Raw genomic sequence first — 53,374 nt, forward strand, 5'->3', positions numbered from 1 at the left:
GCGCCTTGAGACGCAGCCAGCAACAGGGGCTTATAGCCCCAGAGAAAACCACCCGTTCGACGGGTGGTTTTTATTGCAAGGTGTGTAGGGGTCGCGGTTTTAGCCCGATGATTAGCCGCTACGCATGTCAGACTGGACGCCGTAAACGGCAACAGTCTGATCATAGCCCGAGGCATTGCCGCCGTTGTTTGGCGGCGAGGCATCGGGCGTAGCTAATCATTCGGGCGTTGCGACCCCGGAGCCCAATTATGGTTGAACCCAAGCTGGCTTACACTGCGGGTGCAACGGTGCCAGAGGAAATGTATAATAGTAAAAATAAGGCGGTGGCGACGTGAGTCTGATTGAGAAATTGTACTTACCCTTTTTTGAAGCGAGTGACTGGCACCAGGCGGTGATGACTACCCAGGGCTGGGTCACAATCTTAACGCTGGCGCTGCTGGAATGCTTGCTGTCAGTGGATAACGCGGTCGTGCTGGCCGCGCAGACCAAGTCGTTGCCAGACAAAAAAGACCAGCACCACGCGCTGATTTACGGCATGTGGGGGGCGTATCTGTTCCGGTTCATCGCGATCGGCCTGGGCACGTACCTCATGAACTTCTGGGGCATCAAAGCGCTAGGGGCGGCATACTTGGTGTGGATGTCGCTGCATTTCTTCTACGAGCAACGCCACCCCAAGGACGGGCCGCAGCCAAAGACCCTAGCCAAGCCGAAGCAGACGCATTTTTGGCGCACTGTGGCTTCAATTGAGGCGCTCGATATTGTGTTTTCCGTCGATTCGATCCTGGCCGCGCTGGCCATCGACAATAATCCGGTGATTGTGCTGATTGGCGGGTGCCTAGGAATTTTGGCGATGCGGTTTGTCGCCCAGATCATCACCGACTTCATCACTAAGGTGCCCGAGCTGGAAGTGATGGCTTACGCGCTGATTTTCATCATTGCAGTAAAGTTGGCGCTCAGTCTGCCGCAAATTGGCATTGAGGTGCCGAACTGGGCCTTTTCGCTGATCGTGGTGTTGGCCTTCCTGATCACCTGGCTGGTTCACCAGCGGCGCACGGCCCACGGCCAACAGCAGAAGCGAGGTTTTTGACATGGATGGGATTTTACCAGTATACAAGCCGTCGGGTATGACTTCGGCCGATGTGGTCAGCAAACTCCGCTACTTGTTGCAAATGAAAAAAGTGGGCCATTCGGGCACACTTGACCCCAGCGTCGATGGCGTGCTGCCAATCGCGCTGGGGGCGGCGACGAAGGCCGTGCCGGCGCTGATGGCGCTGGGCAAAACCTACACGGGCAAAGCGACGCTCGGCTTTGCGACGGAAACTGAGGACCTCGACGGGGCTGAGGTGTCCCGCGTGACCTTAACGGCCCCGTTTACCGATGCGCAGATCGATGCCGCGCTGTTAACGTTGACCGGCGAGATCACGCAAACGCCGCCAATGTACTCGGCGGTCAAGGTCAACGGGCGCAAGCTTTATCAGTACGCTAGAAACGGCGAAACCGTCGAGCGGCCGACTCGCCAAGTTCACGTTTACGAATTTAAGCGGACTGCGCCCAGCACGTTTGATGCGGCAAGGGGGACGCAGGACTTCACGTTTGAAGCCAAAGTCTCAAAGGGGACGTACATTCGCACCCTTGCGGTGGATGCCGGCCGGGCGCTGAAGGTGCCGGCCGTGATGGCGCAGCTGACGCGCACGCAAAGCGGGGGGTTCAAGCTCAGCGACACGCTTGATTTACGTCAGTTGACGCGCGACACCGCCCCGGCAGCTGCGGTCGCTCATTTGCGGCCCATCGAATTCGCTTTTCCGGACCTGCCGCTGATGGCGCTTTCGGCCAGCCAGTGGGACGCGGTCAAAAATGGGCGCGGCTTGCCGCTAGGCACTGCCGCGACTGATGAAATCGGCCTGACGTACCAAGGCGTCTTTAAGGCGCTGTACCGCAAAGAGGCGGCCGAGTTTCGGCCTGCCATGATGTTCTTGGCTAATGCCGGCATTGGCCAAGGTTGATGAGGAGATAATTATGCAAGTGATCGATATTCACCCGCCGCTTGCGGCGGCAGCAGTTCCCAGCCAGCCCATCGTGCTGGCGTTGGGGTTTTTCGACGGCGTTCACCTGGGCCATCAGGCGGTGATTGGCCGCGCGCGGGCAGAGGCTGACAAACGCGGCCTGAAGCTTGCAGTCATGACGTTTGATGTGCATCCGGCGGTGATTTACCGCGGTGTGCCGGCCAGCTCGGTCAAATACCTGTCCCCGCGGCCGCGGAAGAGTGAACTGATGGCGCATTTTGGCGTCGATCTGCTGTACTTCATCCACTTTACCCCGGCGTTTTCAAAACTTTCGCCCCAGGCCTTTGTCGACCAGTACCTCGTTGTCCTGAATGCCGCGGTCGTGGTCGCTGGCTTCGACTACACGTACGGCAAACGCGATATCGCCAACATGAAGACACTGCCGCAGTACGCTCAGGAGCGGTTTGAAATCATTACGGTGCCCAAGACGGTTGATGCCGGGGAAAAGGTTTCCTCGACGCGGATTCGCGAGGCGCTAGACCTTGGCGATGTGGATCTGGCAAACCACTTGCTGGGTTATCGCTATCAAACAAGCGGCACGGTGGTGCACGGCGAGGCGCGCGGCCGCACGATTGGCTACCCGACCGCAAACGTCCAGGCACCGGCCGAAGAGCGCATCCCCGGCATTGCCGTGTACACGGTGCGCCTGCAGGTCAACGGCCAGTGGTACCCGGGGATGGCGTCGGTCGGGCGCAACATCACCTTTGGTCCGGGGCGCCCGGTGACGGTGGAGGTCAACCTGTTTGATTTCCACCAGGATATTTATGATGCGCCGGTGCGCGTCGAGTGGATGCACCGCTTGCGCGGGGACATGATGTTTGATTCAGCGGCGGGGCTGGTTGCCCAGCTTGCCCAGGACGAAAAGGACGCCAAGGCGTTTTTGAAAGGGCTGACGGATTGATGGCTGGGGCTTATGTGCATATTCCCTTCTGCTCTCACATTTGTTACTACTGCAATTTCAACAAGGTCTTCATCGAAGGTCAGCCGGTTGACGATTACGTCGACATGCTGATTCGCGAGATGCACCTGGTGATGGCCAGTCATCCCGATGAAAAAATCGAAACCGTGTACGTTGGCGGCGGCACGCCGACCACGCTGACGCCGGTGCAGCTGGAGCGCTTGATTTCCGGCATTCGCCGCGAGCTGCATTTCGACCACGGCGAGTTCACCTTCGAAGCGAACCCCAACGATTTGCTCGAAAAGGATAAGCTGCGCGCGCTGCATGAAAATGGGGTCAACCGCCTGTCAATTGGGGTGCAGTCGTTTAACGACGCCATTTTAAAGGCGATTGGGCGCACGCACCGGGTCGCCGATGTCTACCAGGCGATCGCCAATGCGCGGGCAGTGGGCTTTGAGAATATTTCCATCGACCTGATTTTTCGGCTGCCCAAGCAGACGCGCGAGGACTTTTTGGCGAGCCTGCACAAAGCCTTGGCACTTGATCTGCCGCATTATTCGACGTATTCCCTGATCTTGGAAAAAAAGACGATTTTCTATAACCTGATGCGCTCCGGGCGGCTGCAGCTGCCGAATCAGGACGCGGAAGCCGACATGTACCAGGACGCGATCGACCTGATGGAAAGCACCGGGCGCCATCAGTACGAGATTTCTAATTTTGCCAAAACCGGTTACCAGTGCCAGCACAACTTGCTGTACTGGCGCAACGAGCATTACTTCGGCTTTGGCGCCGGGGCGTTTGGCTACGTCGGCCGCGATCGGTACCACAATTTCGGGCCGATCAAGCAGTACCTGGACCCGCTCCACAACCACAAAGTGCCGGTGATCGAACATCACCTGGTGCCGCTGGAAGAGCAAATCGAAGAAGAGATGTTCCTCGGGCTGCGAACCCGGGAAGGGGTGTCTCAGAAACGGTTTGCAAAGCGCTACCACATGACCATCAATGAGGTGTACGGGCAGCTGTTGAAGGACCTGAGCGACCAGCAGCTGGTCACGGTTGATGGGGATGCCGTGCGCCTGACAAACCAGGGGCAGTTTCTCGGCAACGAAGTCTTTCAGCAGTTTTTGCTCGATGACCCACTGATTTGACCCCGCGTACTTGCGCCTATTTTCAGAAAAACACACGTCGGTCTCAGTCCTGGGGCCGATTTTTTCGTGAAAACGGCGAAATTAGCAGACTGAGGTTGACTTTGCTAACGGCCATTGGTATATTAAGTATTGTACTTAGCACTCAAATGGTTTCAGTGCTAAAAGAAGGTGGGATTATGTTGACGAAACGCCAACTACTCGTCTTGAAACAGATCATCCGCTCCTACACCGAAACCGGCCAGCCAGTCGGTTCCAAAGCGTTGATGGCGCAGTTGCCGGTGCATGTCAGTTCGGCAACGATCCGCAACGACATGGCGGCGCTGGAAGACGAGGGTCTGATCAGAAAGACGCATAGCAGTTCTGGCCGCGTCCCATCGACTAAGGGTTACCGTTTCTACTTGGACAACCTCGTCGAGCCAGCCGCGGTCACGCCCAACGAGATTGCTGCGATTCAGCAAGGCTTCGGGGGGCATTTTTACAAGATCGATGAAATTGTCGCCCAAAGTGCGCGCATTTTGTCGAACCTCACAAATTACACCGCAATCACCTTGGGGCCTGAGGTCACCAACTTAAAACTCACTGGGTTTCGGTTGGTGCCGCTGGGCAATCATCAGGTGATGGCGATTTTGGTCACGAGCAATGGCAACGTTGAAAGTCAGCTGTTCACGCTGCCCCCGGAAGTCGGCTCTGACGAAGTGGAGAAGGCCATTCGCATCATCAACGATGAGCTGGTCGGCTTATCGCTCGGCGAAGTCGCCCAAAAGCTTCAATCAGAAGTGCCGGGGTTGCTATTCAAGTACATGACCAGCCCGGACGGGTTCCTGGACCTCTTCGGCAACGTGCTCCGCAAGGCGGCTGAGGAACGCTTCTATGTGGGCGGGCGTCTGAATCTCATGGATTACCTGGGCGACTCGGATGTGGATCAGCTCAAGCGGCTGTTAGCCATGATGGATAATGATCAAGGCAGCCAGCGCCAGGCGTTCAATACGTTGCTTGGCCCGCTTCATGATTCCCATATCAAGGTCAAGCTGGGCTCGGAGCTGACGCCGGATGTGCTTGAGAATCTGAGCCTATTGACCGCGAACTACTCAGTCGGCGAACACGGGACTGGGATGATTGCCCTGATCGGGCCGACCCAGATGCCGTACTCGAAGATGATCGGTTTGCTCGATGCCTTCCGCGAAGAACTCGCAAAACGGCTGACCGATTACTACAATCATTTTGATCAGTGACAGGAGGCATGAATTTGACAGACAAGCAAACCAAGAAGACGCAAACCGCCAAGCAAACTGCGGCAAAGGCTGAACCAAAGCCTGAGGCCAAACCAAAAGCGGCCAAGCAGCAACCAAGTCTGCGGGATGAAATCGAGGAAGAGATGAAGGACGACCTCGAGGAAGAAGTCCAAGACTCCGGCGTGGATGTTGAAGCCCTGCAAAAGGACCGCGACGAGCTCGAGGATAAGTACCTGCGCGCCGCCGCCGAGATCAACAACATGAACAAACGCTTCAATAAGGAGCGCGAGGACATGGCCAAGTACGACGGGCAAAAGCTGGCCACTGCGGTGCTCCCAGTTCTGGATAACCTGGAGCGCGCGCTGGCCACCGAGGTCACGGACGATGCCGCGCAATCTTTGAAAAAGGGCGTCGAGATGGTGTACAGCCACCTCGATAACGCCCTCAAGGAGAACGGCGTGACGGAGATCACGGCGACCGGGAAGTTTGATCCGAACCTGCAGCAAGCCGTGCAAACCGTTCCGGCGGATAAGGATCACGCGAAGGATACCGTGGTTCAGGTCCTGCAAAAAGGCTACAAGCTCAAGGATCGGGTCCTGCGTCCAGCGATGGTCGTCGTTGCAAATTAGTTAATCAAAACTGTTAAAAGAAGGGATTTTACTATGAGTAAAGTTATTGGGATCGACTTAGGGACTACCAACTCCGCGGTCGCCGTGCTCGAAGGCGGCCAGCCAAAGATCATCACCAACCCGGAAGGCAACCGCACCACACCGTCTGTCGTTGCGTTTAAAGACGGCGAGATTCAAGTCGGCGAAGTTGCCAAGCGGCAGGCCATCACCAACCCAGACACCATCACTTCGATCAAGCGTCACATGGGCGAGGCCGGCTACAAGGTTAAGGTCGGTGACAAGGAATACACCCCGCAGGAAATTTCTGCGATGATCCTGCAGTACATCAAGAAGTTCTCTGAAGATTACTTGGGCGAAGAAGTGACCGACGCGGTCATCACGGTACCGGCTTACTTCAACGATTCGCAGCGTCAGGCGACTAAAGATGCCGGCAAGATCGCGGGTCTGAACGTTTCTCGCATCGTCAACGAACCAACTGCGTCCGCCCTGGCTTATGGCCTGGACAAAGGCGACAAGGACGAAAAGGTCCTGGTTTACGACCTCGGCGGTGGGACGTTTGATGTCTCCATCCTGCAACTCGGCGACGGCGTGTTTGAAGTGCTGTCGACGAACGGGGATACGCACCTGGGCGGTGATGATTTTGATAACAAGATCATCGACTGGCTGGTCAGCGAGTTCAAGAAGGATAACAACATCGACTTGTCCAAGGACAAGATGGCGATGCAGCGTCTGAAGGATGCCGCTGAAAAGGCGAAGAAGGATCTGTCTGGCGTTTCCCAGACGCAAATCTCCCTGCCGTTCATTTCTGCCGGTGCCAATGGCCCGCTGCACTTGGAGCGGACACTGACGCGTGCCCAGTTTGACCAAATGACCGCCGACCTGGTTGCCAAGACCAAGGTCCCAGTGGATAACGCGATGAAGGATGCTGGCTTGTCCAACTCAGACATCGACAAGGTCATCCTCAATGGTGGGTCGACCCGGATTCCGGCCGTTCAAGACGCGGTCAAAGAGTGGACCGGCAAGGAACCAGACCACAGCATCAACCCTGACGAAGCCGTTGCCCTTGGCGCTGCCATTCAGGGTGGGGTCATTTCCGGTGACGTCAAAGACGTTGTCCTGCTCGATGTCACCCCATTGTCTCTGGGAATCGAAACGATGGGCGGCGTGTTCACCAAGCTGATCGACCGCAACACCACGATTCCAACCTCCAAGAGCCAGGTCTTCTCGACTGCGGCTGACAACCAGCCGGCCGTTGACATTCATGTCCTGCAAGGCGAGCGGCCGATGGCTGCGGACAACAAGACGCTTGGCCGCTTCCAGCTGACTGACATTCCGGCGGCCCCACGGGGCGTTCCTCAGATCGAAGTCAAATTCGACATCGACAAGAACGGCATCGTGCAGGTTTCCGCGAAGGATCTTGGCACTGGCAAATCTCAGAACATCACGATCAAGAGTTCGTCAGGCCTGTCGGACGAAGAAATCGATCGCATGATGAAGGAAGCCAAGGAAAACGAGGAAGCCGACAAGAAGCGCAAGGAAGAAGTCGACCTCAAGAACGATGTTGACCAGCTGATCTTCCAGACCGACAAAACCCTGAAGGATCTTAAGGGCAAAGTCTCCGACGATGAGATCAAGAAGGCGCAGGACGCAGAAGACGCCCTCAAGAAGGCCCAGCAAGAAAACAACATCGAAGACATGAAGACCAAGCGCGACGACTTGAACAAGATCGTGCAGGATCTGACCGTCAAGCTGTACGAGCAGGCGCAAAAAGAGCAGCAGGCTAAGGGCGGCTCTGATGCCCAGGGCAGCGGCGCAACCGGCACCGCTGACAAGGGCGACGACGGCAAGACCTTCGATGGCGAGTACAAGGACGTCAACGACGACAAGAAGTAACCGTCTGTCCGTGTGAAAAGCCAAGGCCAACTGGCTTTGGCTTTTTGTTTGGTGAGGCAGTTTTGCGCGCCTTGCCCAAAATATGGTATCCTGAATAAGCTTTTTTGGGCGCGAGCACCCAATTCAAGGAGGCAACAATGGCAGACAAGGATTATTACGAAACACTCGGTGTCGCCCGGGATGCCAGCGATGACGAAATCAGGAAGGCCTTTCGACAGCTTTCCAAAAAGTACCATCCCGACATCAACCACGCGCCGGGTGCTGAGCAAAAATTCAAGGAAATCAACGAAGCGTACCAGGTCCTGTCCGACCCGCAAAAGCGTGCGGCGTATGACCAGTACGGCTCAGCCGACGGGGCCCAGGGCGGGTTTGGCGGTCAGGGCTTTGGTGGTCAAGGCTTCTCCAATTTTGGTGGCGGCAGTGCCCAAGGCTTTGGCGGGTTTGACGACATCTTCAGCCAGTTCTTTGGCGGCGGGCAAGGCGGCGGCCAAAGTGCCAATGCCCCGCGCCAAGGCGCCGATTTGCAGTACCGCATGGACTTGACCTTTGAAGAGGCGGTGTTCGGCAAGGACACCAAGATCTCTTACGATCGCGAAGCCGTGTGTCACACCTGCAACGGCTCGGGTGCGAAGCCTGGGACGAGTCCAGTGACCTGCTCGAAGTGTCACGGCTCTGGCTACATCCAGGTTCAGCGCAACACGCCGCTCGGGGCCATGATGACGCGCGAAGTCTGCGACGTCTGCCACGGCACCGGCAAGGAAATCAAGGAGAAGTGCCCAACGTGCGGCGGTACTGGTCACGAGAAGCAGCGTCACACCATCGACGTCAAGATCCCTGGCGGGGTTGAGGACGGCCAGCAGATCCGTGAGCGCGGCGCCGGCGAGGCCGGCACCAACAACGGCCCTTATGGGGACTTGTTTATCGTGTTCCGAGTCGCCCCAAGCGACAAGTTCCAGCGCGACGGCACGACGATTTATTACAAGCTGCCGATCAGCTTTGCGCAGGCCGCACTTGGCGATACGATCAAGGTCGACACCGTGCATGGGCCAGTGGAGCTGAAGATTCCAGCCGGCACGCAAACCGAAAGCAAGTTCCGGCTGCGCGGCAAAGGGGCGCCCAACCCGAACCGGCCAAACGCCGGCTTTGGCGATCAGATGGTCACGGTAACGGTCAAGACGCCAAAGGGCTTGAACCAGAAGCAAAAGGACGCCTTGATGGCCTTTGCCGCTGCCAGCGGCGAGGACGTCACCCCGCATGAAGGGTCGCTGTTTGACCGGGTCAAGGACGCCTTCAAAAATAAGTAACAAGGCTGAAACCGCTCGTGATGGGCGGTTTCTTTTTGCCTTGGCGCGGCGGGTGGTTTGAGTCAAGCTAGGCCGCTTGCTATAATGGGTTAACGAGCAATTGACAGAAAGTGGGCACTTATGGCTGACATTGATAAACAGGCGTTGCGCGAACGCCAGAAGCACATTCGTAATTTTTCTATCGTGGCACACATCGACCACGGTAAGTCGACCCTGGCGGACCGCATTTTGGAGCTGACTGATACCATCGCCAAGCGCGACATGCAGGCCCAGGTTCTGGACGATATGCCGCTGGAGCGCGAGCGCGGGATCACCATCAAGCTCAATGCTGTGGAGCTGCATTACACGGCCAAAGATGGCGAGACTTACATTTTTCACCTGATCGATACGCCGGGGCACGTGGACTTTTCTTACGAAGTCAGCCGCAGCCTGGCGGCCTGTGAAGGCGCGCTGCTGCTGGTGGACGCCGCTCAAGGCGTTGAGGCCCAGACGCTGGCAAACGTCTACCTGGCGCTTGACGATGACCTGGAGATCGTGCCGATCATCAACAAAGTCGACCTGCCCAGTGCCCAGCCGGAAGTGGTCAAGGAAGAAATCGAGGAAATGATCGGCCTGGATGCCTCGGACGCGATTTTGACTTCGGCCAAAACCGGTCTGGGTGTGCCGGAAGTGCTTGAACGCATTGTTTCCGACATTCCGGCGCCGAGCGGCGACCTCGACGCGCCGCTTAAGGCCCTGATTTTTGACTCGGTTTACGATGCCTACCGCGGGGTCGTGCTAGCGGTACGCATCGAAGACGGCATCGTGCAGGTCGGTGACACCATCGAGTTGATGAGCAATCAGAAGCGCTACGAGGTCACAGAGGTTGGGGTGATGTCGCCTAAGGCCGTGCAGAAAGATTACCTGATGGTCGGCGACGTGGGTTACATCACGGCGGCCATTAAGACCATTCAGGACACGCGCGTCGGCGACACCGTCACGCTGGCGGACAATCCGGCGGATAAGCCGCTGGATGGGTTTCGCCAGATCACGCCAATGGTGTATTCCGGCCTGTTCCCGGTCGATAACGCGAAGTTCAACGACCTGCGCGAGGCTTTGGAAAAGCTGCAGCTGAACGATGCGGCGCTGGAATTTGAGCCCGAAACTTCGCAGGCGCTGGGCTTCGGCTTCCGGGTCGGGTTCCTGGGGCTGCTGCACATGGACGTGGTGCAGGAGCGACTGGAGCGCGACTTTGACCTTGATCTGATTATGACGGCGCCGAGTGTGGATTATCAGGTCGACAAAACCGATGGCACCACCATCACCATCGACAATCCGGCCGAGCTGCCGGACTCCAGCGAAGTCAAGGAGATCCGTGAGCCTTACGTCAAGGCCAGCATCATGGTGCCAAACGATTACGTCGGTCCGGTCATGGAAATCGCCCAGCGCAAGCGCGGCGAGTTCGTCACCATGGATTACCTCGACAAGTACCGCGTCAACGTCATTTACAACCTGCCGCTGTCGGAAATTATTTACGACTTTTTCGACCAGCTGAAGTCCTCGACCAAGGGCTACGCGAGTTTGGACTACGAGGTCACCGGCTACCGAGCGTCCGATTTGGTCAAAATGGATATCCTGCTGAACGGCGACCCGGTCGACGCGCTGTCCACCATCGTGCACAAGGACTTTGCCTACGACCGCGGTCGCAATATTGTGGCCAAGCTCAAGGAGACCATTCCCCGGCAGCAATTTGAGGTGCCGATTCAGGCGGCGATCGGAACTAAGATCATCGCCCGCAGCACCGTGAAAGCATACCGGAAGAATGTCTTGGCGAAGTGCTACGGCGGTGACATCACCCGCAAGCGCAAGCTGCTGGAAAAGCAGAAGGCCGGCAAGAAGCGCATGAAGGCGGTCGGCTCTGTCGAAGTGCCGCAGGAAGCGTTCATGAGCATTCTGAACATAAGCAAGGACGGAAGCGGCGATAAATAAGGATTTATCTCGTGAAATTTCGATTATTTTGGGGTGCTTGCCAACGGTTTGCCTACGCCGCTTAAAATCCGTAGGCAAAATGTGGTTCAAATTGTTCGGCTGAATCTGTTCCGTTTTGGCACTTGTCAACGGAAAGGGTTCAGCCTTTTTTGCGTTTCAAGTAGTCTTCAAAAGTGATGGCCGTATCGTTCCGCATTTCTTCGGTGACATGCAGATATGTGTCAGCAGTCGTCGACATCTTGGCGTGGCCGAGACGTTCCTGTACGACCTTGAGTTTCTCACCCGCATCAAGCAGCATCGTGGCGTGAGTGTGGCGCAGTGAGTGGAAGGAAAACGGAAAGCCAAGATCATCTGATAGCTTGCGTGAGCGATATTTGATGTAACCCGGCACCACCGGGTTGCCGTTGTCCCACGTGCAGACGAAGTTGGATTCGTTGTACAGCGATCCATAGCGGATACGCATCTGCATTTGAGCTTGGCGCTTGGCTTTCAGCTCAGCCACCAGGGAAGGGCCGATGGTGATGGTGCGGTAACCGGCGGCACTCTTGGGCGAGTCCAGGTCGTAGACGCCGTCGCCTTTCTGTATCATGTTCCGCTCAACGCGAATAGTAGCTCCTTCAATATCCACCATGTCCCATTCGAGGCCGAGCACCTCGCCGCGCCGCATGCCGGTGTTGAACGCGATGACAAGTGGCATGTGATACGGGTCAGCAGGCGGGCAGCAGGCCAGTAGTTGCTCGTACTGGTCGTAGGTGATGATCTTCAAATCTTGGCGAGTGGTGGCTGGTGTCGGCGCATACTTTGGCATATCCACGTAGCTAGCAGGGTTCTCCTTGATGATCTGGTAGGGGTAGACAGCTCGCTTCAACGCTTCTTTCACGACCGTAAGGATAATCTCGACCGTGTGCTTTGCAGGCGTCTTGCCAGTGCGTGGCAGCTTCGTTTCGGCGACGTGGTTCACGAACTGCTGAATCACGGCAGGTGAGATCGTCTTCATCTTATACTTTCCTAGGTAAGGCTTGACGTAGCGGTTGACGACGTTCAGGTAATTTTTGCGCGTGTTGTATTTCAGGTTCTTTTCTACATAGTTCTTGATCCAGTAGTCCATATAGTCTGCTACCGACATATCTTTGAGCTTGACGGTGAGGCCGCCGCGCTCGTACTCATCTAGCGCCTTGCGGAGCGCGCGCTGTGCGTCCTTCTCGGTGTAGCCTCCGACTCGCTCTATGCGCTTGCGTTTCCCGTCCACTGTTGCGGCCTCGAATGAGTAATACCATTTCTCGCCGCGCTTTCTAACGTGTCCTTCTGTCATTTTTGTGCCTCCTGAATATTCAATTCCTTTAATATTCGCAAACTTGTGTTCGGTCGACGTGTGAAATAAAAGCCCCATATGATGGGGCATGGACATGTAGAAATTAAACCTACGACCGAAGGGGGAAACAGAACGGCTACCCAATATACTTGCCAACAACGGGTACCTTGCTGAGAACCTTTTTGCCATGAGGAGAGACGTTAGTGATGATGTCAGTGAGATCTTGACCAGCAACATTGCCGTGATGGTTTTCGCCCGCCCAAGCTTTAACGGACGTTAGATCGTATACGACACCATCGACTGCCACATATTTGTGGGGATCGTCTTTGCCGTTATACTTTGCCAGTTCTTCCTTAGTGAATGTTCGATCTGCCATACTGATGACCTCCAATGTTAAATTATTGTCGATACACACTCGACAAAGCGGGTGACGGGAGTCGAACCCGCGACTACAGCTTGGAAGGCTGTCGTTTTACCGCTAAACTGCACCCGCATAGTGGCGGTGATGGTGTCCTGCCAGATGGTGCTATAATATCGGTGAACAGAGGAGCTTAATCGTTTCGCGTGAAATAATAGGCACTGGCAATTGCCAGCAAGGTGCCAACAGCTGCTTCCTTATATCCTTGATCGAGTTGGTAATAGCTCAGTGCGCTAAGAATAGTCCCAAATATTGTCCAAAATTTCCCTGTCGAAAGTTGGTGAATAATTTGAACTCTAAAGTTCTCGTTTCCCTGCCCATTCTCACGGTTGTGATTAGTGGAGCTGTATCCTTGGGAAACATAATCATTGGAATTTGTTTGCTTGCTACTGGCATTAAGATGCCAATTCTTGACGGTAGCGCGCTCTTCCGGGTTGCTTTTCCCATCGCGGTACTGCTGCTCTGCGTGAAGAGAATCAGAGAACACATATTCGGTGAGATTAGGGACGCTTTTCAGGACTAAGGGCGGCATGGCGAGTTTTTGGTAATCGATCACCGATTGGGCAACTGCCTTAGTGACCGCCTTTATGTTGTCCTGAATAATTGGAGCAAGCCGCATATCTATCCTGACAGCCTGACTGAGTGCCGTTTGCATGTTTCGACTGGCAGCCTGTACGATTGCTTCTTGACTGATTGCCGCCTGGTTTATTGTGGCTTGACTGCGCCAATTGGCAGCCTGCAAGCGTACTGCTTTGGCCATTAGCTCCTTGTTAGCACTATACGCCGGGGTGATTTGTGCCGTCACATTAGCAAGGCCTTTTTGATATAGCGCTGCCGTGTCCATATAGGCACTGGCGGCGCTTATTTTGTTCAACCCAAGATGATCTGGTCTCATATCAAATTTTCTTCCATACCGTCGTCAGTATTTGGACGCCGTGCTAGCATTAGTTAACATTTGGCAAGTCGTTGCGTTGCCAGTATTTTGTAGCAAATGCTGGTACGTTGTCATCATCAAAGTTCTTTGCGTTTAAATCTTTTAACCTATTTCCTTGAATGTCAGCAGTCATTTCCTTTGTGTTGTGAGTATTACCCCCGGCATCCTCGGTGGGATATTTGACCATAACGGATATATTCGAAAAATCAGTTCCTTTTGATTTTTTAAATGACTTCCAAACTAAAGCGATATCAGTATGCATCGATTTAACCGCCGACTTATCGTCCCAGGCACTGTCTTCTTTAACCGTTACGAGAACGGTTTTCGATTTGGGGTCATCGTAAACACCGCCTACTTCAGTGACTTTCAAATCAGGTTCATAATGTTTCAACATCGCTTTTACCGATTTGTCACTGTTCAATTTATATATTTTTGTAGACGGAGCAGGGGGTTCAGAGAATAAGTAATTAGTACAGCTGATTGCTCCCTTAGCTAGGATGGCAACCATCACTATAAGAAGCCAAAGCTTCCAACTTTTCCAAAGTGGCTTTCTCTGTTTGCTGCGCGACACACGTGTTTCTACCATAGTATTTCCCTCCTAGTTGATTAAATCGAAGTACCGTACCATCCACTGCGGAAGCTCGTACTCATCGAGAATCTGATCGTAGTTCAATGGGTTAATGCCACCGCGGTCGCCAAACATAAACTGAAACATGAAGCAGTTGGCAATGTATTCGGCTGAGCCGGTTCGTGCCACGGATGCATTCCGATAGAAGTAATTAGTGTCCGCGGACCGTGTTAGCTGTGAGTGCCCTAATTCGTGTGCCAAGACGCCAGAGGCGCTTGAATAGCTCTGCGCCGTGTTCAGGCTAATGATGGCTCTTCTTGCGGCCACGAGAGTGTAGCCCATGATGTTTGTCCCAAGGTCTCGCTTAACAACCTGGACGCCGGGCAAATACTCGGCAACAGTCCAAGGGTCCCGATTATTGTATCGGTTGACGATGCTACGTGCTTTGACGATGGCCGACTCTGCTTCGTATCGCATTTGGCCACCTTCTTAGTCCCCTGACTCGGAGCCGCGATACTTCTTTGGCGTGAAGCTCTTCTTGGCCATCTCGTGAGCCAAGGCAAGAGAGCTGCGCAGTGAGGCAACCAGCAACTCGCGATCGTGATCTGAAATCTCGGCATCGTTCTTGAAGAAGTTGACCCCCGACTTGTCGTCTAGCCCGTTGATGATACGCTCTAGCTCTTCGTCGATGGACTTCTGGTCCTTCTCAGTGAGGGAATAATAGTGACGCTTATCGGTTCTACCAAGCAGGTAATCTATAGAAACATCATAATACTGTGCAAGTTTTTTGAGCGTGTCGTTGTCAGGCTCATTCCTATTATTTTCAAAGTGAGAATAGGCCGCTCGTGAGACGCCAACTGCTTTGGCAACGTCCTCTTGTGTACGGCCGTCACCTCTTAGTTTTTTTAATCTATCGCCTAGCATAGCAACGCCTCCCTAAAGTGATTTTAGCATCCATGCGATACAAAAAGTATCTAAGGTACAAAAAGTTTCAAAAATGGGTTGACGATACAAAATGTATCGTGGTATATTATCCATGTTGATACTAAATGTATCAGAAACGAGGTGATCAAATGGTTCGAGATGAAGCAATCAGTCTTCGGGAAAACGCTGGTTTTACACAAGCTCAGCTTGGAGAACAGCTCAGTATATCCGCTGTTCACGTTAGAAAAATCGAAAAAGGCACTCGTAATCCAAGCAAAGATTTGACGGAACGCTACGTTGCACTCTTCGGATTGCCTGCCGATAAGATTTTTCCGGATATTTATGAGAAATTGATTGATACAAAACGGATCACATCAAAACACGGCTCCGCCAAGCGAGAGGAGGCATCACGATGAACGAAGAAGAGCGCAAACAAATAGCACAAACAGCCGATACGCTTTTGGAAGAGGCAGCCCAGCTGATTGCGCTATCCAATAAACTATCAAGGATCATCGGTAACATCAACAACGACTGAGTCCGGGTGAATACCGTTCCGAATGGAATCAATTGTTTTCACAGCCGATTCCTTGCGGTGGTATGGCTCACTGGTAGCCACTACTTCATTGTTCGCGGATTTTATCACGAAGTAGTATTGGCCATCAGATGCCTTACGGATCGAAAAGTACATTTTAATCACCTCCTTTAAAGCGATTATCTCACTTGAAGGAGAGACAAAATATTCAAATTTCAAAGAACGAAAGGGGGTGACAGCATGGCAGACGAACGAATCGTGGCCAGCTTTTTGGAGCAAGGCCGGCGCAAGTGCATGGACTACCTCATCGAGACTCACCAAGGTAGCGCACAAGCCATCAACATGGAGTGCTTAGCAATGACCGACACGGAGATCGCGAGTTGGTGCAAGGACGTGGCGATTGAACTCAAAGAGCAAATCGCTATGGCCTAAGCATACAGACGTATGAAGGTATTTGTGAGAGGGGTGTTATTCATGAAGACAATGCCACTACAAGGCCGCTACACAATACGGCGGTCAATCAGAAGCCCGCGCACCTTGCGCCACGAGATGCAGCGGGTAGGCATGACCGGAGTCAACACGGCAAGGATGATTGGGGTTTCTCAACCGTCAATGTCACGCATGATGAATGGCAAGCAAGACATTCAACTTGAAGACGCGGCCAAGATTGTTGAGCAGGCGCAGGACGCGTTCCTGGCGCTCGACATGGCGCATCAGTTCGTGCACGTCACAGCGCCGGTTATCAATGGCGATGGGATTGTGAAGGAACCACTGGCAATGGCAATCAGGCTGGTGCCAGAGATGCAACAAGCTATCGAGGCGGTGCAGAACTCATTCGATGAGCTGACCACACCGGCCGGCAAAGTGAAGGATACCAGCGACCCGCTGAACGCGGTCAACCAGCTACTTGATGCTCTGCTGTACGGGAGCAACGCCGTGGCCTTCATCTGTGAGGAGTTCGACTGGTCAATGCAGGCAATGATGAGCACGCGGGTAAAGGAATGGCAGAGATTAGGAATCGTAGGTGAATGAAATGAACACAAACACAAAACGTATCGCCTTCAAGCGGAAAGTTGACCGGCTGACGTACAGCGAAGTTGACGCAGCAAAAGCACTCGGCGTTGATGTGAACAAGCTTCGCGTATTGGTCGAGATGGGCGAGATCAAACAGCTCAAGCTAGGTGCGAAGAAGATTCCGAAGGACGAGATTAGGCGGTTCATTCATGAGGGTGCTGAATCTGGCACGGACTACAACAAGCTGATTCAAGACTATCTGAACAGCAAGAAGGAGATGCAAGAAGCATGATCGGATTGGCAATCGGAACCATAGGAGTACTTGGCGGTGTCGGTGCGCTGGCATACATCAGCCAAGGCGCAGCAGACAAGTTCATGACGAAGCACCCACGGGTCGCAGAGTACTTTGACTACTTCGGCGAGGACGGACCATACGAAGACGACAAAAAAGCCCCAGCGGAGGCCACCGCAGGGGCTAAGAACTTCGTGAAAAATATTTACAGCTTAAGTGTAGCACGAGAGAAACAATTCCGAAAGGCGGCAAAGTAATGATGGATACATCAGATATTAAACGCCCAGGAGCTGTCCTAGATGACCAGCTTGAGAATGCAATGGATGAAATTCGTCAATTTGGCGCAGCCGATACCAAAGTCGTGACGGATGTTGGCTCTGCTGACTGGGCGTTGCGTAAGCTTGCTGAGCTGGACCGTGAAGACAAGGAAGACCAAGAAGAGGCGTCAAAGCACATTACTGAGTGGACTGACTGGCGTGATCACATGTTGGAGAGTCGTCAAAGCTTTCGAGACTTTCTGACTCATGAATTGACTGCTTATGCCACAAACAAGCGTGTCGCTGATCCTAAGTATAAGTTAACGGTCCCTGGTGGCGTTGTGAGCTTCACCCACTACAAGCCAAAAGTCGCGGTCGGGGATGCCGATGCAGCGCTCAAGTTTGTTAAAGACAACTGGGACGAAAAGGAACAGGCAGGAGTTATCAAGGTCACAGAAAAGCTTCAGCTCACGCCGTTTAAGAAGGCGCTGAAGGTTGCTGGTGACAAGGTCGTTGATGCTGATGGTCAGCCAGTTGAAGGTGTCATGGTTGAGCCAGAGCACGAGAGTATCAGCATCAAGCCTAATAGCGAGGCGGTGAAAGCATGAAGTTTTATGCAAGCGGGAAGCTACCATTGATGCCACACATGTACTTCATATACGGAGACGGCGGCACGGGTAAGACGTCGCTTTTCAAGCGGTTTCCAGGCCACAAGCTGCTCTTTAGTTTCGACCTATCGACCAACGTTATTTCGCCTGAGGACGACACCGACACGATCATGTTTGAGCAGGCTGACGCGCCGAAAATTCAGCAGGTTGTCGGCACGCTACTACGGCGCTCGATTGATAAGGGCATCTATTCAGCCATTGCTCTGGACAACGTCACGGCACTCCAGAACTTAGTTTTGGAGAACATCGACGGGGCTTCTAAGGACGGCCGCCAGAATTATCAAAAGCTCCAGCTTTGGTTCCGAGAGCTTGGCACGATGCTGCGGCAATCAGGCGTCACAATCTATGCGACGGCACACCAGACGGACTCCGGGCCGGGCGACTTAGGCAATGCTGGCCGATTTGGTGCTGACATGAATGAGAAGACCTTCAACGCTTTCACTGCTTCATTTGACGTTGTGGGCCGGATCTACAAGAAGGACGGTCAGCGGATGATTGACCTCGATCCTGAGCAGGGCAACCACGCCAAGAATCGGTTAGACGATCGCACCTTGATCAAAGCAGACGAGTTACTTGCATCAGAACAGCCAGAACAATCAGAAAAGGAAGGTAATTGAAATGAGTTTATTCACGGTTAATAGCAACAACGTATTCGGCGCAGGGGTATCAGAGGCAGGCACATATAACGTGTTCGTCTCGGCTGCCACTGTCCACCAGTCAAAAGCGGGCAACGCATATATTTCAGCCGACTTCCAGGTGCTCGATGGCAAGTACAAGGGTGGCGAGGTCCGCTACCAGAACATCACTTGGGATGAGAACAACCGGGAGGTCTCTGAGAAACGCTTCAACACCATCGCCGTTGCCATTGGTGCCCAGGACGGTGTCGTGATCGAATCAATTCAGCAGTTTGCTCAAGCAATCCTCGGCAAGAAGTTATCTGTCGACGTTGACTGGGGCGAGCCGAATGAGAAAGGCAATGTCTACTTGGAAGTCAAAGGCTACCACAAGCTCAGCACAGAGGGTAGCAAGCCAAATGGTGTACGGCGTCCCGGCACGACGACTCACGCAAGTATCAATCCCGCCGCTCCTACCCCTGACGACGATCCATTTCCCGATCGTAACAAAACCATCGACATCTCTGATGATGATCTGCCCTTCTAGGAGATGATCCTGATGAGAATACGAGCAAGTGGGGGACAGGGGGCGGTTGCTTGGCATTGAAAAGAAAATGGTATGAGTCAGTTCTCGAATTAGGAGTAAGGCGAGACTTGGAGAAAAACGCAAGGGTTGCAAGGCTGTCTTCCCCATGCAGAGAACGATTTATCAGTTTTGCCGCAAAACAGAGAGTTGTATATGAAAACGATTTGAATGCTGAATGGCAAGAGTTTTATGAGCAGTTTGTAGCTAAACGCCTATACAACGTCAATGTGAAGCTGTGGCAACAAATCCGGAAAAAGGTTTTTAAACGCGATGCTTATACGTGCGTTTATTGTGGCCGGGTAGGTGGAAAACTTGAGGTAGATCATATTATTCCAATCTCTCGCGGTGGAACAAATGAAATGTCTAATCTTGCAACCGCGTGCCGGCGTTGTAACCGTCAAAAGAAGGACAAGTCAGAAAAAGCGTTTCTTGACTGGAGGGAAAAACATGAATAGTTATTTCCCTCATGACAGCAACGCACGCAATGATGCCAAAATCTTGAAGGTTCGTATGAAATACGGAGCCGAAGGTTATGGCGTGTACTTTATGCTTTTGGAACGTCTAAGAGACGACAGCGAATATATGAGTGTCAAAGATTACAACATGATAGCCTTTGATCTTCGTGTGGACGCATCCTTAATCAAGGACATCGTTGAGAACTTTGGGTTATTTGCCTTCGCCGATAATGGCGAGTGTTTCTACTCCGAATCATTCAACAAACGAATGTTAATCAAAGACGAAGTTTCAAATAAGCGTGCGGCCGCTGGAAAAAAAGGGGCAGCTAAACGATGGAATGGCAAATCTATAGCAAAGCCATCAAGTGAGAATAGCAAAGCTATAGCAAAGCCACCAGAAGATGATGGCAATAAAAGTAAAGTAAATAAAAGTAAATTAAATAAAACTAAACCCTCTCGTGCCAAGTCCGCTCAGCGGACGTTTGCACCAGACAGCGAGGAACTCCAAGCTGCGCAACGCCTTTGGGCCAAAATCACTGCAAACAACCCGGAGACCAAAGAGCCGAACCTGCAGCGTTGGGCTGATGATCTGCGCTTGATGCACGAGCGGGATAACCGCTCATGGGACAAGATCAACCGCATGATTAAGTGGTCGCAGGCAGACGTGTTTTGGTCTGGGGTGATCCTGTCACCGAAGAAACTGCGGGAGAAATACGACCAGATGGCAGCTAAAGCCAACGCCGAGGCCAGAGAACAGGCGCAGCCAAAGAGCTACGGCAAGCCGACACGCGTCGAGGCTAAGCCGGACTGGCTAGACAATCCGTACCAGCCGAGTGAGAAACTGGAAGACCAGGCAAAGGCTGCGGAAATCGCGGCCAAGCTGGCGAAACTGAAAGAAATGAGGAGAGACAATGCTGACTCCAAAACAACGTGACGAGCGGGCGATGAGAATTTTGAGTGTGATCGAGTTGTCGCTCGACGCTACGGGAGACGTGCCGACGGTGCTACAAATGAGTCGGCAACTCGGCATGGCGCATTCGTCGCTGCATGAGGCGCTTGTGCGTATGCAGCGCGATGGCCTGATCGAGTGGGACAAGCACGCTATCAAGACGCTGTACGTGACCGACTACGGAGATCTCACGTACGAGCGTGCTAAGCGTGGAAAAGAACTGGGGGAACTAGTATGACGAGCAAAACATTGGAGCCGGGGCAGGCGGTGACCGTGAAGGAGTATGGCCCGAATGATCTAACAGGTCGGCGTCCTTGGCGTCACCTCACGGGCCGCGTCTTCCGGGTATACGAGCACTCGGCAGTGATTGACGTGACTGATTGCAAAGGGCTATCAGCCCGGCAGAAGACCATCGTCAACAACCGCATCAACGTGAGCTTTAAAAACATTGCACAGGCAAGCGCCTACACCAAGGGAGTCGCGCATGAGAGCTCGTTCAACGGCAGAAAAGGCCACGTACGGTATCAGGCGTCGAAAGAGCTTCAGCAACAACGAGCCAACCGTGTGCGGCACTTTCTCGACCTGGGCTATCTACAGGCCGATGCCGCGAAACTTGCCAAAATCAATCTATACACGCTGCATACGATAGCTCAGCAGTTTGACCTCACACCGCAGCCGCGGCTTTCCGTGAGGTGGACGCACCCGAACGGAATCACAGAGTACGTTGAGACGCTGCACGGGGCCGAAGACAGAGGGCTCATGCGGCCCGGTCAGCGCGGTCACATCGTCAACGAAAACGGCATGATCGACACCGGCAAGTGGGTACGGCTGAAAGACGGCAGCTTCATTCCTGCGCCACGGGTAGAAGGTGTCGCTGTTGGCTAAGAAACCTTGGACTTTTTGGGCGCTGTTGGTGATCGGATGGGTGTTCGTGATCATTGGCCTATACAGCTTTTTCTATGGGTCAATGTTCGTCGCGATGGGCGCGCTGTGCTTCTCGGCGCTGTCGCTCACTTGGGCAGCGTTTGAAGGCTGGGCAGACTGATGGCGGAGAAGATGGTCATGATTCCGATGCCGCTCCTCACGCTGAATCAATACATCGAAATCGAGCGTGGAAATCGTTTTGGAGGTGCCGCTGAAAAGAAGCGGACTACGACAATCGCAACGGAATACACCTTGCTGGCGATGCGAAAGGGAGTCCGGTTCGACTGGGGCAAACCGCTACGGTTCGACTGGTTCTGGTATGACCGCAGAACAGACCCTGACAATATCGCGTTTCAGCACAAGTTTGTGTTTGATGGAATGATGGCGGCCGGGTTTCTGACCAACGACAACTGGGACAACATTGTGGAGCTGCGGGACAGGTTCTTCATCGACAAAGCTAACCCGCGTGTGGAGGTATACGAGCTTGATGAGTGACGTACTAAACGAGAAGCAAAGAAAAGTAGTGCACTACTTGACCAAAGAACGCGACACTTTCCCTGACCGCTCAATCTTCGAGATTTACGGGCGGCTGTGGGTCGGTGACGCACGGGTGCCATCAGATGTGATGACGGCATTCACGCTGTTATCCGCAGAGGAACAGAACACGGTCGGGGCATACATGGCACTGCCATTTTAGGAGGACTAAGCATGATCAATAACGTGAGCTTGACCGGGCGTTTGACCCGGGACATTGACCTGCGATATACGCAAAGCGGCACGGCAGTCGGCACGTTCACGCTGGCAGTTGACCGGCAGTACAAGCGGGACGGCGAGCCAACAGCAGACTTCATCAACTGTGTCATCTGGCGCAAGAGCGCGGAGAACCTCGCCAACTTCACCCACAAAGGCTCGCTGGTCGGCGTCGAAGGTCATATCCAGACACGAACCTACGACAACAACCAAGGCCAGCGGGTGTATGTGACAGAAGTAGTGGTTGAGAACTTCGCACTGTTGGAGAGCAAGAACGCACAGGCGGCACCAGACACCACAAATCAGCCGCAGACGGCGCCACAACAGACTGGCGGTAGTAGTTATATGCAACAGCCTAAACCAGCGCAGACGTCCCCACAGACGTCGAATGACCCGTTCGCAAGCAATGGTAAGCAGCTAGACATCAGCGATGATGATCTGCCGTTCTAGTCGGGAGGAAACAAGTATGACAGATAAAGCGAAGATGTATGCAGTGAAGAACGATGAAGGCGAATGGATGTCATTAGACGGTACGCAAACTGGAATTTGGTACTCCAATAACCCCACATTATTCAAGGATAAGAGCTATGCGGAGGCTCAAAGCATGGGCCTCAGAGCCCACGTGGTCGAGCTATTAGAGGCCCCGGCGAAGGTCGTGGTGAGCGAAGAGGAAGCGGAGATTCTCAAGAAGCTTGACCGTGAAATTCGCACTAAATCTACAGGATATAGTCCATGGAAGTGGTTGAGCAAGCTAGATGACTTAGGTATGGCAGTGGAAGACGCGTATAAGGCGCTTGCCATCGGCTGGACGGTCGAGAAGCCGAAGCGGTGGAACGTCAAGGTGCCACATACCAAAGATGTTTGGTATTACAAGGCGGGAAAAGAATATTTGCTGACGATTTGCCCAGCGGGTAAAAAACTTCGCGGCAAGTTCACCGAATCAGAGATCAAACATTATGGCTTACAAGACTGTGAACTGGAAGAGGTAAAAGGCTATGTCAAATAAATTTACGGCTGATATTGTTCACAAGCTGATTGGTGTTCGTGAGGCACAGCAGGCCCCAGCAGCATTGATGAAGATTGTAATGGATCAGCAAAAGCGTAACGAGATTTTTAAGGAATTCCTAGATTTCAGCACAGACGTATCACATGATTGGTTCTCGCAGTATTTCATGAGTGTTCAAGCTGACCGAAAAGACAAGAAACAAGATTTCACCCCTGAAAGCATTAGCAAGCTCGCGAACATGCTGGCAGGATCGCATGACAGTAGCGAGTATTACGAGGTTGCTGCTGGGACTGGCTCAATGATGATTCAACGATGGCAACAAGACCGTTTGAAGCACACGCCGTGGGACTATCGGCCAAGCATGTATTTTTACCATATGGAAGAGCTTGGCGATAGCACGTTGCCGTTTCTGATATTCAATTGTGCCATTCGCGGTATGAACGCAACAATTGTTAATGGTGACAGTCTGACACGTGATGCTAGACAAGTATATTTCATTCAAAACGATGAAGACGACTATTTGCATTTCAGCACAGTGAATGTGATGCCGCATAGCAAAGACGTTGAACAAGAATTTGATATTCGACAATGGCTAGAGCCTGAACAAAATCACATTGAATCAACAGAGATACCAGCAAGATACAACGAAGTCATTCAGGAATCAGCAGCGGGAAATGAAGCCGAGACTGGTGGACTGTTCCTTCAATGACGATTGTGGAGGTGACTGACGATGAGCAATGAGACGAAGCAGGACGTGTTCGAAGTAGCGATGAACCACGCGACGAAAAGCGGGTGGGTTGATTATAGCGAAATGATGAACAGATATGACGCCGCCTTGCCAGATGATCTGCCGGTGATTCCGAAAGCGGTGGGCGAATACATCCAGTGGGGTAAGTCATACGATATTCAGCTCTACATGATGTACAGCTTCAAATTCATTCACAGTCAAGGGTTTAAAAAACTAACGGATGATGTGGAAAGCTGGATTATCAGCTCAAGCAATGCTTTCGCCCGTGCATGGCTGCTAGGTATCTGGCGCGTTGAGGAAACCGGTGAAATCGTGAAATTGGAGGAAGAGGTGCGCGATGACTGAAATGATAATCCGCGTCCTATTGCTGATGTTCTCGCCCCTTGGCTTTGCAATAGGCTATTTAGTCGCCGACACGAAGGACTGAAAAGCCATCTGGCGGTACGGCTACAATATTGGGCGGGAACACGGGAGGAAAGATACGGAGGCAACGAAGCGTGACAAGGACCATATAGACGACTGTGGCAACGGCTACCAAGTCATGACCGGCCGCGAGCTTATCGGCAACCTTGCCGACGACGCGATGGGTGAAGAGCCCTTCGGTGAGTCGTACGACGCGAGCGGCATCGTGCCAATGCGGCAATACCGAGCCTATATCACAGACGGGTCACTGAACGGGGAATGGGAAGAGGTGGAAGCATGACACTAGTGAAGCTAGACAGCGGGGACTACATCAACACAATGTACGTCATCAAGACGATGACTGACACCGCCGGAAGTGTCGGCAAGAAAAATGGACAGCTCGTTTATTTGCTGGACACCGGCTATCAGAAAATCACTCCCGCCGACCGCGACCGCATCGTGGAAGCGATGAATGGAAAATCGACAACACTGACCAAGACACACTCGACTGGTATTTAACGCACGGCGATGACTTTGCACGTGCTTGGCTACTCGGCGAGTGGGAGGTGGCGGAATGACCACTGAAACGAAACAACAGGTATTCAACGCCGCAGTCGAAAAAGCCGTGGGCATGACGCTGGTGGCCGGATATACCGCCTATGGAGACAAGTACCGCGAAGACATGCAGAAACGTTACGCCGCGGCCTCAGACGGTGACTCGGAGACACAGAGGACGTGCCCGTACTGCCACGAAACGAAATAAAAAAATAGCGCACCACTGGCACGCTGATTGGATCTCGTCAATTCAATTATACCACAAAGGGAGTGCGGAACGATGGGGCGTCTGGTACAGACATACTTTCGACGGCTGGATCACGAAGAAACCGCCAAGAATGCAGAACGGTTGCTGAGTGACTTCAGGCACCGCGAAGCAAAATCAAAACGAGCAGAAGTAATGGGGATGAAGTCGCCACTCATGGACGGAATGCCCCGCAACGATTCAGTAGAAAACAGAACGGAAACTAAGCTCGTTGCTGAGCTATCTGATCAGGAATTTGTCCATCGAGTACGTCGGGCCCTCGAATGCATCGAGAGCGAGGAATCGAGAGTGATTCTGCGCTGCCTATACATTGACCGACCGGTGACGGCAGAGAACATCATGATCAGACTCAGCATGAGCAACACGGCCTACTATCATGCCAAAGAGGAAGCACTGGTGGCTTTTGCTGAGGTGTGGCCACCAGAGCCAAGTGAACTGTTGGCATATAGAACAGTAAACAATGGCTAAAAAACGTTGCAAGAGCGACGCAACAACGATGCAAGGGCGACGCTGGGGCGATGGTTCCGTAAGTATCATGATAGTGTGCAGTAAATGTATGAAGGCAGCTGAAGCTCAACAGGCGGAGCATAAAGGTGTGGGTTCGAGTCCCACCGGCTGTTTTACCGGACCCCTACCCGGTAAGCTCCTTTAGGATGTTCTTTCACTTTTACCAACCTCCAAAGTAGCCGTCTAGCCTTCAAAAGCTAGGCGGTCATACCGGCCCTGAGCCGGACAAAAGGAAAGAGGTGAAACCACCTCGTTTCTTCTTCTGATCGAACATCATACTGGCCTGTCGACGAGACGGGTCTTTTAGTTATCCACAAATGCCACAGTAGCCATACTGTATCTGGCAATAATCTCCATACCGCGTATCATTGCCCATGGAGGTGAATGCTTTGCAACTTGGATCATGGACCGAGCTGGTGTCTGGAGTGATAACTGGGCTTGCGTTGGTTTACACGCTTTTATCTGACAGGCGACACCAAACAATAAAGTTTAAAGTTACTTTTATACCGGGCGCGGGTATAAATAGAAGTACTGGCAAGGGTCGCGGCTTTTGGATTAATGTCAAAAATACTTCTAGATACCAAAAAGTGCAGATCTCTTCGCTTGCAATCTGCGTTAAGACTAGCAACAGACGAAGGCACATATTACCAGATTCAATTCCAGTTGTTGGATCTGAGCCGAACCTGTACCGAAGCGATGAAGACGCAACGTTGATTCCAGGGCAAACATACTTTGGATTTGTGGACGGATCTAACTTTGCCGAGAGTGTTAACCGTGTGGTGAATTTTGACGATTCTTTAAACAAATCTGAGCTTCAATATATAGCGATTGCTCAAGATCGTTCTGGGCAACTTCGTTATACCGAAATAAAGGATTTGGGATATGACTGGTTCATGAGCGGCGCTCAAGACCGCAACAGAGAGATAACTAAGTCATAGATACAGCAATGACGCTTCGGCGTCTTTTTTAATACCCTCAGGGAGGTGTGGTGGTATGTAATGCGAAAGTTGACACCAAAACAGCGGAAGTTCGTCGATGAATACGTGAAGACCGGAAATGCCACCAAGGCGGCCCTTGGTGCAGGTTACAGCAAGAATTATGCAATGGCCCAGTCATCCAAAATGTTGGTAAATGTTGGTATCAAAACCGCCATCGACGAGCAGATGAAAAAACTTGAGTCGAGCAAGATAGCCAAGGCCGATGAAGTGTTGCAGTTCCTGACATCGGTGATTCGTGGCGAGGCCAAAGAGACCATTGTCGTCGGTGGTATGGGTGGTGCTGATACCGTTGAGCGAGAGGCCGATATCAAGACCAAAATCACGGCAGGTAAAGAGCTGCTTAAGCGTTATCCCGCCGACGATGCGGTGCTTCAAGCACAGCTCAAGAAGCTGCAAGCCGAGGCTGATATTGCTCAGGCTAAAGCTGATATCCTGACCAGTGCCAACGGTCAAGAGGGGACGGTGATCATTGATGATATCCCCGACGACTAAGCAGCGGCCAAAGATTAAGCTCACCCGGCTAATTCAGCCACACTTCTATGACTTTTGGCGCAGTAAGGCAACATATTTCATCCTGAACGGTGGCCGCGGCAGCTTTAAGTCGTCAACCGTCAGCATCAAGCTAACTACGATGATGAAGCGCGAGACGCAGCAGGGCCACAAGGCCAACATCATCATCGTCCGCGAGAATGCCAACAACCTGCGTGATTCGGTGTACAGCCAAATCACCTGGGCACTGGATAAGCTTGACATGACTAGCGAGTTTGTCTTCTCAGTTTCACCGATGAAGATAACCCATAAGCGCACCGGCTCGGCTTTCTATTTCTACGGCGCCGATAAGCCCGAGAAACTCAAGTCCAACACGGTTGGCGATGTGATCGCGTTGTGGTATGAAGAAGCTGCCAACTTCAAGAGTGCCGAGGTTTTTGACCAGTCAAACCCGACATTCATTCGGCAACAGTCGCCGTGGGTTGAACGGGTGCCCGTGTTCTACACCTACAACCCACCAAAGAACCCTTACGACTGGATCAATGAATGGGTGGACGGCCTGCGCGGTGATCCTGATTACTTCATCGATGAAAGTACATATCTCGATGATGAGCTGGGGTTTACCACCAAACAGCAACTCGACTTGATTGCAAAGTACAAGGCCAATGACCCCGACTACTACCGCTGGTTGTATCTGGGTGAGGAAATCGGGCTGGGTACCAACATATACAACATGAAGCTGTTTCACCGGGTTCAAACCGTGCCTGATGACGACACAATCATGGCACTGGCTTTTTCGGTCGATACCGGGCACATGCAGTCAGCTACGGCGCTCACGGCTTACGGGTTCAGTGCCAAAGGTAATGTGTATGTACTTGACACCTACTACTACTCACCTGCGCATCAGGTCAACAAGAAGCCGCCAAGTGAGCTGGTCAAGGACATGCACGCCTTCATCATTGAGTTGAGCGGAAGATACCCAGAAGCTCCGGTCGTAACCAAGACCATCGACTCGGCAGAAGGTGCTATCCGCAACCAGTACGCATACGACTATCACGACAACTGGCACCCGGTGGCCAAACAAAAAGAAGCCGACATGATAGACGTGGTACAAGACCTGCTCGCACAAGGGCGGGTCTTTGTTTTGGAGACAGAAGGCAATCAGATATTTCTGGAACAGCATCAAAAGTACCAGTGGGACGAAAAGACGTTCCAAAGCGATGACCCGAAAGTCATCAAGGAAAACGACCACACCTGCGACAACTTCAAGTACATGTGCTTGGACAACCGCCGCCGGCTTGGTCTCAAACGCTAGGAGGTGACGCCTGTGAGCTTCATCGACACAGTCAAAAATTGGTTCAGGAAAGGAGGTGCAGCCATGGGCCTTGTCGAGAATTTGAGCAAGATTACTGACCACCCGAAAATCAACGTTGATGCACGCGAGTATGCTCGCATCGACCGCGACAAGCTGTACTTCAAAGGCATGTTCCCGGCGGTCAAATATTCCAACACATACGGCGACCAAAAAGAGCGGCCATATGTCAGCCTCAACATGATGCAGGTCGTCAGCAGGCGTCTAGCAAGCCTCCTGTACAACGAGAAGAGCAAGGTGTCCGTTGATACCCGCGAACCATCAGAAGCTGATACGGACGCCGCTACGCCCCATGATGATGAGGCAAACAAGTTTGTACAGCAGGTGCTCAACACTAACGACTTCGGCAAGAACTTTGAGCGCTACTTGGAGTCCTGCCTGGCCATGGGCGGGTTGGCTATTCGACCATACGTTGATAACCAGACTGGGCAAATCAAGCTGGCATGGATCCAAGCGCCAAACTTTTTCCCGCTGCGATCCAACACCAACGACATCACTGAGGCTGCTATCGCTACGCCTACCATTCGCACCGAGAGCGGGAAGACAGCGTACTACACGCTGCTTGAGTTCCATGAATGGTCACCACTGGGCTACACAGTCACCAATGAGCTCTACCGCAGTGAGATGAAGGACCAGGTGGGTAACCGCGTGCCTCTAAGCATGCTATACCCAGACCTGACCGACACGGCCAACATGCCAGGATTTTCCCGGCCGCTGTTCGTGTACATTAAGCCCGCCGGCTTCAACAACAAGAGTCTCAACAGCCCGCTTGGTATCGGCATCTGCGACAACGCCCTGAGCACGCTCAAACAGCTCAATGACACCTATGATCAGTTTAACTGGGAAGTCAGAAACGGGCAGCGGCGCATCGCAGTTCCGGAAAGCATGACCGATGTGAAGTTCGTCAAGGGTGGCGCTGAGCAGGCCAAGCAGACGTTTGACCCAGACCAGAACGTCTTTGTCACCGTGCCAGGTGATCCAGACAAGATGAGCGTCACAGACCTCACCACGCCTATTCGTGCCAGCGACTATGTGACGAGCATGAACCAGTTCTTGAAGACGCTGGAGATGCAGGTAGGCTTATCTGCCGGCACCTTTAGCTTCGATGGCCAGTCAGTCAAGACGGCGACCGAAGTGGTCAGCGAGAACAGCATGACCTACCAGACACGCAACAGCCACTTAACGATGGTCGAGCGTGCCATTCAAGAGCTGGTGGTGTCCATCTGTGAGCTTGGTCGTGCGACGGTAATCAATGGCGGAAGCATCTACAACGGTCCGATTCCGACCATTGACCAGGTGGCTGTGGACTTTGACGATGGTATCTTCACCGATAAGACTGCAACAGCTGATTATTGGATCAAGCTGCAGGCTGCTGGCCTGTGCGCTGACTGGCAGGCTATCATGCACGTCCAAGGCGTTACCGAAGACCAGGCGCGCAGCATTGCGGCCGAGATTGCCAGCGAGACTGCCGACAACGCTACAGACCCGATGGCCAGCCTATTTGGCGGGAACGGTGACAACGCTGCAGGAGATGGCGGTGATGACTGATGCCAAAAGTCACACAGCACCAGCTGGACGTGAGCGAGTCCTCAATCATCGACGTCTATAAGCACCTGGAGCAGCAGCTCTTTGAGGACTTCGTCAACCGACTGCAGCAACATGGACTTGATGATGTCGACCAGACCAACGTGCTGCAGTGGCAGATGGAGGTCATGAACGACCTGCACCTAGTCAACTCCGACGTAATCAACGAGGCATCAAAAGCCACTGGCATTGCCCGTACTAAGCTGATTGAGCTATTCCAGCGCCAAGGCTACAAGGTAGTCGACCAAGAGTACAAGAGGGCCACCACAGCCACTGGAAGGCAAGCTAGCACCATGCAGGTCAATACGACTAAGCAAGTGCTAGATGGCTACCTCAACCAGACGTTCCAGGCTCTCGACAACAACGTCAACCAGACGCTGCTAAGCACTAACTACGGCACCAATGCGGCCACCAAGACTTATCAGCAGATTGTCAAAGAGACTACCGCTGATGTGCTTGCTGGCCTTAGAACACCCGATCAGGCGCTCAAGGCCACCATCTACCGCTGGCGCGACAAAGGCATCGACCTCGGACTAGTCGACAAGGGCGGCCACAAATGGGGCCTAGAGAGTTATGCCCGATTGGTCGTGGATAATACTAGCCGCCGCGCCTTCCAAGCGGTACGCGACCAGGCAGCCGACGACGTAGGCGTTGATACCTTCGTTATGAGCAGCCATGAGGCCAGCCGTGCAGCCTGCGCACCCATTCAGGGCAAGCTGGTCACCACGAGGCCAGATAGCTTCACTGATGCACGGACTGGTGAGCACTTTGAAAGCCTATATGATCATGGCTACGGTACCCCGTCAGGTACTTTTGGCATCAACTGCCACCACATCAAGTGGTTATACGTGCCTGGCGCCAGTAGTAACAATCAGCCGCAGTATAACGCGGCCGAGGCAATCGCCAAGGGTGACATGGTGGCCAAGCAACGCGAGTTAGAGCGCCGCATTCGGGCGTACAAGCAGAAGCAAGCGCTGGCCGACAAGATGAACGATCCTGACGGCGTGACCCGGAACCAGCTTCTTATCCGCCGCAACCAAGCGGCCCTGCGCAAGCTGGTCAGTGATCATAGTTATTTGCACCGCGATTATACGCGCGAAAAAGTATTTGCTCGACCCGAGTAAGTCGCTAAACTGCTCTTTTATTGTGTCCAAATCCATGCGGGAGCAGACCCGCTCAACAACTGCTTAGGAGAAGACATGAACCCAGAAGCATTGAAAGCATTAGGACTAAACGATGACCAAGTTAAAGGCGCGATGGCTCTGTATGGCAAGGACTTGAACCCGCTCAAGGAGCAGGTCAACACCCTGACGTCTGAACGTGATGCGGCCAAGGCACAAGTGACCACGGTCACCGGCCAGCTTGACCAGTTGCAGAAGGACCACAAGAGCGACAGCGACCTCAAGGCCGAGATTGACAAGCTCAAAGAAGCCAACTCACAGGCTGAAAAGGACGCTGCGGCGCAGCTGAACCAGGTAAAGCTAGACAGTGCCACCAATCTGGCATTGCTCCAGTCCGGGGCACTCAACACCAAAGCGGTGAATGCACTGATCAACAAGGACGCGCTCAAATTGGACGACAAGGGCAACGTGACTGGCCTAGACGACCAGCTCAAAGCGCTCAAAGAGGCCGATGACAGCAAGTTCCTGTTCAAGGCCGCCGCTCAAGAACCAGCAAAGCCAAACAGCCCACAGATTACACCACCGGGTAATCCTAATGCGGACCCAGCCGGCGGCACGAGCATGGTCGACAAGATTGCTGCTCGCCTATCCGGAAAACAATCATAAAGGAGTGCATAAACTATGCCATTAGTATTAGACAGTAAAGACCTTGCCACCATTGACAAGGAGTTCAAGGCGGATTCTCAAGTGTGGGACGTGCTGACGCAGGGCGCCAAGTCCGTGACTGCCGCCGATTTCGTTGGTGCCAGTGAAGTGCGTATCAACAAGATGAGCGGCTTCGTGGACGCCACGCAGTACAAGCGCAACGGTGAAAATGCTCGCAACCAGATTAGCATCGAGAAGGAAACGGTTAAGCTGACCCACGAAGACTGGATCGGCTATGACGTTGACCAGCTTGATGAATCCGAATCTGCTGCGCTCACCATCAACAACATCGTCACAGAACACCGCCGCCTGATTACCGTGCCACATCGTGATCAGGTCGCAATCCAGGCACTGTACGACAACGCCGGAAACAAGGACGCGACCGTGGTGACCGAAGACAACGTGCTCAAGCTGTATGACGCTGCGGAAGAATACATGACCGACAACGAAGTACCGGGCGGTTACGTGATGTTCGTCTCTGCAGCATTCTACCGGATGCTAAAGAACGCCACCGGCGTGAACAAGTCCTTCACGACCAACCAGATGCAGATTGCCGGCATCAACCGCAACGTTGCGCAACTCGATGGTGGGGTGCCAATCATCAAGGTTGCCAAGGATCGCATTCAAGGTCTGTCCATTGATGACACCATCCAGTTCATCCTGACCCCATTAACCGCCATTGCGCCAATCGTCAAGTTTGGCACGGTGGACATGGTTCCTGCTGCGCAAGATCGTTCCGGCTACCGCGACACCATCAAGGGCCTCGACTACTACGATGCCATCGTCTTTGACAACGCAAAGAAGGCCATCTACGTGAGTGCGGTCCCAAAAGCGTAGTGCCGACGCCGGCCACGGGGCTCAAGATGAGCCAGCAGACGGCCAGCATGAAGGTCGGCGACACTAAGCAGGTGACCGCTGCGGCTGAACCAGCTAACGCAAGTGATGCGGCTACCATCAACGGCGCCATCACGTACGCTTCTGATAACGAAGCCATTGCGACGGTAGCGGCTGACGGCACCATTACGGCTGTAGCTGCGGGAACGGCCAATGTTACCGCCACTAGTGGCAGCTTCACGGCTTCCGTCAAGGTGACCGTGGCTGCTGCTGCCTAGGCGGTGATTAGATGACCAATACACTCTACGTTGGAGCGGAAGACTACATTCAGGCGATGCACGTCACGGAGGTACCCGATGACTTTGACGGATTGTCGGCGCTCGCCGGAATGTACTTGGACGAAATCACCAACAACTACTATCAGACACACACCATTGATGATGATCCGTTTGATTTGCGTGTAACGCGGTTCAAGCGAGCTGTCATGCTGCAGATTAAGTACATGGCCGACACTGGTATAAAGTCGAGCGCCCAGTACAAGGCGGCACAGGCCCAGACGGTTAGCCAGTCCATTGGTGCCACTACAGTCTCCAAGACGCTCGGTGATGCGGCTGCTAATGTGTCTGGCACAATTGTCTGCGACGATGCGTTGCGGTCGCTGTCTGGAACCGGTCTGCTTTACAGGGGAGTGATGCACCTATGAGCGCAATCCAACCGGACCGTGCGTGGCTCAATGACACAGTGACGGTCGAGCGGTTCCTCGGTGAAGGCGACTACAACAAGCCGACCTACGACAAGGCAATCACGCTGGCACCTGTGCGCGTTGACCTTACCAAGGACTTCTCTGGCGTGGGCGCAAATCGAACGATCGTGGCGAATGCTACGGTCTTTTTATTTGCTGCATACACTGCCGGATATCCGGATGCCATCGACGACAGTTGGCTGCAAGCACGGCTCACGTTCAATGGTCACCCGTACAAAGTGGTCGACTGGTCGAGTCATGAGGAGCCTGACAGCAGCACCCCGTTCAGCATCGAATTGAAGGTGATTTGATGGGCTTTTCAGTACAGGTCAATGACCGCGGCCTAAAGCGTAAACTCAGCCGTCAAGGCTTTCAGCGAGGCATGGTTGTGATGGCCAACCAAGCGGCGGCCGACATGAACCAGTTTGTGCCGAAGAAGAATAACCACCTGCGCAGTAGCTCGGTCGTGGCTTCTGACGGATCCCGCATCCACTTCATCGAGCCATACGCTCACTATCAGTGGGTTGGCGGCGTTGGCTGGCATTACACCACGCCGGGCACGGGACCGAAGTGGGATGAACGAGCTAAGGGCATGTACATGAGCAAATGGCAGCACGCATTCGTGAAAGGAGCACAACTCTGATGGACTTCAACGACCGCCTCAAAGAGGCAATCAACAGCCAAAAGATGCCGCTCCCGACAAGCATCGGGCTGCCAGGCACTGCCGAGTCGGCGTCATTCTATGCAATGCCAGGCGGACAGGTAACAAGAGAGTACATGGATGGGGAGAAGGATGTCGCACTCGCCTATGAGTACGTCATTCACTCTCAAGACCAAGAGGCGGCTAATGACCAACTCTGGCAGGTTCAGAACTACCTTGAGACCTTGTCTGACCTAGACAGCCAGGATGGTAGCTACCAATTCGGCGGCATCAGCATCACAAGTAAGCCTGCGTTCTCTCAAGCTGAGGAGCCGGGCTTTTTCTATTGGGTCGTGGACTTTACCGCGAACCTGACAACATTTAAGTGAGGAGGAACATTATGCGTAAAAAGAACGCAAAACGCCTGCACTACATCGCCCCATACACGAGCGATGATGCACAACCAGCTGAGGATGGCTGGCTGCCTTTGGCGCACTTCATCCAGACCATTGAGGATGACACCAAAGAGGACACAGACGATCAGGGATTCTATGACGGCGACGGCAATACCGAAACCGTGCTTAATGGTCGGTCTGAGGTCTGGAACTTCTCGGGCTTCTACGATCCAGAAGACCCCGCTCAAGAATTGCTGGCCGGGCTTCGTCGCAAGACTAACGACGACGAGCGAAAGATTTGGCACAAGATTGTGGAGACCAATGGTGACACCGTTATTGGTGTTGCGAAGGCCATGGAAATCAAGGCAGGTGGCGGTGACGCTACGGACTACGAAGACTTCGAGGGCCATCTTGACTTCGTTCAAGCTCCGAAAGTGACACCTGCTGTCCCAAAATCGTAGCGGTGTCAGGGGTGGCTTTGGCACCGACCTCGGCAAGCGTTGAAGTCGGTAAGACCGTTCAGCTGACCGCTACAGTTGCACCTGATGATGCGACTGAAACCGGGACGACATTCGCGTCCAGCGATGATGGTATTGCAAAAGCAGACGATCATGGCCTTGTAACGGGCGTGGCCGTCGGCAGTGCTGACATCACCGTTACCACAAAGGATGGCAGCAAGACTGCAACATCCACGGTTGAAGTAACGGCTGCAGCAGAAGGCTAATTGAGCAAATCGTCGCCTAAGAAAGTCACAGTACGGGCAACCGGGCGGCGAATCACTAGTAGCTGAATGGCGGAGAGGGCGGCAGTAGCTTGCTCCCTCCGCCTTTTTTAGGAGGAAAAACATGGAAAAACTAGTTCTTGAGTCGTCGGTGATTAAGCTCCCCATTGAGATTGAGCACAAGAATGATGGCAAAACCACGGAGGTCGTGCTCGAAGTCGACTTTTCAGACGAAGCTTTGATTGCCGAAAAGGCCAAGGCTGAACTACGTAAGCAGAAAATCTCCCAGCTCGAAGAGGAGTATGCGGATGTCGCAGGCGAGGAGATTACCGACGACAACGTCAAGCGGGCTCTTGAGGCTATGAGTAAGACGTTGCAGGTGGCTTTCGATACCGACTTTGGTGAAGGCACCTATGATCGGCTGGCTAATGCTGGCGGCGGCAACAGCTTCATCAATTTGCTGGTGCTGTATCAGCGTATCGACCAAATCGTGTCCGACAAGCTGGAGAACAAGCTCGCCAACATTCAGCGCAAGTCGGAGAACCGCAAAGCACGCTACCTAAAGAACCGCAAGCGGCGCTAAGGCGGTGATGAGGCATGAATCTATATGATCCATGGCCAAACGAGGTGACTGTCAACCAGCACACGTACCGGCTCGACCTGAGCTTCGACAATGTGCTCTATGCGCTCAAAGCGCGTGGTGATGAAGGCATGACCATGATGGACCGCTGCGAGACTTTCCTGCAGTTGGTCATCAAGCAGGACATGCCGCCGGTGTCCGATTGGGTAGACGTGCACAACGCCATCATCGACCTGATCACCACAGCTAAGCAGAGACCAATGCGATACGACATCAACGGCGACCCCATCGAGCCAAAAGGCGATGGCGAACACATCAAGGCCGACTATGACTTTGACTTCGACGCATCTTACATCTATGCGGCATTCCGCCAGACGTATGGCATCGACCTGGTCAAAGAGCAGGGACAGCTTCACTGGCTGAGCTTTGTGGCGCTATTCGATGCGCTGCCGGACGACACGGCGTTCGTGCGGATCAGGCATATCCGGTCAACCAGACTTGGCGACATCAAAGATAAGAAACAGAGAGACGCCGTCAGAAGGCAGCAGCGCGCACTAGCGTTGCCTGATGACGAAAACGAAGAAGAAGGAGGTGACAGCTATGGCAGCTGACGGCACGGTTGTAATTGACATTAGAGCCGATGGCGGCAACGAAGCGGTCGGCACGATGGACAAGCTCAAGAGCGCGATGAAGGGCCTGATTGCGCCTGGTGAAAGCGCAGGGAAGGTCTTCGGCGGGCTCAAAGATAAGCTTTCGCTGGGCGCTGTCATGGGCCTGGCTCAGCAAGGAATCAGTACCCTAACGGGTGGCCTCGGCGGCCTTATCAGTGGGGCCGCGGAAGCGTCTGACAGCATGGATAAGTTTAAGTCGACCATGCAGTTCGCAGGCTTCACCAAAAAAGAAACGGACCAAGCGTCGAAGGCCATGAAGACCTACGCTGATCAGACCGTCTACAACCTGGGCGACGTTATGAACACGACCGCACAGCTGGCCGCAAACGGTATTCCGAACTATCAAAAACTGACCAAGGCGGCCGGCAACTTGAATGCCGTCGCTGGCGGCAACGCGGACACGTTCAAATCTGTGGCGATGGTCCTCACCCAAACCGCCGGCGCTGGTAAGCTGACCACCGAAAATTGGAACCAACTCACTGGCGCCATTCCCGGCGCTTCTGGCAAGTTGCAGGAGGCCATGAAGAAGAACGGTGCCTACACCGGGAATTTCCGTGACGCGATGGAGAAGGGTCAGATCAGTGCCGGCGAGTTCAACAAGGCAATTGAACAGCTTGGTATGACTGACGCGGCCAAGAAAGCCGCGGCCTCGACTGAGACCTTTGAAGGCGCATTGGGTAACTTGCAGGCGAACTTCCAGAATGCGTTCCTGGCCATTTTTAACGCGATTGGTAAAGCCAACATCACTAATCTGATTGGTGGCATCAGCAACGCGATCACTAAGGCCACGCCATTCATCCAAAGTGGAATCACAGCGATTTCTGACTCAATCGGTATGTTAGTTGCTTTTATCTCAGGCAACTTCAAGAGTTTTGATAAGTTCCATGACTCATTGGTGAAGCTGGTTGGAAAGGATGCGGCAGACAAGATTGTGCCTGTCCTGGCAGCCATTGGAGGAGCAGTTCACGACTTCATTGATGTTGTAAAAGCAACCGGCGGCGTACTAAGTGGTAACATTGGGAGCTTTAAGGAGTTCTCATCTGCAATTAGCACAACGGTTCCGCCCGGTGTAGTTGATGTCATGTATGGCATCGCTAAAGCCATCAAAGCGGTTGTTGATGCCGCTATTGCTAACCCAAAGGCTGTGGCAACAATTATAGGAGCCCTTGTCGGCGTAAAGGTGTTGGCTCCAGTCGCTGGAGTCCTCGCAAAAGTTGGTAGCGGCTTTGCTGCAGTTGGTAAAACAGCAGGTGGCATTGTTGGTAAACTGACTGGATTTGGTAAGGCGGCATCTGATACAGCCGGCGGTGCTAAGACTGCTGGCAGTGCCTTTGGTGGCATGGGTAGTGACATGCTTAAAGCAGGCGTTGGAATTGGTGTTGCTGCTGCTGGATTTGGTGTGCTGGTGTTCGGTATTTCGTCGCTGGCAAAAACAGGTACCGCAGGCATGATCGCTCTGGCTGGCGTGACAGTTGCTATTGCTTCCCTCGCAGGTGTGTTCGCTCTGCTAGGGCCGACACTAACAGCTAATGCCATAGGTATCGGCGTATTTGGTGCCTCGGTCTTAGCCATTGGAGTGGGCATTGGTGCGGCTGCAGCTGGCATTTCGTTGTTGCTCACCGCAATCACATCGTTAGGCCAAAACCTGACACTCATAATCCCAACGCTGGCTGCTGTTGGAATTGGATTCGCTGCAATGGTGACGGGATTTATTACAGCCATCGCTGCGGCAGCACCTCAAATTGGTACAGCTGTTTTGACGATTATCACTGTCATGCTTGGCGTATTCGTTGCGGCTATTCCGCAAATGGTTAATGCCGGCATGCAACTCATCATTGGCGTACTCACGGGGATAGCTAATAATATTGGCCGAATCGTGACAGAAGCGTTGTTAATAGTGACAAACTTCTTGAACGCCATTGCGTCTAACCTCGGTTCCGTTATCAAGGCAGGGGTTTCGGTTGTTGTTGCCGTGATTGAAGGCATCAGTAGAAACCTAGGACGAATTATTGATGCTGCCGTGGATCTGATTGGCGCTTTCCTGTTGGGGCTTGCCAAGGCAATCCCAAAGATTGCTGACAAAGCATTGGCCGCGGTCAAAGCTTTCGTTGAAGGCATTGGCTATGCGCTTGGCCGCATCATCACGTCAGGTGGCTCATTGATCTCTGCCTTTGCAAAAGGAATCACTAGGGGCATGAGTAAGTCTAACGGAGCGGCAAAAGGAATCATTGGCGGTATCAGCGGAGTCTTCAAAGGCTTCTCACTAGCTGGTGCCGGCAAAGCAATCATCGACGGTTTTGTCGGAGGTTTACAGTCCGCCTGGTCTGCTGGCAAGAAGTTCGTTGGCGGCATTGCTGATTGGATTAAGAAGCACAAAGGACCTATCCAATACGATGCTCGGCTGCTGATTCCTGCTGGTAACGCAATCATGGAAGGCTTGAACAACGGACTGCAGAAGTCCTTCGTGGCAGTCAAGAATACGGTTGGCTCGATGGCGGGCCAGTTGTCGGATGCTGCGATGGTTACTGCCACCGTGGGCCTATCAAGTGCTGTCCAGCCTGAGGTGCTCGCCGGCAGTCGCTATACAGCAATTCCTAGTGACCAGGTCATTAACAACTACAGTACAACGACAAATGTGGGCGAGATGCAGCCTCGAGTCATCGAGGTTCACGTCAGTGCAAACATCGACAAGCGAGAATTGTCTCGCGAGATAGCTGAGCCGGTCAAGATTGAGATTGACCGCATGCAGCGTACAAGTAATCGCATAAAGGGTGTGAGATAGGTGACTTTTCAATGGTGGTTTAACGGCCAAGATATGAGTAAGTATCTCGAGACAAATAATGTCGAGCGCAATATCGGCCAGAATCGTAACGCGATCCTCCAGAAGCTCGGCGTATCATCGGGCAAGAGATTTCAATACACCTCTGCAGATGAAGGCAAGGTGACTGTGTCCTTCCTGGTTCGGAGAGATATGGTGGCCAAGCGCCGGGAGATTGCGGGGCTGTTGTCCTCAAATGAGCCGCAACAACTAATCTTCGGTGATGAACCCGACAAGTATTATCTAGCAATTGCAGACGACCAAATCAGCCTCTCGGAGAAGTTTAGACATGGTAATGGTGAGGTTGTCTTTGTTGTGCCAGATGATCTCGCGCACAGCGTTGAACTCGATACGGTTACCGGTCAGTCCGGCACCGACATCACGGTCACCAATGCCGGCACGGCACCTTCTGCGCCTGTGCTGACCGCGACCATGACGGCCGACAACGGGCTGGTGGGCTGGGTGAATGCGGATGGCGGCGTGCTACAGTTTGGCTCACCTGATGAGATTGACGGCACGCAGCATGATGATTCTGAGACGGTATTCCATCACACGATGCTGGCCGCACCGACTGGCATCGCGCTGAATGCTGGCACGGTGGTGTACAAGAACTATCTCGGCGATGCGACCCGGCCTAACAAACAGGCGGGGTCTTTTCAGTACGCTAAGGACACCGCGACGCCGATGTACAACCGGACGGCTAGCGATAACTGGGCCGGACCTTCGATGAGCGGCACGATTGCGGCAAACTCGCAGGGGTCGAACACGGGCAACCTGCTCTGGGCGAATCGCATCAACCTAGCCACGAATGCACAAGCGTCTGGGCGAATCGAGTTCAACTTGACGTCTGGCGACACCGTGGTGCTGAGCATGGTGCTTCACGACAGCTTCTACACCGCAGATGTGCTGGCGCTGGACCTGATCGCGATGGGCAAGACTATTTGGACGCAGAACCTAGACCGGAAGCTCTTCACCAACGGCTTCTACTCGGTTCAGATTGGCAAGCTCGGCAATCAGGCTACCTTCCGCCTGGCCAATATTCAGACGCTGGAAGGCGGCATGAAGACAGGTCAGACCCTGGTGCAGTCACCGACCATTGTTGGCCTGGCGGACGCCTCGATTGACGGGTACACGGTCTGGATGACGGGCTTCTCGGACAAGACCGGTTGGACTATCAACTGGTCAGACAGCATCTTCCAGTGGGTCAATGTGGACTACTGGCAAGACCTGCCAAACAGGTTCTCGGCTGGTGATGAGCTGGTCGCAGACGTGGCTACGAAGACGGTCTATGTGAACGGGGTCGAGGACGGCACCGTGCAGGCCATCGACAACGACTGGGATAAATTCATGATTCAGCCCGGCGAGAATACACTCCAGCCGGTGGCATCGAGCTGGGCAGAGCCTTTCACGGCGAAGATTGAGTACAGGGAGGCTTGGCTATGATCGCATACTTCACTAACCGCGACTTCGAGCTAATCGGCATCGCGTCAACGGATATGCCAGACGCCAGTCGGCCCGGCATTAACATGATTGACGATGTAGACGATGAGTTTGCCGAGACTGCCGTGGGGCGCTCATACACCGCCACGCTGGTATTCGGCGAGGGCGATGTGGCGAAGGTGATGGCGATGGCGGCGTACGGCAACTTCGTTCTGTACAAGGACTACCGGGGCCGTTCGCAGTTTATGACCATTGCGGAGTGGACGAAGTTTGAGCCGCACTCCGGTGAGCTGACCTTCGTTTCCGAAAGCGGCGGGCTCGACCTCATTAACGAAACCATCTCGGCATATTCGGCCAGCAAGCCAATGACGTTTGCGGAGTACTTCGACCTGTTCACCACCGACAGCGGGTTCGAGATTGGCACGAATGAAATCGCCGACCTGACACGCACGCTGAGCTGGGACAGTACCGACGACACATCACTCAAGCGCATCGAAAGCGTGGCTACCCAGTTCGACAATGCCGAGTTGGACTTCCGCTTCGAGGTCGAAGGCATGAAGGTCGTCAAGCGCTATGTTGATGTGTACAAGCACATCGGCGCTGACAAGGGCCAGAGATTGGAGGTCAACACTCAGCTCAACAGCATCAGCACGACCGGGAACATCTACGACCTATACACCTCAGTTGTTGCGACTGGCGATACTGTGGAAGGTTCTGACAAGCCGCTGACGCTGGCGGGCTACTCGTACACCGACCCGACCGGGCGGTATGTGCTAACTGCTGGCGGCGTGCTGATGGACACGGTAGCCAACCAGAAGTGGAGCAGGTTACGCGCGGCTGGCAGTGTGGCAGACGTGTCTGGCGGCTACATCAACCGCCGAATCTCGTACACCGCAAAGACGCAGGCGGAGCTGTTCCAGTCGGCGCTGGCTGGCCTCAAGAAGGCGGTCGATCCGGTCGTGAACTACGAAGCAGACGTGGCGGAATTGCCGTCTACCGTTGAAGTTGGCGACACGGTGCACCTGGTCGATGAGCTGCAAGACCTGAACCTGTCCACACGGCTATTGGAGCTCAAGACAAGCTACGCGAACGACACGCGGGTGGCAACGTTTGGTGACTTCCTGATTGAGCAATCGCAGATTGACCCGGATCTGCAAGAGTTGGCCGACCAGATGAAGGCGGCGGGCAAGGTCACGCAGTACTACCCGTGGACGGTCTATGCGGACGATGACCAAGGCACCGGGCTGAGCGCGCTGCCTGCTGGGAAGACGTACTGGGCCACGGTCTGGAGCAAGGACTCTGCGGTACCAAGCACGGACCCGGCAGTGTATGCGGGTCGGTGGTCATTGCTGCGGGGCGCGGACGGGAACGATGGACAGCCTGGCAAACCGGGTACTGATGGGAAGACGCCGTATTTTCACACCGCGTGGGCAAACTCAGCTGATGGGAAGACAGACTTCTCCATCAATGAGGCTGGCGACCGGGCTTACATCGGCACGTATAGCGACTTTGAATCGCAAGATAGCATCGACCCGACCGCCTACACCTGGCAGTACAACAAGGGCACCAAGGGCGATGATGGGGCTGATGGTGCGACCGGGCCAGCAGGCAAGGACATCACATCATACGCTAGCGGCACAGCGCTTCCTTCCTCGGTGGCTCCAGCCAACAGCCAGTTCTGGCTGCTTGACAGCAGTGGCATTGCCACAGCCTTCTACAAGTCAGACGGCACCAAATGGGTCGCGCAGCCAATTTCGGCAAGCGCAATCAGCGCTGCCACGTTCAATGGGCTGACCTTCAACGGGGTTAGCTTCAACGGTTCCGAGTTCAATTCTACCTTCACCAGTCAGCCGCTTGAGTCAATCCAATTTGCGGATGTTGACGATGCGGGGCAGGCCGTCATTACCAAGGGCACAGGCTCAACCAGAATGGGTGATGGCTACCTCACAGTCGATGGTACGGTTGATAACCAGACGCCTGAGCAACACTTCCACACGGAAGTTGGGCCGTCCGGGTACTTGTCACGAATCTACCAAGCAGGCGGCGGCACAGACTATGAAAAGAGATTGGCCGAGGCACAGTTGCAGCTAGGGCAGCTGTCCTTGTATGACCATACAGATGCAACCAAAGAGTATTGGGGAACGCTGAAGGCTCAGGTCGTGCAGCAATTGACCCATTGTGGAGAGTTGCTTTGGTCAGGCAAGAACAGAATCGTTCCAGGCGAGGTGCCGAAGCCGACAGTGCCGCTGGTGGACTGTCTATCAGGCTGGGCTTTGCTGTGGGCAGCTGAGGGGTACAGTCGCGCTCAGTGGACGTACATTCGCAAAGAATGGGGCATTCTGCATCCGAATATCGGCCACAATTTGATTCTTTATGACCAAAATGCCGGAGTAGGGACAAAATACATCTACGTCAATAATGAGTCCTTCACTGGAAACGCCGACAATGCCAAGAATGCCGCTAGCCCATACTTCCTGTATGAAGTCCGGGGCTTTTAAGGAGGCTAGAGATGGACAAAGAAAAGCTAAAAGTGCTGCTAACCCTCGATGCGGACGGTGTCGTCATCGGCTACCAGAAGGAGTTCTGGAATGGCCAGAAGTGGCAGGTAGGCTTTGACGACACCGATGCCATTGAGTTGTCACAGTCTGAAATTGACAGCATTGTCGTGGGGGCGACAACCTATGCGAACGGCAAACTGGCGACTGATGAGGCGAAGGCTGCCGAGGTTGTCGCAGCTGCAGAGCGGCCTGCGCCCAGCGCCGACCAGCAGATTCTGGCGACTGTGATGCTACGGGTAGCGAAACTGGAGGCGGGCGCATGACAGATTACGATATGTGCCAACAGTTCTACGCGTGGGGAATCGACATCGAACCCTATGTGGGGTTGATGATAACGCCTGATGAGTACAAACAGATTACCGGTAATGACTACGCCGCTGGGGCAAACTCCTAGCGGTATTTTTGTGGAAGGAAGTATGAAGATGTGGATTTTAAGAGTTGGTTAGACATTTTTGTAGAGTTGGGCGGTGGGGCTTTGTTTGGTTGGTTTTTAAGCCAGTGGCAGACGCATCGAAAGCACGGAAAGGCGATAGATGCGGGGCTAGTCGGATTGCTTCATCATGAGGTTTATATGCTGTGCAACCACCATATCGAAACTGGTTATATCAGCACGGATGACTTGGACGATTTGAACTACCTTTTCCGCAGCTACAAAGCATTAGGCGGAAATGGAACGGGTGAAGCACTGTACAACAAGGTTTTACAACTTCAAATCAAAAACTGAAAGGAATGTTCAACATGAAGATTAATTGGAAAGTACGTGTATTGAGCGTCAAATTCTGGCTGGCCCTTGTGCCGGCTATTTTATTGCTTGCGCAGGCTGTGGCTGCGCCTTTTGGATACAAGTGGGACTTTGCCAACCTTGGCACACAGCTCACTGGCATTGTCAACGCAGTGTTCGCAGTACTGTCTATTCTTGGTGTGGTCACTGATCCAACCACGGCCGGCGTGGCGGATAGTGCTCAGGCACTGAGCTACACCGAGCCTAAGAAGGAGGCTAAGTAATGGTCACGATCAACAAATCTTTGGCAATCAGCGCCGGCACTGCTGCCACAATCGGCAAAATCATCGTGCTGCACTCCACGGATGACATGGAGGCCACCGCCAAGCAGATGGCGACCTATGAGCATCGGGTATGGCGTTCTGCACAAACATTCGTTCACTTCGGTGTTGACGACCAAGGCGCATATCAAGTCGGCACACCAGGGCGGGTAGCGTGGGGCGCTGGTAATGTTAACCGCTATGCGCCGGTGCAGATTGAGTTGTGCGAGTTTTCCGACAAGACCCGCGCGATGAAGGCATACCACAACTGGATCGCATTGGCGGCGGCTATGGCTAAGCAGTATGGCGTGCCGCGCACGTTGGATGATGGCAACCGCACGGCTGGCTTCAAGAGCCACCTGTGGTGCAGCCGCAACTACGGTGGGTCTGACCACGGTGATCCATACCCGTACCTGACGAAGCTCGGCATCAGCAAAGCACAACTCGCCAAGGACTTAGGTGCGGCAACCGGCAGCGTTACTACTTCTGCCGCCGCACCCGCAACCTCCACAGCAAGTGCTGGCGTAGACGGTTACTGGGGCACGGCTACGACCACGAAACTTCAACGGCTGTACGGCACCACCGTGGACGGCGTGGTGTCCAGCCAGTACAACTGGCACAACGCGGGTCTCACTGGCGGCTGGCAGTTTGTTGGCAAGCCAGTAGGAAGCCTGCTCATCGCTGCTATGCAACGCGCGGTTGGGGTTAAGGCTGACGGTATTCTCGGCCCCGAAACCATTAAGGCATGGCAGCGCAAAGCTGGGACGCCGGTGGACGGCAAGATTGACAAGCAGTCGCGGCTGGTCATGTACATGCAGAAGTGCGTGAACGCCGGCAAGCGGCCGTTCTAGCTCATCAACTCTCATAACAGCTCATCAATAACCTCACTCGCTTCGGCGGGTGGGGCTTTTTTGCGCTCGTAAACAAAAAACAGGGCTGATTATTCAGCCCCGTTTTGGTCTTGCCTACGATTTGCCAACGCAAATATGCTCCGATATAAATGCACATAAATCAAATTAAACCGCCATCAATATTTAAGCACCCATGACGGCAATTTGAAATATGTATATAATAGAAGGAAACACATATAATCGGCATAAAAACCGGGTGAGATAAGAAGCGTTCATGAGCATTCTCAAGATGAACGAAGACGACACCAAGGGCAAGTAACTTGGCAGCCTGACACGCTGAGGCTGCGACAAAAAGCACTGTTAGCCTCAAAAAGACAAGCGCCCCGGCGCCGCGATTTGGTCGTAAAATCGCGGGGCCGGGGCGTTTTGGGCGTGGACTGATAAATCGCGCCTGGGCAAGTTGGCCTTACTTTCGTTTTCGGTTCGCGGCTGCCGCTTGCGTGCAGGCTGAGTCAGCGTAAACTATAGATCAAGCGGAAAAAGGGGGCGGCGAGGATGAACAGTAATGCACGAGTCGCGGATTTGCTGGCGAAGCTGATGGCGGGCCAAACCGTGGGCTTTGACGCGGGGGCCGGGGTCTCACTGCGGACATTTCAACGTGACCTCGCGGCTATCAGAACGGCACTGGCGGCGCAAAACGCCGGCCGTTTGGTGGAAACGAAGTCGCACCAGTTTCAGCTCGTGCAGGGGGATGAGGTCGAAAACCTCGCGTTGATCACTGGTATCTCCTCAGTTTTGCTAGGCAGTCGCGCGTTGTCTGCTTCTGAGATGATCAAGGCGTTGCGATTTTTGCAGGCGCGCCTGACGCCTGAAGACACTGCAACCGTCAACTTCTGGCTCAAGCAGGAAAAAGAAGACTATGTGCCGCTGGTGCACACAAAACCGCTGCTGGCACTGATGACGCGGCTGGAGACTGCCATCGCTGCCAAACTTCAGGTGACCTTCACTTATCGCCACTCAGGTCAGCCGCAGTGCTCAGAAATTAAAGGGCAACCCGTGACCATCTATTTTGACCGCTTCTATTTTTACGTCGTCATGTTTGTCGAAAAAAAGCACCGCTACCAGCTGTTTCGCCTGGATCGGATTCATGAAATCATCCAAACGGCGAAGGGCCAGCCTCTACCGCATGGCGAGCGCTACTTCCTTTCCGAGCACCGCCGTCACAGTTACCTGCTCGATATGGGGGAATTCATGGCGTTTCGATACGAGTGTTATAATTCGCCGGATAACGCCCTTGATATTTTTCCCGACAGTCGCGTGATCCGCAGGACGGCAACCGGCGGGACGATTATTGAGTCATACGCCTTCGTCTTCGGGGCGATGCTGTGGCTGCGTAGTCAAGGCGACTTGGTGAGGGTCATCTCGCCGCCGTCTTTGGTCAACCGCATGCGCGAATCCCTAACAGCGGCACTGAAGCGGTACGGTCAACCACCTCTGACTAAAGACAGCGGCTTGTAAGCGCGTCGCCTAACGGCGGTGCGACCACAATTTGCTTAGATACAGCGATTGCCCGCAAGCGGGTCTTACGTGCTAATTACCAAAGCCTTTAGAGTCCGCAGGTTGCCAGACGGACTTGGCGCTTTAGCGCCTTAGTTCCGTCGGACACCGAAGGGCCAGACGGACTGTTTGGTTATTTGACGGCTAATCCTTTAGCCAAAATGTTTTTCGCGGCATTATGGTCGCGAATGTGGAATGCACCACAATGCGGGCACGTCCATTTTCGGTCGGCCAGCGTGAGCTTCTGGTCGCCAGTCATTACGAAACCACAGGCACTACACGTTTGCGTGGTGTTTCGCGGGTTGACCGTCACAAATGAGCGACCGTACAAGCCGGCTTTATATGCCAGCATACTCAAGAACGTTCGCCAGCCAACATCGGCAATGCTCATTGCCAATGCGTGATTGCGCAACATATTCTTGCTTCTCAACTCTTCTGCTACGACTAAATCGTGGTTCTTGATTAGTGTCGTAGAGACAAGGTGGAGAAAAGCATTGCGGCGGTTTGCCACATTGCGTTGTAGGTTGGCGACAAGCACCCGCTGTTTCTGATAGTTCTTAGCATCACCTAGTGAGCGGTGTTCTTTCTTGGCCCGCAGTTGGCGGCGTGCTAACTTGCGTTGGGCTTTTGCCAGCCGGCCTTTGATTGACCGGTAGTAGCGTGGATTAGTAACGACGTTGCCAGCCGAGTCAGTCAGAAAGTTATCGGTATTCAAATCAATGCCTACCGCCGATTGAGCGGGCTTAGTGGCTTGCACGAACGGTGTGTCGGAGCCTAGCTGCATGGACAAGAAATACCGCCCAGTGGCGTCACGACGGATGGTGATGGTGCCAACACGGATAGCGTCAGCGTGATCAAACAGCCGCTTTTGCGAACCAGAGACACGAATTTTACCGAGGCCGCTGAGGGCAACATGTTTCTTGTCGATAAAGCGGTTGGAGCCACCCGCAAGTCCTACTCCGTTTTTAGTGTAGCGAGTTGGCAGTTGGTAACTGCCATCATCACGCTTGCGGTGAAAGACTGGCACGCCTGAACGGTGCACCTGCCGAAACAGCCGCCATGCGCTCTGATAAGCTCGGCGGGCTTGGTCAACCACGTCAGTCCCGACGCCAGTGCCAGCTAACCAAGGGTGGATGGCAAACAGCATTTGAGTATTATTCTTGCGTCGTTGTAAGTAGGCAATCCGGTCTTGAACGATGGCGATTGGAATTTTGATCTGATGGAGCGAGTACAGTTCCTTGTCGATGGCGACCATTTCGTTGTAAGCAAAGCGGCTGGCATTAATGTTGTTGTCGATTACGCGCTTTTGTTCAGACGATGGGAAAAGACGCATTTTAAGCCCATAGTGATAATTCAAATCTGCCATTTTCTTAGCCACTTATTTTCACCTCCTCGCGTCCATATTATACTACGCATGGTATAATACTGGCAACGCAGATTGAGCCAATAAAGGAGGTTACAATAATACTTATGGTAGAGAATAATGCAATTCATGAACGCGGCTATGTCTATAATTTTCACTATCATTTGGTTTGGGTAACTAAATATCGCTGTGCGGTCTTTACTACACCACAGCTTGTCGCAGAAATGCTTGAGATTTTGACCTCGGCCGCCAGCGACAACGACATTAACGTTGAGCAGGCAGAAGTGATGGCAGACCATGTGCACCTACTTTTAAGCTTTAAGCCAAGGTACGCCCCGGCTAATGTTGTCAAAATTCTGAAAGGTGCATCGGCACGTACTTGGTTTGTTGCTCACCCGGAAACTAAGAAGCTCCTCTGGGACGGGCACTTATGGTCGCCCAGCTACTACATGGGCACGCTAGGAGATATGTCAAAAGAAACCGTCGCTAACTATATTCAAAATCAGAGAACAGAAAGGGGAAAGGCGGGACGCCCAAGCAAAAAGACTAACTAATTTTAGCCAGTGCGGGCTTACCTCCCCTGACTTTAGTCAGGGGAGGTAAGCCCAAAACATGTAATGAAGGGGGCCAATGACGCTGCGCGATAATCACGCCAAAGCGCCAATTTCACCTACAAAAAAGGACCAGGACCGGCAAATTGCGCAACGTTTGTCGGTTCTGGTCCTTTACGTCTGGGGCGGCTCAGTGCGGGTAGATCACGTGAAACGACTCCAGCACCACCATCGACCGCGCCGGGTCAAAGGTCAGGCCGGCTTCCTGGTAGTCTTTGGTGAAAAAGGGCAAGTGCACTTTCCGCCAGTACGGCAGGCTCCGATCGCCTTCACCCTCGCGAAAGGCGTGCGCCTCATCCACGCGCGCAAACGAGCGGATCTCGACATGATCCGTGGCGATCAGGGCCACGGGTTCGCCGCGGCTGTTTTGGATAATGTCGAAATTGCCTGCTTGCGGCAGGGGCTCGTGTGCCTGCGCATAGATTTCGAAACCGCTGCTGGTGGCCGTTTTCGTCCCTGCAAGCACAAGCGCAGCTAGGTCGTCTTGTTCTTCTTGACTGTCGCCCATGGCGTAGGCGCTGGTAAGCCTACTCCCAGCCGGAATGACGCCGGCTTCAATCGCGCGCTGGAAAAATTGGTCGTTTTCATTCATTGCTGACTCCCTAAAAAAAGCGCCTGCCAACGCTGGCAGACGCTGAATCGTTAAACTTTAGAAGGTTTCCTTGTCGGCTTTTGACAGCGTCTCAGTCGGCATGGTCAGCCCCATGTGATCGGCAAGGGTGCGCTTAGCATCGTCGCGGTTCTTGATCTTGTCCATGTTCCAGATAATGTTCTCGATCTCACCGCCAGCAAAGTCAAATTCCTCGCTGTAGATGTAGCCTTCCTCGGTCTTGCCTTCGCGGGCTTTGGTCAAGGCAGCTGCGAGGGAACGCGAATAGTCGATATCCATCAACCGTGGGAGCTCCTTAGGGGTGACAAACCCCTGATCGTTCATCGCTTTTTCAGCGGTTGCGACGTCCTCATCGGGGATGTCGACCACGATCTTCGTTGCCTTTTTTACTGTGTCTTCTGCCATAATGTTTCTCTCCATTTCGTTTCAGTCGCTGATCGAAGTTGGGCTGAGATTCTTATAACAATGTCATTATACCACGCTTTCATCGGCGGCTTCCATAATCTCGAGGGCAGGGGCGGCGAAAGTCTGATATACTATTGCGGTTAGAAAGGAAGACGACGATGGCACATTACCTTTGGCAGGAAGCCGCACAACCCAGTTCGGACCAGATCCAGCAGGTGGCAGAAGCACTGAGCGTCCCGCCGTTTTTGGCGCGGCTGTTGATCCAGCGCGGCATCACCAATCAGGCTGCCTATGAGGCGTTCTGCACCCCGGATCTGAGCCGGTTGCACGATCCCTTTGCGCTCCATGACATGCAAAAGGCGGTCGATCGCATCAAGTTGGCGATCACCCGGCAGGAAAAAATTACCATTTATGGGGATTATGACGTGGACGGCTTGACCGCGACCTCGATCATGAAGGACACGCTGGTAAACTCGCTGGGTGCCGGAAACGTCGAGACTTTCATTCCGGATCGCTTCAACGACGGCTACGGGCCGAATCAGGCAGTGTACGACTACCTGCGCAAAAATGGGACCGAGCTGGTGGTGACGGTGGATAATGGGGTCGGCGGCGCGGCCGTTATTGATCAGGCGATGGCCGCGGGTATGGACGTGGTCGTGACGGATCACCACGAACTGCCCAAGGTGCTGCCCAAGGCCGTGGCGGTGGTTCACCCGCGTCATCCGGATGGCCACTACCCATTTAATGATTTGTCAGGCGCCGGGGTCGCGTTCAAAGTGGCCAGTGCGTTGCTAGGGGAGCCGGCGACCGACTGCCTTGACTTGGCTGCCTTAGGGACCGTTGCCGATATTGTCAGCATGACTGGCGAAAACCGGCTGATCGTGCAGATGGGCCTGCAGCTGATCCATCAGCAGCAGCGCCCGGGTATCAACGCTCTGATCAAAGTCGCGGATCTGGACCCCGCCAAGGTGGACGAAAGCGCGATTGGCTTTGGCATCGGCCCGCGGCTCAATGCCTTGGGCCGGCTAGGCGACGCCAATCCCGGGGTCACATTGCTGACCACTTTTGATGATGATGAGGCCGAAAAACTCGCCGAAAACGTCAATACGCTTAACCAGAAGCGGCAAGCCTTGGTGGCCAAGATTGTTCAAGAGGCGATGGCAATCGCTGAAAGCCCTGAGAACCAGACGCAAAAGACCTTGATCATCGCTCATGCTGGCTGGCACGAAGGGGTGCTGGGCATCGTCGCGTCCCACATTGTGGAGGCCACCGGGAAGCCGACATTGGTGCTCAATATCGCCAAGGACGGTCAAACCGCGAAAGGCTCGGGTCGTTCCGTGCCCGCCTATAACCTCTTTAAGGCCTTGGATGCCGCGCGCGACCAGATGACTCACTTTGGTGGGCACGCGATGGCAGCTGGGCTGACCCTGCCCGTGGCCAACATTCCGGCGTTGCACGCCGCGATGGAGCAGGCCGCGGCCGTGGCCCCGAAAGGGGCCGACAAACCGCCGCTGGCCATCAGTGGGCGCCTGACTGCTGCCGATATCAGCCTTGATCATTACCACCTCATGCGCAAGCTCGCCCCGTTTGGCCCTGGCAACGAGGAGCCGACCTTTGCCTATGTACCGCAACAGGTGGGCGACATTCAGCAAATGGGCAAAACCAACGCGCATCTGCGGTTCACCGCGGATGGCCAGAAAGTGGTCGCGTTCAACCGCGGGGCGGACGCGCCTGCCTTGGCCGCGGCCAGTCAAGTCAAGCTGGCGCTGCGGATGGATGAGAACACCTGGCAGAACCGGACGAGCTTGCAGCTGCGGCTGGTGGACTGGGAGCTCAAGCAGCCGAATGTCATCGATATGCGGCTGCCGCAGGCCAGCGCGGAGCAATTCCGCGGCGCGTACAACTACGTGTTTTTCGACGCCAAGCGCAAACAGGCAATGACGTCTGCCTTCATGTTCGGCGGGCCGGTGGTGATGGCCGACGCGGTGACAAAACCGCTGGCCAATGCCGTGCTGGTTGATTTGCCGCCTGATGAGGCGAGCTTGCGCAAGCTGTTAGCGCATATCGCGCTGCCGGTCCGCGTGGTTTTCACTGCCCCGGCCGCGGAACTAGTGGCCGTCCCGAACCGGCATGAATTTGGCAGTGTGCTGCATTTTCTGGCCGCTCATCCCGGCTTTGATAAGCACCAGCTGGGCTTTGCGGCCAAGCAGGTGCACCTGACGATCCGGCAAGTGATTTTAGCCGTGCAGGTGTTTTTTGAGTTGGGATTTGTTAGAATAGATGGGTCCCAAATTACCGTCACCGCGCACCCGGAGAAAAAGGCCCTGCAGGAAAGCAGTGCCTACCAGCGGCAGAGCGCCTTTCTGCAGCTGGCGCACCGGCTGCAAACAGCCGCGCGGCCCGCGCTTGAAGACTGGCTGACGGCACAGAAATGAGGAAAACGCATCAATGACGATCAACTATAAAGATTACATCGCAAGCGTGCCTGACTTCCCGGAGCCGGGCATCATCTACCGTGACATCTCACCGCTGATGGCGGATGGCAAGGCCTATGCTGCCGCGACTGACGAACTGGTCGCCTACGCCAAGGATAAGCAGGTGGAAATGGTCGTGGGTCCTGAGGCCCGGGGCTTCATCGTCGGCTGTCCAGTGGCCTACAAACTCGGGGTCGGCTTTGCCCCGGCCCGCAAAAAGGGCAAGCTGCCGCGGCCAACGGTCAGCGCCTCGTACGACCTGGAGTACGGCAGCGAGACTTTGTACCTGCATAAGGACGCAGTGAAGCCCGGCCAGCGGGTGCTGGTCGTGGACGACCTGCTTGCCACTGGCGGCACGATTTCTGCCACCATTGCCTTGGTGGAAAAACTGGGCGGCATCGTTGTCGGCACGGCCTTCATCGTTGAGCTTGAGGACCTGCACGGCCGCGACAAGTTGAAAGGGTATGACATGATGACCCTGACGACTTACAAAGGGGCATAACTTGGCGAAAGGGTGCGAGCAATCGTGCTCTTTTTTCGACGGGCGATTACTTTTATTGCCCGGCTTAAATCGTTACAATGGAACCGGAGGCAGGCCATGAGTAAGAAGAAAAAAGACGATAAGACGCTGGTCGAGAAAATGCTGGACAAGCAAAACGTCGCTTACACCCAGTACGAATTTCCCACTCACGAAGCCGGGGATGTGGCGCAGCTGAGTGTCGATCACCTGGCTGTGCCTGAGCATCGCATCTACAAGACCTTGGCGCTGACCGGAAACAAAACGGGGCCGCTGGTCGCGGTGGTGCCGCTGGACATGCACGTTGACTACAAGAAATTGGCCAAGGCGTCCGGCAACAAGAAGGTCGGCATGGTGCCACTCAAGGACCTGGTCAAAACAACCGGTTACGAGCACGGCGCCAACACCCCAATCGGCATTCACGCGCGGCACAACTATCCGATTTTCATCGGTGAAGAGGCG

At 53.8% G+C, this 53,374-nt stretch carries 70 protein-coding genes, 2 tRNA genes and 1 pseudogene (1 of these 73 cut by a window edge); 62 read left to right on the forward strand and 11 right to left on the reverse strand.

Going from position 1 to position 53,374, the window contains the following annotated elements; all coding sequences use genetic code 11:
• Positions 1-331: 331 nt before the first annotated feature.
• From JUF21_RS07430 to lepA, 9 genes are all read left to right on the forward strand, one after another.
• Positions 332-1,087 carry a TerC family protein gene (locus tag JUF21_RS07430; RefSeq protein ID WP_239061357.1) on the forward strand — a complete coding sequence of 252 codons (756 nt, stop codon included), beginning with the start codon at positions 332-334 and terminating at the stop codon, positions 1,085-1,087.
• Position 1,088: 1 nt separating this feature from the next.
• On the forward strand, positions 1,089-2,003 hold the full coding sequence (truB, locus tag JUF21_RS07435) for a tRNA pseudouridine(55) synthase TruB (protein ID WP_203623774.1): 915 nt from the start codon (positions 1,089-1,091) through the stop codon (positions 2,001-2,003).
• A 13-nt stretch (positions 2,004-2,016) separates the two neighbouring features.
• On the forward strand, positions 2,017-2,964 hold the full coding sequence (ribF, locus tag JUF21_RS07440; protein ID WP_203623775.1) for a riboflavin biosynthesis protein RibF: 948 nt from the start codon (positions 2,017-2,019) through the stop codon (positions 2,962-2,964).
• Complete coding sequence (gene hemW / locus JUF21_RS07445; RefSeq protein ID WP_203623776.1) at positions 2,964-4,109, forward strand: radical SAM family heme chaperone HemW; 1,146 nt, start codon at positions 2,964-2,966, stop codon at positions 4,107-4,109. The genes ribF and hemW overlap by 1 nt, the downstream gene beginning before the upstream one ends.
• Positions 4,110-4,285: 176 nt before the next feature.
• Complete coding sequence (gene hrcA, locus JUF21_RS07450; RefSeq protein WP_125754749.1) at positions 4,286-5,341, forward strand: heat-inducible transcriptional repressor HrcA; 1,056 nt, start codon at positions 4,286-4,288, stop codon at positions 5,339-5,341.
• A gap of 8 nt (positions 5,342-5,349) precedes the next feature.
• Complete coding sequence (grpE, locus tag JUF21_RS07455) at positions 5,350-5,970, forward strand: nucleotide exchange factor GrpE (protein ID WP_203623777.1); 621 nt, start codon at positions 5,350-5,352, stop codon at positions 5,968-5,970.
• A 33-nt stretch (positions 5,971-6,003) separates the two neighbouring features.
• The gene (gene dnaK, locus JUF21_RS07460; RefSeq protein ID WP_203623778.1) at positions 6,004-7,863 is read left to right on the forward strand and encodes a molecular chaperone DnaK; all 1,860 of its coding nucleotides are present in this window, start codon (positions 6,004-6,006) and stop codon (positions 7,861-7,863) included.
• 137 nt (positions 7,864-8,000) lie between these two features.
• Entirely contained in the window at positions 8,001-9,167 is a 1,167-nt protein-coding gene (gene dnaJ / locus JUF21_RS07465; RefSeq protein ID WP_203623779.1) for a molecular chaperone DnaJ, read from the forward strand.
• Between the two features lie 120 nt (positions 9,168-9,287).
• Positions 9,288-11,135, forward strand: a complete 1,848-nt coding sequence (gene lepA / locus JUF21_RS07470; protein WP_374706444.1) for a translation elongation factor 4 — start codon at positions 9,288-9,290, stop codon at positions 11,133-11,135.
• A 139-nt stretch (positions 11,136-11,274) separates the two neighbouring features.
• Here lepA and JUF21_RS07475 read toward each other — a convergent pair whose 3' ends face one another.
• From JUF21_RS07475 to JUF21_RS07505, 7 genes are all read right to left on the reverse strand, one after another.
• Complete coding sequence (locus JUF21_RS07475) at positions 11,275-12,447, reverse strand: site-specific integrase (RefSeq protein WP_203663737.1); 1,173 nt, start codon at positions 12,445-12,447, stop codon at positions 11,275-11,277.
• Between the two features lie 136 nt (positions 12,448-12,583).
• Complete coding sequence (locus tag JUF21_RS07480; protein WP_125579660.1) at positions 12,584-12,823, reverse strand: cytochrome b5 domain-containing protein; 240 nt, start codon at positions 12,821-12,823, stop codon at positions 12,584-12,586.
• A 46-nt stretch (positions 12,824-12,869) separates the two neighbouring features.
• Positions 12,870-12,940: transfer RNA gene (locus JUF21_RS07485), tRNA-Gly, on the reverse strand.
• 58 nt (positions 12,941-12,998) lie between these two features.
• On the reverse strand, positions 12,999-13,760 hold the full coding sequence (locus JUF21_RS07490) for a hypothetical protein (protein WP_203663738.1): 762 nt from the start codon (positions 13,758-13,760) through the stop codon (positions 12,999-13,001).
• A gap of 49 nt (positions 13,761-13,809) precedes the next feature.
• Positions 13,810-14,385, reverse strand: coding sequence for a hypothetical protein (locus tag JUF21_RS07495; protein ID WP_239061434.1), 576 nt, complete (start codon positions 14,383-14,385; stop codon positions 13,810-13,812).
• 12 nt (positions 14,386-14,397) lie between these two features.
• Positions 14,398-14,844, reverse strand: a complete 447-nt coding sequence (locus tag JUF21_RS11935) for an ImmA/IrrE family metallo-endopeptidase (protein ID WP_239061435.1) — start codon at positions 14,842-14,844, stop codon at positions 14,398-14,400.
• 12 nt (positions 14,845-14,856) lie between these two features.
• Positions 14,857-15,291 carry a helix-turn-helix domain-containing protein gene (locus JUF21_RS07505; RefSeq protein ID WP_203663740.1) on the reverse strand — a complete coding sequence of 145 codons (435 nt, stop codon included), beginning with the start codon at positions 15,289-15,291 and terminating at the stop codon, positions 14,857-14,859.
• 149 nt (positions 15,292-15,440) lie between these two features.
• Between JUF21_RS07505 and JUF21_RS07510 the strand changes: the two genes are divergently transcribed.
• Positions 15,441-15,707 (forward strand): helix-turn-helix transcriptional regulator, encoded by a 267-nt coding sequence (locus tag JUF21_RS07510; RefSeq protein ID WP_203663742.1) that lies wholly within the window; start codon positions 15,441-15,443, stop codon positions 15,705-15,707.
• On the forward strand, positions 15,704-15,826 hold the full coding sequence (locus tag JUF21_RS12040) for a hypothetical protein (protein ID WP_255559897.1): 123 nt from the start codon (positions 15,704-15,706) through the stop codon (positions 15,824-15,826). Before JUF21_RS07510 ends, JUF21_RS12040 begins: the two co-directional genes overlap by 4 nt.
• Here the strand turns inward: JUF21_RS12040 and JUF21_RS07515 are convergent.
• Entirely contained in the window at positions 15,794-15,979 is a 186-nt protein-coding gene (locus JUF21_RS07515) for a YegP family protein (protein WP_203663744.1), read from the reverse strand. The two genes, JUF21_RS12040 and JUF21_RS07515, sit on opposite strands and share 33 nt — an antisense overlap.
• A gap of 84 nt (positions 15,980-16,063) precedes the next feature.
• On the opposite strand from JUF21_RS07515, the gene JUF21_RS07520 reads away from it, so the two are divergent.
• The 47 genes and pseudogenes from JUF21_RS07520 (at position 16,064) to JUF21_RS07750 (ending at position 46,893) form a co-directional block, all read left to right on the forward strand.
• Positions 16,064-16,255: a hypothetical protein gene (locus tag JUF21_RS07520; protein WP_203663746.1), complete on the forward strand. Its 192-nt coding sequence runs from the start codon at positions 16,064-16,066 to the stop codon at positions 16,253-16,255.
• A 42-nt stretch (positions 16,256-16,297) separates the two neighbouring features.
• Positions 16,298-16,855 (forward strand): helix-turn-helix transcriptional regulator, encoded by a 558-nt coding sequence (locus JUF21_RS07525; protein ID WP_203663748.1) that lies wholly within the window; start codon positions 16,298-16,300, stop codon positions 16,853-16,855.
• A gap of 1 nt (position 16,856) precedes the next feature.
• Positions 16,857-17,129 (forward strand): helix-turn-helix domain-containing protein, encoded by a 273-nt coding sequence (locus tag JUF21_RS07530; protein WP_125754737.1) that lies wholly within the window; start codon positions 16,857-16,859, stop codon positions 17,127-17,129.
• The gene (locus JUF21_RS07535; protein WP_203663750.1) at positions 17,126-17,386 is read left to right on the forward strand and encodes a hypothetical protein; all 261 of its coding nucleotides are present in this window, start codon (positions 17,126-17,128) and stop codon (positions 17,384-17,386) included. Before JUF21_RS07530 ends, JUF21_RS07535 begins: the two co-directional genes overlap by 4 nt.
• On the forward strand, positions 17,386-17,994 hold the full coding sequence (locus JUF21_RS07540; RefSeq protein ID WP_203663752.1) for a host-nuclease inhibitor Gam family protein: 609 nt from the start codon (positions 17,386-17,388) through the stop codon (positions 17,992-17,994). Before JUF21_RS07535 ends, JUF21_RS07540 begins: the two co-directional genes overlap by 1 nt.
• Entirely contained in the window at positions 17,991-18,671 is a 681-nt protein-coding gene (locus JUF21_RS07545; protein ID WP_203663753.1) for an AAA family ATPase, read from the forward strand. Before JUF21_RS07540 ends, JUF21_RS07545 begins: the two co-directional genes overlap by 4 nt.
• A 1-nt stretch (position 18,672) precedes the next feature.
• Positions 18,673-19,215, forward strand: a complete 543-nt coding sequence (locus tag JUF21_RS07550; RefSeq protein WP_203663755.1) for a DUF669 domain-containing protein — start codon at positions 18,673-18,675, stop codon at positions 19,213-19,215.
• Between the two features lie 50 nt (positions 19,216-19,265).
• Positions 19,266-19,709, forward strand: coding sequence for an HNH endonuclease (locus tag JUF21_RS07555; protein ID WP_203663756.1), 444 nt, complete (start codon positions 19,266-19,268; stop codon positions 19,707-19,709).
• Complete coding sequence (locus JUF21_RS07560) at positions 19,702-20,643, forward strand: DUF4373 domain-containing protein (protein ID WP_203663757.1); 942 nt, start codon at positions 19,702-19,704, stop codon at positions 20,641-20,643. The genes JUF21_RS07555 and JUF21_RS07560 overlap by 8 nt, the downstream gene beginning before the upstream one ends.
• On the forward strand, positions 20,621-20,896 hold the full coding sequence (locus tag JUF21_RS07565) for a helix-turn-helix domain-containing protein (protein WP_203663758.1): 276 nt from the start codon (positions 20,621-20,623) through the stop codon (positions 20,894-20,896). The genes JUF21_RS07560 and JUF21_RS07565 overlap by 23 nt, the downstream gene beginning before the upstream one ends.
• Positions 20,893-21,543 carry a hypothetical protein gene (locus JUF21_RS07570; RefSeq protein ID WP_203663759.1) on the forward strand — a complete coding sequence of 217 codons (651 nt, stop codon included), beginning with the start codon at positions 20,893-20,895 and terminating at the stop codon, positions 21,541-21,543. The genes JUF21_RS07565 and JUF21_RS07570 overlap by 4 nt, the downstream gene beginning before the upstream one ends.
• Entirely contained in the window at positions 21,536-21,703 is a 168-nt protein-coding gene (locus JUF21_RS07575) for a hypothetical protein (protein ID WP_164506120.1), read from the forward strand. Before JUF21_RS07570 ends, JUF21_RS07575 begins: the two co-directional genes overlap by 8 nt.
• Positions 21,704-21,720: 17 nt before the next feature.
• Entirely contained in the window at positions 21,721-22,077 is a 357-nt protein-coding gene (locus JUF21_RS07580) for an endodeoxyribonuclease (RefSeq protein ID WP_203663866.1), read from the forward strand.
• On the forward strand, positions 22,070-22,279 hold the full coding sequence (locus JUF21_RS07585; protein WP_203663760.1) for a hypothetical protein: 210 nt from the start codon (positions 22,070-22,072) through the stop codon (positions 22,277-22,279). Before JUF21_RS07580 ends, JUF21_RS07585 begins: the two co-directional genes overlap by 8 nt.
• 11 nt (positions 22,280-22,290) lie before the next feature.
• On the forward strand, positions 22,291-22,782 hold the full coding sequence (gene ssb / locus JUF21_RS07590; protein WP_203663763.1) for a single-stranded DNA-binding protein: 492 nt from the start codon (positions 22,291-22,293) through the stop codon (positions 22,780-22,782).
• A gap of 16 nt (positions 22,783-22,798) precedes the next feature.
• The gene (locus JUF21_RS07595) at positions 22,799-23,338 is read left to right on the forward strand and encodes a DUF1642 domain-containing protein (protein ID WP_203663765.1); all 540 of its coding nucleotides are present in this window, start codon (positions 22,799-22,801) and stop codon (positions 23,336-23,338) included.
• Entirely contained in the window at positions 23,328-24,047 is a 720-nt protein-coding gene (locus JUF21_RS07600) for an N-6 DNA methylase (RefSeq protein WP_203663773.1), read from the forward strand. Before JUF21_RS07595 ends, JUF21_RS07600 begins: the two co-directional genes overlap by 11 nt.
• Positions 24,048-24,107: 60 nt before the next feature.
• Positions 24,108-24,431 (forward strand): hypothetical protein, encoded by a 324-nt coding sequence (locus tag JUF21_RS07605; RefSeq protein ID WP_374706445.1) that lies wholly within the window; start codon positions 24,108-24,110, stop codon positions 24,429-24,431.
• Between the two features lie 354 nt (positions 24,432-24,785).
• On the forward strand, positions 24,786-25,007 hold the full coding sequence (locus JUF21_RS07610) for a hypothetical protein (protein WP_203663777.1): 222 nt from the start codon (positions 24,786-24,788) through the stop codon (positions 25,005-25,007).
• A gap of 55 nt (positions 25,008-25,062) precedes the next feature.
• Complete coding sequence (locus JUF21_RS07615; protein WP_203663779.1) at positions 25,063-25,251, forward strand: hypothetical protein; 189 nt, start codon at positions 25,063-25,065, stop codon at positions 25,249-25,251.
• A gap of 72 nt (positions 25,252-25,323) precedes the next feature.
• The gene (locus JUF21_RS07620; protein ID WP_203663781.1) at positions 25,324-25,776 is read left to right on the forward strand and encodes an ArpU family phage packaging/lysis transcriptional regulator; all 453 of its coding nucleotides are present in this window, start codon (positions 25,324-25,326) and stop codon (positions 25,774-25,776) included.
• A gap of 94 nt (positions 25,777-25,870) precedes the next feature.
• Positions 25,871-25,928 (forward strand) — tRNA-OTHER (locus JUF21_RS07625).
• A 276-nt stretch (positions 25,929-26,204) separates the two neighbouring features.
• Positions 26,205-26,753 (forward strand): hypothetical protein, encoded by a 549-nt coding sequence (locus JUF21_RS07630; RefSeq protein ID WP_203663783.1) that lies wholly within the window; start codon positions 26,205-26,207, stop codon positions 26,751-26,753.
• A 60-nt stretch (positions 26,754-26,813) separates the two neighbouring features.
• The gene (locus JUF21_RS07635; RefSeq protein WP_125754720.1) at positions 26,814-27,305 is read left to right on the forward strand and encodes a terminase small subunit; all 492 of its coding nucleotides are present in this window, start codon (positions 26,814-26,816) and stop codon (positions 27,303-27,305) included.
• Entirely contained in the window at positions 27,286-28,617 is a 1,332-nt protein-coding gene (locus JUF21_RS07640; RefSeq protein WP_203663868.1) for a PBSX family phage terminase large subunit, read from the forward strand. The genes JUF21_RS07635 and JUF21_RS07640 overlap by 20 nt, the downstream gene beginning before the upstream one ends.
• A gap of 63 nt (positions 28,618-28,680) precedes the next feature.
• Complete coding sequence (locus tag JUF21_RS07645; RefSeq protein ID WP_203663790.1) at positions 28,681-30,222, forward strand: phage portal protein; 1,542 nt, start codon at positions 28,681-28,683, stop codon at positions 30,220-30,222.
• Positions 30,222-31,382: a phage minor capsid protein gene (locus JUF21_RS07650; protein WP_203663792.1), complete on the forward strand. Its 1,161-nt coding sequence runs from the start codon at positions 30,222-30,224 to the stop codon at positions 31,380-31,382. The genes JUF21_RS07645 and JUF21_RS07650 overlap by 1 nt, the downstream gene beginning before the upstream one ends.
• 75 nt (positions 31,383-31,457) lie before the next feature.
• The gene (locus JUF21_RS07655) at positions 31,458-32,045 is read left to right on the forward strand and encodes a phage scaffolding protein (RefSeq protein ID WP_203663794.1); all 588 of its coding nucleotides are present in this window, start codon (positions 31,458-31,460) and stop codon (positions 32,043-32,045) included.
• Between the two features lie 15 nt (positions 32,046-32,060).
• Positions 32,061-32,921: a capsid protein gene (locus JUF21_RS07660; RefSeq protein WP_203663796.1), complete on the forward strand. Its 861-nt coding sequence runs from the start codon at positions 32,061-32,063 to the stop codon at positions 32,919-32,921.
• Positions 32,922-32,947: 26 nt separating this feature from the next.
• The gene (locus tag JUF21_RS07665) at positions 32,948-33,196 is read left to right on the forward strand and encodes an Ig-like domain-containing protein (RefSeq protein WP_125754715.1); all 249 of its coding nucleotides are present in this window, start codon (positions 32,948-32,950) and stop codon (positions 33,194-33,196) included.
• Positions 33,197-33,207: 11 nt separating this feature from the next.
• Entirely contained in the window at positions 33,208-33,621 is a 414-nt protein-coding gene (locus JUF21_RS07670; RefSeq protein ID WP_125754714.1) for a hypothetical protein, read from the forward strand.
• Positions 33,618-33,971: a putative minor capsid protein gene (locus JUF21_RS07675; protein WP_125582611.1), complete on the forward strand. Its 354-nt coding sequence runs from the start codon at positions 33,618-33,620 to the stop codon at positions 33,969-33,971. Before JUF21_RS07670 ends, JUF21_RS07675 begins: the two co-directional genes overlap by 4 nt.
• Complete coding sequence (locus JUF21_RS07680) at positions 33,971-34,303, forward strand: minor capsid protein (protein WP_203632696.1); 333 nt, start codon at positions 33,971-33,973, stop codon at positions 34,301-34,303. The genes JUF21_RS07675 and JUF21_RS07680 overlap by 1 nt, the downstream gene beginning before the upstream one ends.
• Complete coding sequence (locus JUF21_RS07685; protein WP_164506115.1) at positions 34,303-34,689, forward strand: minor capsid protein; 387 nt, start codon at positions 34,303-34,305, stop codon at positions 34,687-34,689. The genes JUF21_RS07680 and JUF21_RS07685 overlap by 1 nt, the downstream gene beginning before the upstream one ends.
• Positions 34,690-34,700: 11 nt before the next feature.
• A complete protein-coding gene (locus JUF21_RS07690; protein ID WP_125754712.1) occupies positions 34,701-35,156 on the forward strand; it encodes a phage tail tube protein in 456 nt (151 codons plus the stop codon).
• Positions 35,157-35,167: 11 nt separating this feature from the next.
• Positions 35,168-35,419 carry an Ig-like domain-containing protein gene (locus JUF21_RS07695; RefSeq protein WP_203663798.1) on the forward strand — a complete coding sequence of 84 codons (252 nt, stop codon included), beginning with the start codon at positions 35,168-35,170 and terminating at the stop codon, positions 35,417-35,419.
• A gap of 121 nt (positions 35,420-35,540) precedes the next feature.
• Positions 35,541-35,999, forward strand: a complete 459-nt coding sequence (locus JUF21_RS07700; protein ID WP_203663800.1) for a hypothetical protein — start codon at positions 35,541-35,543, stop codon at positions 35,997-35,999.
• Positions 36,000-36,013: 14 nt separating this feature from the next.
• Complete coding sequence (locus JUF21_RS07705; RefSeq protein ID WP_203663802.1) at positions 36,014-36,607, forward strand: Gp15 family bacteriophage protein; 594 nt, start codon at positions 36,014-36,016, stop codon at positions 36,605-36,607.
• Positions 36,597-39,449, forward strand: coding sequence for a tape measure protein (locus JUF21_RS12085; protein WP_308439766.1), 2,853 nt, complete (start codon positions 36,597-36,599; stop codon positions 39,447-39,449). Before JUF21_RS07705 ends, JUF21_RS12085 begins: the two co-directional genes overlap by 11 nt.
• Positions 39,450-40,928, forward strand: coding sequence for a distal tail protein Dit (locus JUF21_RS07715; RefSeq protein ID WP_203663812.1), 1,479 nt, complete (start codon positions 39,450-39,452; stop codon positions 40,926-40,928).
• Positions 40,925-43,423 carry a phage tail spike protein gene (locus tag JUF21_RS07720; RefSeq protein ID WP_203663814.1) on the forward strand — a complete coding sequence of 833 codons (2,499 nt, stop codon included), beginning with the start codon at positions 40,925-40,927 and terminating at the stop codon, positions 43,421-43,423. Before JUF21_RS07715 ends, JUF21_RS07720 begins: the two co-directional genes overlap by 4 nt.
• A gap of 11 nt (positions 43,424-43,434) precedes the next feature.
• Positions 43,435-43,746 (forward strand): hypothetical protein, encoded by a 312-nt coding sequence (locus tag JUF21_RS07725; protein WP_203663816.1) that lies wholly within the window; start codon positions 43,435-43,437, stop codon positions 43,744-43,746.
• Positions 43,743-43,877, forward strand: coding sequence for an XkdX family protein (locus JUF21_RS07730; protein WP_203663818.1), 135 nt, complete (start codon positions 43,743-43,745; stop codon positions 43,875-43,877). Before JUF21_RS07725 ends, JUF21_RS07730 begins: the two co-directional genes overlap by 4 nt.
• 30 nt (positions 43,878-43,907) lie before the next feature.
• The gene (locus tag JUF21_RS07735) at positions 43,908-44,207 is read left to right on the forward strand and encodes a hypothetical protein (RefSeq protein WP_236000518.1); all 300 of its coding nucleotides are present in this window, start codon (positions 43,908-43,910) and stop codon (positions 44,205-44,207) included.
• A gap of 14 nt (positions 44,208-44,221) precedes the next feature.
• Positions 44,222-44,461 (forward strand): annotated as a pseudogene (locus JUF21_RS07740) (phage holin); the annotation flags it as partial.
• A gap of 26 nt (positions 44,462-44,487) precedes the next feature.
• Complete coding sequence (locus JUF21_RS07745; RefSeq protein WP_203663828.1) at positions 44,488-45,375, forward strand: peptidoglycan-binding domain-containing protein; 888 nt, start codon at positions 44,488-44,490, stop codon at positions 45,373-45,375.
• Positions 45,376-45,930: 555 nt separating this feature from the next.
• Positions 45,931-46,893: a YafY family protein gene (locus JUF21_RS07750; protein WP_203624864.1), complete on the forward strand. Its 963-nt coding sequence runs from the start codon at positions 45,931-45,933 to the stop codon at positions 46,891-46,893.
• Positions 46,894-47,065: 172 nt separating this feature from the next.
• On the opposite strand, the gene JUF21_RS07755 is transcribed toward JUF21_RS07750, so the two are convergent.
• Positions 47,066-48,298, reverse strand: a complete 1,233-nt coding sequence (locus tag JUF21_RS07755) for an RNA-guided endonuclease TnpB family protein (protein WP_203663872.1) — start codon at positions 48,296-48,298, stop codon at positions 47,066-47,068.
• Between the two features lie 104 nt (positions 48,299-48,402).
• Here JUF21_RS07755 and tnpA point away from each other — a divergent pair, with 104 nt between their 5' ends.
• Positions 48,403-48,849 carry an IS200/IS605 family transposase gene (tnpA, locus tag JUF21_RS07760; protein WP_203663837.1) on the forward strand — a complete coding sequence of 149 codons (447 nt, stop codon included), beginning with the start codon at positions 48,403-48,405 and terminating at the stop codon, positions 48,847-48,849.
• A gap of 187 nt (positions 48,850-49,036) precedes the next feature.
• Here the strand turns inward: tnpA and JUF21_RS07765 are convergent, their stop codons facing one another.
• Both JUF21_RS07765 and JUF21_RS07770 read right to left on the reverse strand, forming a co-directional pair.
• Complete coding sequence (locus tag JUF21_RS07765; RefSeq protein WP_203663839.1) at positions 49,037-49,498, reverse strand: ASCH domain-containing protein; 462 nt, start codon at positions 49,496-49,498, stop codon at positions 49,037-49,039.
• Between the two features lie 57 nt (positions 49,499-49,555).
• Entirely contained in the window at positions 49,556-49,921 is a 366-nt protein-coding gene (locus tag JUF21_RS07770; protein ID WP_125754591.1) for a hypothetical protein, read from the reverse strand.
• 158 nt (positions 49,922-50,079) lie between these two features.
• Between JUF21_RS07770 and recJ the strand changes: the two genes are divergently transcribed.
• The 3 genes from recJ to ybaK form a co-directional block, all read left to right on the forward strand.
• Positions 50,080-52,356: a single-stranded-DNA-specific exonuclease RecJ gene (gene recJ / locus JUF21_RS07775; RefSeq protein WP_203663841.1), complete on the forward strand. Its 2,277-nt coding sequence runs from the start codon at positions 50,080-50,082 to the stop codon at positions 52,354-52,356.
• Between the two features lie 13 nt (positions 52,357-52,369).
• On the forward strand, positions 52,370-52,897 hold the full coding sequence (locus JUF21_RS07780; RefSeq protein ID WP_125754589.1) for an adenine phosphoribosyltransferase: 528 nt from the start codon (positions 52,370-52,372) through the stop codon (positions 52,895-52,897).
• 96 nt (positions 52,898-52,993) lie between these two features.
• Positions 52,994-53,374, forward strand: partial view of a Cys-tRNA(Pro) deacylase gene (gene ybaK, locus JUF21_RS07785; RefSeq protein ID WP_203663848.1) — the 5' portion only. Its footprint extends 132 nt past the window's final position; 381 of the gene's 513 nt are visible here — the first part of the coding sequence; the start codon lies at positions 52,994-52,996; its stop codon lies beyond the right edge, outside the window.

This window comes from Lacticaseibacillus sp. 53-4 (assembly GCF_016861805.1).
GTDB lineage: Bacteria > Bacillota > Bacilli > Lactobacillales > Lactobacillaceae > Lacticaseibacillus.

Coding starts and splice junctions, on each gene's coding strand:
- JUF21_RS07530 (WP_125754737.1), top strand. CDS start 16,857: ATGAACACAAACACAAAACGTATCGCCTTCAAGCGGAAAGTTGACCGG.
- JUF21_RS07635 (WP_125754720.1), top strand. CDS start 26,814: ATGCGAAAGTTGACACCAAAACAGCGGAAGTTCGTCGATGAATACGTG.
- JUF21_RS07720 (WP_203663814.1), top strand. CDS start 40,925: ATGATCGCATACTTCACTAACCGCGACTTCGAGCTAATCGGCATCGCG.
- JUF21_RS07655 (WP_203663794.1), top strand. CDS start 31,458: ATGAACCCAGAAGCATTGAAAGCATTAGGACTAAACGATGACCAAGTT.
- JUF21_RS07665 (WP_125754715.1), top strand. CDS start 32,948: ATGAGCCAGCAGACGGCCAGCATGAAGGTCGGCGACACTAAGCAGGTG.
- JUF21_RS07700 (WP_203663800.1), top strand. CDS start 35,541: ATGGAAAAACTAGTTCTTGAGTCGTCGGTGATTAAGCTCCCCATTGAG.
- JUF21_RS07495 (WP_239061434.1), bottom strand. CDS start 14,385: ATGGTAGAAACACGTGTGTCGCGCAGCAAACAGAGAAAGCCACTTTGG.
- JUF21_RS07580 (WP_203663866.1), top strand. CDS start 21,721: ATGATTCCGATGCCGCTCCTCACGCTGAATCAATACATCGAAATCGAG.
- JUF21_RS07680 (WP_203632696.1), top strand. CDS start 33,971: ATGGGCTTTTCAGTACAGGTCAATGACCGCGGCCTAAAGCGTAAACTC.
- JUF21_RS07730 (WP_203663818.1), top strand. CDS start 43,743: ATGACAGATTACGATATGTGCCAACAGTTCTACGCGTGGGGAATCGAC.
- JUF21_RS07600 (WP_203663773.1), top strand. CDS start 23,328: ATGTCAAATAAATTTACGGCTGATATTGTTCACAAGCTGATTGGTGTT.
- dnaJ (WP_203623779.1), top strand. CDS start 8,001: ATGGCAGACAAGGATTATTACGAAACACTCGGTGTCGCCCGGGATGCC.
- JUF21_RS07615 (WP_203663779.1), top strand. CDS start 25,063: ATGACCACTGAAACGAAACAACAGGTATTCAACGCCGCAGTCGAAAAA.
- JUF21_RS11935 (WP_239061435.1), bottom strand. CDS start 14,844: ATGCGATACGAAGCAGAGTCGGCCATCGTCAAAGCACGTAGCATCGTC.
- hemW (WP_203623776.1), top strand. CDS start 2,964: ATGGCTGGGGCTTATGTGCATATTCCCTTCTGCTCTCACATTTGTTAC.
- JUF21_RS07650 (WP_203663792.1), top strand. CDS start 30,222: ATGCCAAAAGTCACACAGCACCAGCTGGACGTGAGCGAGTCCTCAATC.
- JUF21_RS07475 (WP_203663737.1), bottom strand. CDS start 12,447: ATGACAGAAGGACACGTTAGAAAGCGCGGCGAGAAATGGTATTACTCA.
- grpE (WP_203623777.1), top strand. CDS start 5,350: ATGAATTTGACAGACAAGCAAACCAAGAAGACGCAAACCGCCAAGCAA.
- ribF (WP_203623775.1), top strand. CDS start 2,017: ATGCAAGTGATCGATATTCACCCGCCGCTTGCGGCGGCAGCAGTTCCC.
- JUF21_RS07605 (WP_374706445.1), top strand. CDS start 24,108: ATGAACCACGCGACGAAAAGCGGGTGGGTTGATTATAGCGAAATGATG.
- JUF21_RS07595 (WP_203663765.1), top strand. CDS start 22,799: ATGACAGATAAAGCGAAGATGTATGCAGTGAAGAACGATGAAGGCGAA.
- JUF21_RS07670 (WP_125754714.1), top strand. CDS start 33,208: ATGACCAATACACTCTACGTTGGAGCGGAAGACTACATTCAGGCGATG.
- JUF21_RS07640 (WP_203663868.1), top strand. CDS start 27,286: ATGATATCCCCGACGACTAAGCAGCGGCCAAAGATTAAGCTCACCCGG.
- JUF21_RS07620 (WP_203663781.1), top strand. CDS start 25,324: ATGGGGCGTCTGGTACAGACATACTTTCGACGGCTGGATCACGAAGAA.
- JUF21_RS07515 (WP_203663744.1), bottom strand. CDS start 15,979: ATGTACTTTTCGATCCGTAAGGCATCTGATGGCCAATACTACTTCGTG.
- JUF21_RS07690 (WP_125754712.1), top strand. CDS start 34,701: ATGCGTAAAAAGAACGCAAAACGCCTGCACTACATCGCCCCATACACG.
- JUF21_RS07525 (WP_203663748.1), top strand. CDS start 16,298: ATGAAGACAATGCCACTACAAGGCCGCTACACAATACGGCGGTCAATC.
- JUF21_RS07520 (WP_203663746.1), top strand. CDS start 16,064: ATGGCAGACGAACGAATCGTGGCCAGCTTTTTGGAGCAAGGCCGGCGC.
- JUF21_RS12040 (WP_255559897.1), top strand. CDS start 15,704: ATGAACGAAGAAGAGCGCAAACAAATAGCACAAACAGCCGATACGCTT.
- JUF21_RS07675 (WP_125582611.1), top strand. CDS start 33,618: ATGAGCGCAATCCAACCGGACCGTGCGTGGCTCAATGACACAGTGACG.
- JUF21_RS07745 (WP_203663828.1), top strand. CDS start 44,488: ATGGTCACGATCAACAAATCTTTGGCAATCAGCGCCGGCACTGCTGCC.
- recJ (WP_203663841.1), top strand. CDS start 50,080: ATGGCACATTACCTTTGGCAGGAAGCCGCACAACCCAGTTCGGACCAG.
- JUF21_RS07765 (WP_203663839.1), bottom strand. CDS start 49,498: ATGAATGAAAACGACCAATTTTTCCAGCGCGCGATTGAAGCCGGCGTC.
- JUF21_RS07685 (WP_164506115.1), top strand. CDS start 34,303: ATGGACTTCAACGACCGCCTCAAAGAGGCAATCAACAGCCAAAAGATG.
- JUF21_RS07560 (WP_203663757.1), top strand. CDS start 19,702: ATGAATAGTTATTTCCCTCATGACAGCAACGCACGCAATGATGCCAAA.
- truB (WP_203623774.1), top strand. CDS start 1,089: ATGGATGGGATTTTACCAGTATACAAGCCGTCGGGTATGACTTCGGCC.
- JUF21_RS07660 (WP_203663796.1), top strand. CDS start 32,061: ATGCCATTAGTATTAGACAGTAAAGACCTTGCCACCATTGACAAGGAG.
- JUF21_RS07535 (WP_203663750.1), top strand. CDS start 17,126: ATGATCGGATTGGCAATCGGAACCATAGGAGTACTTGGCGGTGTCGGT.
- JUF21_RS07770 (WP_125754591.1), bottom strand. CDS start 49,921: ATGGCAGAAGACACAGTAAAAAAGGCAACGAAGATCGTGGTCGACATC.
- JUF21_RS07565 (WP_203663758.1), top strand. CDS start 20,621: ATGCTGACTCCAAAACAACGTGACGAGCGGGCGATGAGAATTTTGAGT.
- lepA (WP_374706444.1), top strand. CDS start 9,288: ATGGCTGACATTGATAAACAGGCGTTGCGCGAACGCCAGAAGCACATT.
- ssb (WP_203663763.1), top strand. CDS start 22,291: ATGATCAATAACGTGAGCTTGACCGGGCGTTTGACCCGGGACATTGAC.
- JUF21_RS07545 (WP_203663753.1), top strand. CDS start 17,991: ATGAAGTTTTATGCAAGCGGGAAGCTACCATTGATGCCACACATGTAC.
- JUF21_RS07725 (WP_203663816.1), top strand. CDS start 43,435: ATGGACAAAGAAAAGCTAAAAGTGCTGCTAACCCTCGATGCGGACGGT.
- JUF21_RS07585 (WP_203663760.1), top strand. CDS start 22,070: ATGAGTGACGTACTAAACGAGAAGCAAAGAAAAGTAGTGCACTACTTG.
- JUF21_RS07550 (WP_203663755.1), top strand. CDS start 18,673: ATGAGTTTATTCACGGTTAATAGCAACAACGTATTCGGCGCAGGGGTA.
- JUF21_RS07645 (WP_203663790.1), top strand. CDS start 28,681: ATGGGCCTTGTCGAGAATTTGAGCAAGATTACTGACCACCCGAAAATC.
- hrcA (WP_125754749.1), top strand. CDS start 4,286: ATGTTGACGAAACGCCAACTACTCGTCTTGAAACAGATCATCCGCTCC.
- JUF21_RS07755 (WP_203663872.1), bottom strand. CDS start 48,298: ATGGCAGATTTGAATTATCACTATGGGCTTAAAATGCGTCTTTTCCCA.
- JUF21_RS07705 (WP_203663802.1), top strand. CDS start 36,014: ATGAATCTATATGATCCATGGCCAAACGAGGTGACTGTCAACCAGCAC.
- JUF21_RS07750 (WP_203624864.1), top strand. CDS start 45,931: ATGAACAGTAATGCACGAGTCGCGGATTTGCTGGCGAAGCTGATGGCG.
- tnpA (WP_203663837.1), top strand. CDS start 48,403: ATGGTAGAGAATAATGCAATTCATGAACGCGGCTATGTCTATAATTTT.
- JUF21_RS07510 (WP_203663742.1), top strand. CDS start 15,441: ATGGTTCGAGATGAAGCAATCAGTCTTCGGGAAAACGCTGGTTTTACA.
- JUF21_RS07505 (WP_203663740.1), bottom strand. CDS start 15,291: ATGCTAGGCGATAGATTAAAAAAACTAAGAGGTGACGGCCGTACACAA.
- JUF21_RS07570 (WP_203663759.1), top strand. CDS start 20,893: ATGACGAGCAAAACATTGGAGCCGGGGCAGGCGGTGACCGTGAAGGAG.
- JUF21_RS12085 (WP_308439766.1), top strand. CDS start 36,597: ATGGCAGCTGACGGCACGGTTGTAATTGACATTAGAGCCGATGGCGGC.
- JUF21_RS07780 (WP_125754589.1), top strand. CDS start 52,370: ATGACGATCAACTATAAAGATTACATCGCAAGCGTGCCTGACTTCCCG.
- JUF21_RS07540 (WP_203663752.1), top strand. CDS start 17,386: ATGATGGATACATCAGATATTAAACGCCCAGGAGCTGTCCTAGATGAC.
- dnaK (WP_203623778.1), top strand. CDS start 6,004: ATGAGTAAAGTTATTGGGATCGACTTAGGGACTACCAACTCCGCGGTC.
- JUF21_RS07610 (WP_203663777.1), top strand. CDS start 24,786: ATGACACTAGTGAAGCTAGACAGCGGGGACTACATCAACACAATGTAC.
- JUF21_RS07490 (WP_203663738.1), bottom strand. CDS start 13,760: ATGAGACCAGATCATCTTGGGTTGAACAAAATAAGCGCCGCCAGTGCC.
- JUF21_RS07480 (WP_125579660.1), bottom strand. CDS start 12,823: ATGGCAGATCGAACATTCACTAAGGAAGAACTGGCAAAGTATAACGGC.